The sequence below is a fragment of the Shewanella sp. MF05960 genome (assembly GCF_050849305.1).
In the GTDB taxonomy this organism is placed as follows: Bacteria; Pseudomonadota; Gammaproteobacteria; order Enterobacterales; family Shewanellaceae; genus Shewanella.
This window is the reverse complement of record NZ_JBOZPS010000015.1, coordinates 57,672-115,342: the sequence shown is the minus strand read 5'-3', so window position 1 is coordinate 115,342 and position 57,671 is coordinate 57,672. Positions and strand designations below refer to the sequence as shown.

Below are 57,671 nucleotides of genomic sequence, written 5' to 3'. Positions count from 1 at the left end.
GTTCGCGTCTTCTTCTTCCAAATAACCAGGAACAGGCGAGCCTTTTAAGAAGCCGGCACTGTATTGACCACGCACGGTATTCTCGTACACGTTGTCTTGGTTAATTGGGCGCAATGACTTAAGCACTTTTACTTTTTCATCACGAATGCTGTCAGCGTCTAAATTGACTGGTGGGTCCATTGCAACAAGGGTTAACACTTGCAGTAAATGGTTTTGGATCATGTCGCGCATCTGGCCAGCGCCATCAAAGTAACCCCAACGGCCTTCAATACCCACTTCTTCAGCAACCGTAATTTGGACATGATCGATTGTCCGGTTGTCCCACTTCGATGCAAACAACGAGTTAGCAAAACGCAGTGCAATCAAGTTTTGTACGGTTTCTTTACCTAAGTAATGGTCAATACGGTAAACCTGATTTTCGTTAAAAAATTCGGCAACTTGATCGTTGATCACATGCGATGATTCTAAATCGGTTCCGATGGGTTTTTCTAATACAACGCGGGTGTCTGACTTAATTAAATCTTGCTCATTTAAACAACGACAGATAGCACCAAAAATTGAAGGAGGCGTTGCGAAATAGTTCACCATGACACGCTTACTTGGCTCAAGTAAATCGTGGAAAGCTTTGTAACCTTCTGGCTCGGTAAAATTGGTACCGATGTAATGACAACGACTGAGAAAGCGTTCTAGCGTGGTTGGACAGATTTCATCTTTAACAAAAGTGTTTAGTGCTTTTGTTACAAGGGCGATGAATTCTTCGTGGGTGAATGCATCTTTTGCAACACCAATGACCTTGGTTTCTTTATCGAGTAACTCTGCTTTATCTAGCTGGTATAAAGAAGGTAATAATTTACGCCTAGCTAAATCGCCTTTTGTACCGAAAAGTACGAAGTCACAAGCCTTGGCTCCAATTGATTTGCCCATTGCTGAAAGCTCTCCTGATTATGTGTGTGCGCCATGTTCGAATTCGGTCGATGAATAAAAACACACTTTTGTTGTAATATAACAACAGAATTTGAATATTGCATCTTTAATTTACAAATATTGCATTGTGGTTAACCTAGTCATCTTTACCCATTATCTGGTATTATTTTCTACCTATAACAAGGCTTAGAAACCGTTTAACCGTGATCTGTGTCTTGAAAAATAACAACAGGATCGTGTAAAAGGTAAAAAAATAACTTAAATCACGAAATTCCTGTAAGTTATGGTATAAAACTACATAACCTACTACTTAGCTACTTTTTAGCGGATGCTTGCTTATGAATACCCTAGAAAAGGTTCAAAAAAGCCTTACCCAATTTAGTAAATCGGAACGTAAAGTTGCCGAAGTCATATTAGCCTCACCGCAAACAGCTATACATTCTAGTATCGCAACGTTAGCCAAGATGGCTGATGTGAGCGAGCCTACCGTTAACCGCTTTTGCCGTCGCCTAGATACTAAAGGCTTCCCTGATTTTAAGTTACATTTGGCACAAAGTCTTGCTAACGGCACACCTTATGTTAGTCGACATGTTGAAGAAGACGACTCTACAGACTCTTATACAACAAAAATCTTCGAATCTTCAATGGCATCGCTCGATACCGCACGTCAAAGTCTTGATACAGCGGCCATCAATAAAGCCGTTGATGTATTAACGCAAGCCAAGACTATTTCGTTTTTTGGCCTTGGAGCTTCCTCTTCTGTTGCCCACGATGCCCAAAACAAGTTCTTTCGTTTTAATGTACCAGTAATTTGTTTCGATGATGTGTTAATGCAACGCATGAGCTGCATTAACTGTAATGAAGGCGATGTAGTGGTGTTGATATCTCACACTGGTCGCACCAAATCATTAATCGAAATAGCGCGCATTGCTCGTGAAAATGGCGCCGCGGTGATTGGTATTACCGCCCGTAACTCGCCATTATCATTAGAGTGTACGTTGCCTGTCACCATGGAAGTACCAGAAGACACCGACATGTACTTGCCAATGGCGTCCCGTTTAGCACAGTTAGTGACAATCGATGTACTGGCTACTGGCTTTACGTTGCGCCGTGGACCAAGATTCCGTGAAAACCTAAAACGGGTTAAAGAAGTCTTAAAAGAGTCTCGCGTGAATAAAGAACTCACCATTTAACGGCGATTTGTTACCCGAACTGTTAAATAATTACACAATAAATTAAGTTTTGATCCCGGGTTTGTAATCTAACATCAGTACTTAAAAGACACTAAAGGCCAAACGGGTGATCCCGATTGGCCTTTTTTATTGTAAAAATCACTTATATGTCACATAAAGTACACCGTAAAAGTCGTTTTTTTGTTTGTAACTTTACTACATTAATTAAGAATGTCTGTTAATATAGTTACATCATTTAAGTACTAAGATAGCTTGTGTACTTTAAATAACCGAATTCTATTTAACTCAAAATCTTACTTATCATTAACGGAGTATCTCATGTTCCGCAGAACAAAAATCGTTACTACACTTGGACCCGCAACTGACCGCGATGACAATTTACGTAAAATTATCGCAGCCGGTGCTAACGTGGTTAGACTTAACTTTTCACACGGTTCACCAGAAGATCATTTAAAACGTGCTACAGATACACGTAGAATCGCTAAAGAATTAGGCAAACATGTTGCTATTCTTGGTGATCTACAGGGCCCAAAAATCCGCATATCTACGTTTAAAGACAACCAAAAAATTAAACTTAACTTGGGCGATAAATTTATCCTTGATGCTGATTTAGGCAAAGGTGAAGGCGACGATAAACAAGTGGGTATTGATTACAAGCAACTTCCAGATGATGTTGTGATTGGTGATATCTTGATGCTTGATGATGGCCGCGTGCAATTACGCGTTGACAGTGTAGAAGGCCGTAAAGTCTTTACCACTGTAACTGTTGCAGGCCCTTTGTCGAATAACAAAGGCATCAACAAAAAAGGCGGCGGCTTAACTGCTCCTGCGTTGACTGAAAAAGACATGGCAGACATTAAAACGGCTGCGATGATTGATGTTGACTACTTAGCTGTATCGTTCCCACGTACTGGTGCTGATTTAGACCTTGCACGTAAACTTGCTGTAGAAGCAGGCAGTTATGCATTAATCGTTGCTAAAGTTGAACGTGCTGAAGCCGTTGAAACTGATGAAGCGATGGATGATGTGATCAGAGCATCTGACGTAGTGATGGTTGCTCGTGGTGATTTGGGTGTTGAAATTGGCGATGCAGCGTTAGTTGCAGTGCAAAAGCGTTTAATTCAACGTTCGCGCCAGTTAAACAAAGCCGTTATTACTGCAACGCAGATGATGGAATCAATGATCACTAGCCCAATGCCAACCCGTGCAGAAGTGATGGACGTGGCTAACGCGGTATTAGATGGTACTGACGCTGTTATGCTATCAGCTGAAACTGCTGCTGGTGACTTCCCAGAAGAAACCGTAATGGCAATGGCTAACGTTTGTTTAGGTGCAGAATCACACCCAAGCGTGAAAGTGTCTAAGCACCGTATGGATCAAAGCTTCTCATCAGTTGAAGAAACAATCGCATTATCAACTATGTATGCCGCTAACCACCTAGCTGGCGTGAAAGCGATTATTTCGTTAACAGAATCTGGCGCAACGGCAAAATTAATGTCACGTATCAGTTCTGGCTTACCGATTTTTGCTTTATCACGTCATCAGAAAACATTAGCCAGCATGGCGATGTATCGTGGTGTTCAGCCAATTGAGTTTGACTCAACGGCTTTCCCTGCTGACGAATTAGCGAAAGAAGCATTGAACTGCATGGTTAAGGCTGGTTACTTATCAAGTGGTGACATGGTACTGATGACCAAAGGCGATGCGATGGAAACCATCGGTGGCACTAACACTTGTAAAGTGTTGATTGTTGCATAACTCGCTCAATATGACCCTCGCAGCCTGCTAAACCACCTGCTGCTGAGTCAATAATGTTAAAGCCAACCTCGCGGTTGGCTTTTTTATTGCCAGAATGAATACCCATCCGCATTAATAAGTGACTACTAAAGTAAGATATCGCACTCGACTCACCCGCCGTGATGAGATGCCGTGATTGGTATCCTCCCTAAACTCAAGGTATAAAAAAGCCCCGACTGAGTCAGGGCTTTAGTGTTAAATCATGTTATATCTCAAAGCAATTATAACTTGTCGAAATCATTAACATTGATTGCGGCTAAACGCAGTACATCGGCTTCTACAAGTTGTTTGTGTTCAGCTTCTGTAATGATGTCTTTATCAAGCGCCACATCAAACAGCTCAAGCATCGGTAACTTAGGCTTTAAGTGACCACTGCGTTGTGCTTTTTTAAGCTTCTTGTACAAATCTTTCGCTGCATATTTGGCTAGGAATGCATTTTCCACTTCAGCAATACCGCTGGTGTCACCGTCGAACTCACCACACAGGAAAGTAATACGGTCACGTGCAGGTCCTGGCTTAAGCATGCCTTTACACACCTCAACCGCAACTTTGTCGCTTGGTGCGTTAAAGTGATTACCCAGTGGGAAAATCAACACTCGTAATAGTACCGCAGCAATTTTACTTGGGAAATTACGTATCGCATCGTCAAGTGCTTTAGCCGCTAAGTGTAAACGCTCAGTCATCGCGTAATGCACAGCAGGCAAATCATCTTGTTGACGGCCATTGTCTTCAAATAACTTCAACGTGGCTGAGGCTAAATATAGTTGACTCAATACGTCGCCCATACGTGCAGAAATCATTTCTTTACGCTTAAGGTCGCCGCCCATAATCAACATTGATAGATCAGTCATAATCGCAAGTGATGACGAAATACGTGTCATGTCGCGGTAATATTGCTGAGTGGGTCCGCTTACTGGCGCACTGGCAAAACGACTGCCGGTTAACGCGCTACCCAAAGAGCGTAATGCGTTACCGATGGCATAACCCATGTGACCAAGTAGTAATGAATCGAAACGATCTAGTGCCGATGTTTCATCTTCCATGCCCGCGGCTTCCATTTCAGCCAACACATACGGATGACAACGGGTTGCACCTTGACCAAAAATCATCAGTGAACGCGTTAGAATGTTTGCACCTTCAACGGTAATTGAGATTGGATTAGCCATAAATGCATGGCCTAAATAGTTTTTAGGGCCTAATTGAATGCCTTTACCAGACTGGATGTCCATTGCATCTTCAAGCACGTCACGACCCAGTTCAGTCATGTGATACTTAGCAATAGCGGTGACGACTGACGGTTTTACTTTTAAATCGATACCTTGGGTCGTTAAACGACGTGCCGCTTCAAGTTGATAGGTATTGGCAATAATACGCGCCATCGCTTCTTGTACGCCTTCAAAGTTACCAATTGGCATACCAAACTGTTGACGAACATAACTGTAAGCTGTGGTCGTTTTAGTGGCCACGTGGCCAGATGCTGTTGCAAGTGCAGGTAATGAAATACCACGCCCAGCAGACAAACATTCAACCAGCATACGCCAGCCTTTACCGGCATATTGAGGGCCACCAATAATCCAATCTAACGGGATAAAGACATCTTCGCCGCTCGTGGTACCGTTCATAAATGCCATCATTAATGGATTATGACGACGGCCAATTTCTACGCCTTTATGATCGGTTGGGATCAAGGCACAGGTAATACCTAGGTTTTTAACATCGCCCAATAAACCATCAGGGTCACGCATTTGGAACGCTAAACCCAATACTGTTGCAACGGGTGCAAGGGTAATGTAACGCTTGTTCCACGTAAGGCTTAAACCTAACGTTTCTTCGCCTTCAAATTCACGACGACACACAATACCCACATCAGGGATTGCGCCAGCATCACTGCCCGCTTCTGGACCGGTTAACGCAAAACAAGGAATGTCTTTACCGACAGCAAGAGACGGTAACCAGTGATCTTTTTGCTCTTGAGTACCATAATGCGTCAATAACTCACCAGGGCCTAACGAGTTAGGTACCATTACCGTTACTGCGGCACTCACACTGCGTGTAGCAATTTTGGCCACAATCGTTGAGTTAGCATAAGCAGAAAACTCGCGCCCGCCGTATTTCTTCGGGATAATTAATGCAAAGAACCCTTCGTCTTTAAAGTATTGCCACAATTCTGGTGGCAAATCTTTACGATTATGAACGATATCGAAATCGTCAATCATGGTAAGGGCGGTTTGAACTTGATTATCGATAAAATCTTGTTCTTCTGCCGTTAATGTTGGCTTACCGTAACTGTGTAACATATTCCAGTTCGGCTTACCGCGGAATAATTCACCTTCCCACCACACGTCGCCCGCTTCCATTGCTTCTTTCTCGGTGCTCGACAAAGGTGGCAACACTTTTTTGAAGAACGAAAATACCGGACGCGTAATAAACTGCATGCGGATATTACGTACGCCAAAGAGGACAATGATCGCGATAAGTAGCAATATGACGATACTCATTTTATACCTTCTTAGTTTGTTAACACAGGGACAGCCACACCGGCTGCCATGTAGGGAATGACTTTACGAATAATTGCTTCAGTGTTGTTATGCTCACCATAATCGGCTGCGGCAATTTCATTTAATGCATCTGCTGATGCCATGGTGAACACAATGGTTCCCAAGGTAAAATGTAAACGCCAAAACATTTCTGCTGGCGGAATGTGCGGCGCACTTGCCGCAACAGCTTTAACAAATGTAGCTAAGTGCTCACCATAATGTGTGGTGATAAACCAGCGTAAATGACCTTGGCTTTCTATGTAGCCACGACCGAGCAACTGCAGAAAAATAATTGTTCCGCCGTTACGCACTTTATTTAATTCTAGTAACGGTTTAATTAAAGCAGAAAAAATCTCGTTTAGTGAAGCGTGTTCAGGCGCATGATGTAAACGATTTATCTCAATGGCTGCACTTGGCATAAACACGTCAAGGTAGCGTGCTAATACTGCACGGATTAATTCTTTTTTAGAACCAAAATGGTAATTGACCGACGCCAAATTGACTTCGGCTTTACTGGTGATCAGTCGTAACGAAGTTTCAGAAAAACCCCTCTCAGCAAACAACTTTTCAGCAGCATCAAGTATTCTTGTTTTTGTATCAGTACGGCTTGCCATTCCATGACCCAATTTAATTTAAACACCCGTTTAAATTAATCATTGAGCGCACAGATGTCAATTGAAATTATTTGCTTTATAGATAAAACCGGACAACAAAAACCTTAACAACTGCACCAGATTATTAACTTTCATGCAAAGTTTGCTGTTTTTCGGTACACTGGCGTCGATAAGAAAAACAAGGATGCCAATAAAATGAACTTCCCTTTAAAACAACCGTCTCAAATTGCACTTATTGTGTCACTCGCGTTAGGCCTTAGTGCCTGTAATGACACTCAAGCAACTGTTAGCGCACCGGCAGCTAAAGTAGAACAAATTGATAGCGCTGCTGCGATTGAATTTATCAATCAAGCCGAAGCCGATTTAGCTCAACTCAACATTGAAGCCAATCGTGCGGAATGGATTTACTCTAATTTTATTACTGATGACACCGCAGCATTATCTGCTGCCATGGGTGAAAAAGTCACTTCTACGTCGGTGCGTTATGCCACCGAAGCAGCCAAGTATGCGAATGTTGAACTCGATGCGGTTAATGCCAGAAAACTGAATAGCCTGCGCAGTAGCCTAGTGCTACCCGCGCCATTAGATCCGGCCAAAAACGCTGAGCTGGCCAGTATTGTGTCTGAACTTAATGGCATGTATGGCAAAGGTAAATATTGCTTTGCTGATGGTCGCTGCTTAACTCAGCCTGAGCTGTCTAATCTTATGGCTGAGTCAAAAGACCCTGCCGTGCTTCTTGAAGCGTGGCAAGGCTGGCGCGAGATCGCTAAGCCAATGCGCCCGTTATTTGAGCGTGAAGTCGAACTAGCCAATGAAGGCGCAAAAGATCTTGGCTATGCTGATTTATCCGAATTGTGGCGCAGCCAGTACGACATGGAGCCCGATGCTTTTTCAGCCGAGTTAGACCGCTTATGGACACAAATAAAACCATTATATGATTCGTTGCACTGTTATGTTCGTGGTGAGTTAAACGAACAATACGGTGATGAAGTTGCCCCTAAAACCGGCCCTATTCCAGCACATTTACTCGGTAATATGTGGGCACAACAATGGGGCACCATTTATAATAGTGTGGCACCAGAAGATGCTGACCCAGGTTATAACGTGACAGAACTATTGGCCAAGAATGGTTATGATGAAATCAAAATGGTTAAGCAAGCTGAAGGCTTCTTTACCTCTTTAGGGTTTGGTGCTTTGCCAGACAGCTTCTGGACACGTTCGATGTTTGTCCAACCACAAGACCGTGATGTGGTGTGTCATGCATCGGCCTGGGATTTGGACAATCTGGACGACATTCGCATCAAAATGTGCATTCAGAAAAATGCCGAAGACTTTACCGTAATCCACCATGAGTTAGGTCATAATTTTTATCAACGTGCTTATAAAAACCAGCCGTTTATCTTTAAAAACTCTGCTAACGATGGTTTTCACGAAGCCATTGGCGATACAATTGCGTTGTCGATTACCCCTAAATATTTGCAAAAAATTGGCTTATTAGACACAGTGCCAGATGCCTCAAAAGACATTGGCTTATTATTAAAACAAGCGTTAGATAAAATTGCATTTATGCCATTTGGCTTGATGATTGATCAATGGCGTTGGCAGGTATTTAACGGCACGATTAAGCCAGAGCAGTACAACCAGGCCTGGTGGGATTTACGTGAAAAATACCAGGGCGTTAAAGCCCCTATTGCACGCAGTGAAGCCGATTTTGACCCAGGCGCTAAATATCATGTACCGGGTAACGTTCCGTACACGCGTTACTTTTTAGCCCACGTATTGCAGTTCCAATTCCACAAAGCTTTGTGTGATATTGCTGGCGATACCGGACCGGTTCATCGTTGCAGTATTTATGGTAACGAAGCGGCCGGAGCTAAATTGAATGAGATGCTTGAAATGGGTGCAAGCCAACCCTGGCCTGAAGCCCTTAATGTTGTCACCGGCACGAAGCAAATGGACGCAAAAGCAGTATTAGATTACTTTGCGCCATTACAAGTGTGGCTTGATGAGAAAAACACTGAAGCTAACCGTCAATGTGGCTGGTAATACTCAGATAAACCTTGATTAATCACTCGGCCCAAACTTGAGTGTGGTGCTGAGATGAATAAACAAAGTGGCGCTGAAAAGCGCCACTTTGTTTATCTAAAGCCGCTACCTTTTCGGTTTAACTCGCTATTTTCAATCTTCTTTTGCTGTGATTTTTTTAGCATCACAAATACCGCACCTACCCCGCCTTGATTACGTGTCGCTGAATGATAAGCGGTAACGGGTTCTATTTGTTGTAACCAGTGACACACCGCTGATTTCATTAACGCCGGATAGGGTCTACTTTTATAACCCTTACCATGAATGATCAACACATTGCGCTCACCACGCTCATAGGCACTCAACAAACAATTAATCATACTGTCGCGCGCTTGGTTTAGCCGATATTCATGAAGATCTAACACTGTTTTAATCGGATATTTTCCCAACCTTAATTGTTTAAACACTTCGTCTTGAATGCCGTCAATTTTATAACTGACCATGTCATCTGGTTGCAGTGGCTGTATTAAATGTGGATCGGTCGGTAATAACTGTAACAATTCATGTTGTTGTGCAGCCGCTCGCTTTGCAAGTTGAGCATCTGTTACACTTAATGGATTAAGCCATGTTTGCGCCGCAATGCTTTGGCGCTCAGGTTTTAAGGGGGTAACGTCGGCCATTTCTTGTAAAAATAAATCATCATCATTAAAAGACATGGTTAACCTCCTACATACTTTGTAAAGATTATGCGCTTTAGCAAAATCATTGAATAATTTATAGTTGTGCTTACGGTATCGCGTGATGGGTTTCGTTTCCTCTTAAAAAAGAATATCAAAAAGAGAATATGCATTGAAAAAAATATTGTTACGTTTTAACACATCAGTCTTAGCTTATTTTATCCTTACGATGTGTTTGTGTATTTCTACGCTTAACGCGGCTGCAGCAGAGCCTATTCCTCACAAAGCACTCAATGCTAACTTTAGCCAATTAGTGCATGCATTTGAACATTTAGACCTCAACAGCATAGAGAAAATCTATACTGAAGATGCAGCCTACGTTTCTGAAACCCAAGACAAAGGGATTATTCTGGGTAAACAAAATATCCTCAATTTGTACACGCGATTTTTTGATAAAATAAAGCGCAAACAAGCTTCATTAGAAGTCGACTTCAGAGTACTTGTACGTCACAGTGACAAAAATAGCGCAACCGACATAGGTTATTATTTAGTGCGCTTTCATCCTGGTGCTGACTCGGGTGAACCGGTGAGTGAATTTGCGGGTAAATTTGTTACGGTTTCAGCGAAAGACAGTAGCGGGAAATGGTTGATCAGTGTTGACTCAAATACCCATGCTACTGCAAAACTTTATTATGATGCGAAGCCTGTGCCTAATTTGTATTATGGCCGTCAATTTATCACCTCTACTCCTACAGAGCCGAGTACCACACCATAATGGCAATCAATATCACGGCAACAGATTTATGCCCTTGCGGCAGCCAAACCTCGTATCAACAATGTTGTTTACCCTTTCATTCGGCTGAAAAAGTGGCCCAGTCACCACAACAACTTATGCGTTCACGTTATTGTGCTTTTGTTGTCGGTCAGTTTGATTATTTAATCTCGACACATCACCCAGATTATCGCCAAGGGTTAACGGTAGATCAGTTAGCCCAAAGCAATACTCACTGGTTAGGATTACAAGTACTGGCAACAAAACAGCTAGACCGTATTGGAGAAGTGACATTTAAAGCATGGTATATAGAAGATAAGCACATCGATGCCATTTACGAAAACTCATCGTTTGTGTTATGTGAGGGGCAATGGCTTTACACAGAAGGAAAACAAATGACTACGCGCGCCCCTGAAAGAAATGAGCCCTGTATTTGCCACAGTGGCCGTAAATTTAAACAGTGTTGCGCTAAGCTAACTCATTAATATTATACAGGCACCCAAGTGCTGTGTTTATCGATAAACTCCGCAAACTCGTTCACCCTTATCGCTGGGCTGTACAAGTATCCCTGGGCATGATGACAGGCACTTAGGGATAAAAACTCTTCTTGCTCTTTTGTTTCAACGCCTTCGGCAGTCAATGAGATATTCAATGCTTTCGCCATTGCAATAATCGCACTGACAATTTCACGGCTTTCTCGGCTCGATGAAATATCCATAATAAATGAGCGATCAATTTTAAGTTTCGATATAGGGAACTGTTTCAAATACTTCATGGAACTGTAACCCGTACCAAAATCATCAATCGCCAAGCCTACACCTAATTCCGCTAGTTCATGGCATAAGTTAATTGCATAACGAACATCACCCATTAACTCAGTTTCAGTGATTTCTAAAATTAATGTTTTTGGTTTGATGCGATAGCGCGTCACTAGTCGCCACACTTGCTCGTACAAATTACCGCTAAAAAATTGTCTTGCAGCTACGTTAACGTGCATCGCAATATCGACGTTTTTATGTTGCCATAAGTTAAGCTGTTTACAGGCCGTTTCTAATACCCACTCACCGATAGGATTTATCATTCCGCTTTGCTCGGCAATATCGATGAACGCGCCTGGGTACAGCACGCCTTTTTTAGGGTGATGCCAACGAATTAACGCTTCAGCACCAATATATTGATTGGTTTGTAAATCCATTAATGGTTGGTAATAGAGCTCAAACTCACGGCCTTTAATCGCGTGCTGTAAATCCCGCTCTATTTCAGCATTACTGGTAAATTCATCTAACAAATCAGCATTAAAAAACTGATAGTGCATTTCCAACTTACTCTTTGCATATTGCAAGGTAATATCGGCACAAGATAACGGTGAAAACAAGCCTGCCACAGACTTGATATCAACAACCGCAATAGCCGGTTTAGGGCTGACTTTCTCACGTGAAATCACTGCTGGAGCAACTAAACTTAAATACAGTCGTTTCACCATTTGCTCTTGCTCGGCAATCGAATCGCCTGCATTGCCAGAATGGGTAGGTAATAAAATAGCGTATTCATCGCTGCCGACTCGGGCAACATCAATGGCATTTGCTGATAATGAAAAATGCTTTAACCGACGGGCAACTTCAATCAATAATGCATCGCCTTGTTCATGGCCATGAGTATCATTAAAACGCTTAAAGCCCATTAAATCGATAAGAATAAGAGTGCCATCAATTGCGCGATCAAGTTGCTGTGTAAAATAGCTACGATTATGCAATCCGGTCAAACTGCAATGCCAGGCAAGGTGTTCTAATTCCGCTTTATGCAGGTATTCACTTGAATTGTCATAACTTGAAACCAGCGCATAATGTTTACCCAGTTCGGTCACAAAAGGCGTAATGTGATAATTGAGCCAATACTCGCTCCCATCAGTACGATTGAGCTTTATATTACCTTTAACAACCTCTTTATTATGAAGTTTTTTTATAATGACATCTAACAGTTCTGGAGTAGTGCGGAAAATATCAAGATGTAATGCACTTTGGTGTTCAATCGTCTCTCTGGCAAGGCCCGTCATTTTTTCATGCGCACCGTTAACGTATTCAACAATTTTACTGTCGGTATTAACCAGCATGACCACATGTTCTGACTGCTCTGTCGCATTTCGCAGTAAATAAATTTGTTCGTTACTGTCATAGGTGTAGCGCGTCGCTAACGTGAGCGCTAATTGATCTGCACATTGCACGGCAAATTGAATATCAGCTTTTAGCCATTTATGAGCCTGGCAGTGCTCAATGGATAATACACCTTCAATGTGGCCATTAATGCGAATGGCAATATCAATGCTAGTGCTAATGTTGTGGTGTTGATAATAGTTTGCAAACTGCTGAATGAGGTTTTTTTGATGAGAGTCACTCGATAATATATAGCGGTGTAAACGAAGCTCGGTAAAAAATTGCTGTTCAATTATCGAGGTTTGGCGCAGTGACGTATTATGATTTAAGGTATCAGCAATGTTGCTGGCCACTAAATTGTGCGAACAAATAAAACAACCATCCGAGTTTGTGGCGTCAATGGTATGAGAGTCATCAATGCTATTGGTTAGCAACCACACAGATACAAAGGATGCGTCAAACTCCTCTCTTAAGAGTTGGCAAACCATCTCAGAGGTTTCTGAAAAATTACCTTGTTGTTTAGCACTGGAATTTACAATTAACTCCAATAAGTGCTGTTGTTCTTTTCGATTCATTTACATCCCGAAACATGGCTACATTACTCAAATCTGCTGGTGTATATCATTTAAAAATGATTTTATTGTTACGCTATGAAGCGCCAGTCATTAATCAGAGTACAACTTGGGAGCGATATCCGCTTTATAAGGTACAAAATAGCAGTAAAAAAGCCTTTGCTACTATACCTTTTGTTAATGCCGCAAGATTACACTTTTAACCCGCTAACAGCAATCATTTCGTCGGCACTAACTACGATAAACGTGACGTATCATAAAGCAACTAAGCTATTGATTTAATAATAATCTAGAGTAAAGGCTAAACACGTCACGCATTATTTCACTATTTGTATTTTACTCATCTTCTACAATGAATTTTCAAGTTGAAAAATCATTTTTTCTACACTAAAAGCAAAGTTCAATGTCAATTGATACTGGTCGGCCAACGGCTTAATTTCAGCTTTGGTCTCAGGAAAACGTTGCAAAGCGATTTGTTCAAGAGCGTTTGCCTTTGTTAATGCATCTTCACCACTAAAACTTAACTGCAATAACGTGTCTTCTGCCTCGACCACTGCACCAATATCAACGAAACTGCCACAATCGGCACAACTGTCATTCACATTACTGGCTTGTTGCTGTTTAATTTGCTTAATCATGTCGTTACCTCTAAAACACCTTGTTAGTGTTTAATATCCTAACGCAAAGAACTGCTTAATTTATTTGCCAAGCTCACAAATAGCATATTAATCAATGATAGTGACGTGTTTGCCACGCACATTTTTAATGGCCACTTTATTAAGCGTACTGAAGTGCCATGGTTTGGCTTATTTTTCGCTGGGTGGCGAGCTGATCAATAAAATGCATGTCTTCAATAATATCTTGTTGCTGGTAAACATTGATTGCTTTGCGTTTTGTGAGTTCATCACAGTTGCTGAGCACTTCGACCATTGCGTCAGATTGCGCGCCACGAATAACCAGTGCTTCCGGCGTTAAGGCTTGTTGTAATTGAAATTGACGAGCGCCTTGCTTAAAAAATGGCGCATTATCGGTAACATGAACGTCACTTGACACATCATCAACAAATCGTTGTGCAGGTGGAAGCGAGAATTGTTTTCGTAATTTTTGCTCTACGTTGAGATCGATGTCTAACTGAAATTGCGCCATATCGCGAGCATCTGCCGATAACATAGCCAATAGTAAGCCAAACTCTCCGCGACGATTATGCTCAACCGCCACGTTTAATCTGCTGCCTATTTGTAACTCATTGACTAATGTTGACTCAATTTGCATATAAAAACATCACTACTTCTACTCGATGTAATTTTATCGACCAAATAAATCAAAACTTTAAGTTTTTTTTCATTTTTAGGCTTTACATACAATGGGTTTGTGAATACTATGGCGGCCGCAATTGAGGAGGGGTTCCCGAGTGGCCAAAGGGATCAGACTGTAAATCTGACGGCTCAGCCTTCGAAGGTTCGAATCCTTCTCCCTCCACCATTTGCGATGTTGTGTGATGTACCGTTTTAGTGGTTTCGATTGCTAAAGCAAAAAGTGTTAAAGTGTAAAAAGAAAGTAAGTTATAAAGAAATCGTGTGGAGGGGTTCCCGAGTGGCCAAAGGGATCAGACTGTAAATCTGACGGCTCAGCCTTCGAAGGTTCGAATCCTTCTCCCTCCACCATCTTTTCTTTATTATCTTCTTTCGCAGTGGAGGGGTTCCCGAGTGGCCAAAGGGATCAGACTGTAAATCTGACGGCTCAGCCTTCGAAGGTTCGAATCCTTCTCCCTCCACCATTTTACATCCTGCCTTTAGTTTGTTCTTATTCAGTTTCTGTTGTTCGATTTCTACTTAACACCTCTTTTCAATGTATTCCTTACTTAACTGCCATTACTTATCTTGAGCTATTACACGCCTCACCTTTTCGAATATATCCTATTTAGCAAAAAGCCTACTTTTCACTTTTTATTTTAGTTATTATCTATTCCCTTTTGGAATAAAGAGCTTGCCGTATGCCAACTACTTGGGTCAATCAGGCCATCGCTAAAATTGAAGCAGATTACCAACGTTCTGCTGATACGCATTTAATCAAATTAGATTTACCTCAATTAACTGGCATAGACATCTATTTAAAAGATGAGAGCACTCACCCAACCGGCAGTTTAAAGCATCGTTTAGCCCGTTCATTGTTTTTATATGCGCTGTGTAATGGCTGGATTAAACAAGGCACGCCGATTATTGAGTCATCATCAGGCAGCACTGCTGTATCAGAAGCCTATTTTGCCCGCTTATTAGGTCTGCCTTTTATTGCGGTGATGCCAAAAACGACTGCCAAAAAGAAAATACAACAAATTGAGTTTTATGGTGGTCAGTGCCACTTTGTTGATAATGGAAGCCAAATGTATGCCGAGTCAGAGCGGCTCGCCAGTGAACTGAGTGGCCATTATCTAGATCAATTTACTTATGCTGAACGGGCTACCGACTGGCGAGGTAATAACAATATTGCCGACTCTATTTTCAATCAAATGGAAAAAGAGCCACATCCAATCCCCAGTTGGATTGTGATGAGTCCCGGCACTGGCGGCACCAGTGCCACCATTGGCAGGTATATACGTTACCAACAACAAACTACACAATTGTGTGTTGTCGATCCTGAAAACTCGGTGTTTTTTGATTACTTTACCAGTGGCGATGCCAGTATTGTCAGCGATAAAAACAGTAAAATAGAAGGTATTGGCAGACCAAGAGTTGAACCTTCATTTATTGCAGGCGTTGTCGACAGTATGTTGCAAATACCTGACGCTGCATCTGTTGCCACTATTTTATGGCTAGAACAATTGATTGGCCGCAAAACCGGCGCGTCGACAGGGACCAACTTATATGGGGCATTATTATTAGCTACTCAAATGCGTCAGGCAGGGGAAACAGGCTCTATTGTGACCTTGATTTGTGATGCTGGAGAGCGTTATTTAGACACCTATTACAACCCACAATGGATTGACGCCAACATAGGCTGCTTTGAGCATTATCGACAAAAGCTGCAACATTTTGATGGCAGCGGGCTGTTACTTTAATAGCGTAAGTCACCTCAGCTCAGGTTAAATACAACAATGCCGCAGATTATCCGCGGCATTGATTTATCAATTTACAAGCAGTATCAATTGATGATACGAGCTTAATCAATATTTAGATATTTGTGGGTCTGAATAGATAAGCGCCAATTACGAGCAATACACACTTTCATGGCTAATGCCGTAGCGCGTTCTTTTTGGCTAATGGGCTGTAAGCAGATGGTTTTGTCGGTTAAATCAATGCCATTAAGCAGTGCATCTAATTCATCTACATGTTTTTCTGTGGCCACAGGGTGTTTAATTTCGTTGGCGCGAACTAATGCTTGCTCAAGCACTTTATAACCGCCTTTCATGTTGATTTTAGGAGACACGGTCACCCACACATCATCATGGCACTTAACCTCAAAGGTTCCACTGGTCTCTATTTGAACTTGAAAGCCTGCGGCAATAAAATCGTCAGTCATTTCAGTTAAATCGTATAAACAAGGTTCACCACCGGTTAGCACGATATGCTTTGCAGTAAAACCTTTGTCTTTAAAAGCTTGAATTAAGCTGGTACCGGTATGATCAGCCCAACGGCCAATAGTGCCATCCACTTGAATCACTTGGTCTGCACTGACTTTGTTTTCAGATAATACATCCCAAGTTTGCTTAGTATCACACCAAGCACACCCAACAGGACAACCCTGTAAGCGAACGAACAGTGCCGGGACGCCTGTAAAAGAGCCCTCACCTTGTATTGTTTCAAATACTTCGTTAACTGGATATTTCATGATTTACCTTACTTTTAACGCCCAGCAATACCACCAGACAGACAACAGGGCGGCATTTATAGAGGATTTTACTGCCTGCTGCAAGTATTTACGCCGCTTGCTTTGCACTTATGCCGACCTTAGGTAAAATATGATTTTGATTTTATCTGAATCGTTATGGCAAAAAAACCACTGCGATTGATCAGAGCGTTAAGAGTATATTCATGTCAAACACCACACCTAACACCACCAAAGCTTTAGTTGTTTTTAGCGGCGGCCAGGATTCGACTACATGCCTTATTCAAGCATTGTCACAGTATGATGAAGTACACGGCATTACATTTGATTATGGTCAACGTCATCGCCAGGAAATCGACGTGGCTAAGGCGTTAGCTGTTGAGCTGAAATTAGCCAGCCATAAAGTCATGGATACGACCTTGTTAAACGAGTTAGCCATATCGGCATTAACCCGTGATGCGATTCCTGTATCTCACGAGTTAATGAATAACGGCTTACCAAACACCTTTGTGCCAGGCCGTAATATTTTGTTTTTAACCTTAGCTGGAATTTATGCTTACCAGTTAGGCTGCAATGCCATTATTACCGGCGTGTGTGAAACCGACTTTTCCGGCTACCCAGATTGCCGCAATGAATTTATCCAATCGATGCAGCAGTCTCTGGCACTGGGAATGGATAAACCGCTTAAGATTATTACGCCGTTAATGTGGCTCAATAAAGCAGAAACCTGGGCATTGGCAGATAAATATCAACAATTAGCCTTAGTGCAACAACAAACCTTAACTTGTTATAACGGTATTGTTGGTACAGGATGTGGCGACTGCCCTGCTTGCTTATTACGCCAACGCGGACTCGATGATTACTTGCAAAACCAAGATTCTGTGATGGCTTCGCTAAATAGTAAGATGGCATAACACCTCTTATTGAAGGCATATTTATCGACGTGTTGTAAAACAATTGCTGCTTTAAAGGGATTATTTCCAATATCCCTTTAAAGCATTCTATGACTATAATTCATTATCGATGCTCCGATGCTTACACTCGTCCGTCAGATAATGTTTAGAGGTAATTTTGGCCAAACAATCACATTCAGTTGGACCCTATCATTTTTTAGTGGTGATCAGCGTCATCTGTATCATGCTGTTTGCGGCTGACGTCCCGACCCCAGCCTTTTTCCCTGTAGATAACTATTTCAGTTATCGTTATGACAATATCGCGCAAGGTGAAGTGTGGCGTTTGTTCAGCGGTAATTTGCTGCATACCAACCTGTGGCATTTATTAATGAATTTGGCAGGTTTTTGGGTGATTGTCTTCTTACATGAAGTGCACTACAAACGACACCCAGAAAAGCTAGTGCTGTTATTTGTGTGTTTATGTTTACTTGAAGGTATAGGGCTATATTTGTTTTACCCAAGCTTAAAAGCCTATGTGGGCCTAAGTGGCATGCTGCATGGCTTATTCGCCTTTGGTGCAATGATGGACATTCGCAAAGGCTACAACTCAGGTTATTTGTTGTTGGTTGGGGTCATTGCTAAAGTGGCATACGAGCAATACTTTGGCGCAACAGAAAGCGTGACAGAGTTAATCGGCGCCAGAGTGGCGACAGAGTCACACCTTATCGGGCTTATTTGTGGTTTATTGTGCGCGTTATGTTGGTCTTTTGTCGCAAACCGCTTCAAATATAATAAGTTGTCTTAAGGCTTATTGATGTTCAGCGTTATTTAATTGAGCGCATTTTTTAAAGTAATCTTTTTGAAACATTCTTTTAAAAGTAATGTTTTTAAAGTTATCTTTTTAAAACAATCATCCAAAGGCGATGATGCTAATCGATTAGCATCATCTCTATCGGTAACGATAATTGACATCATCGTTACTGAGCTTGCTTATCACTGACCTCACCCATGGTTGTCTCTTCTGTGGGTTCATCTCGTACACCAATATCTTGCTGCTCAGTGTTTAAGTGTTCAGCTTGCTGGGCACGCTCAACTAACTTGTTGTATTCTGTTTCAGTGATTAAATAGCTTTTTAGAGGTGGCAACGGTTTTTCGACCTTTTGCTCAAGTGGAATGTCGGCTAAACCACTAATGTCAGCCCTGCCGAAAATCAGTGCTAGCGCAATCACCAATCCATGAACCATTAATACAATAACCCAACTGTTGTTACCCGTTAATCGCGCGAATATTGTTTGCACACGATTACCGTGTTGCTCAATTTCATCATCAACTAATAATGGCTGATTATTGTTGGTATTACTTGCTATGGCCCCTGTTAACTGCAATTGGATACCATCTGCAACATGCTGTTGGTGCTGTTGCAGTTGTGTATCATCTTGAACGTCATTTTCAGGTGTAATAAAGGGCGTAACGTCGAGATTAAAATCAATGTGTTCATTTTCTGCATCTTGTTCAGGCTTTGCAGTATTCATAGTGTCACCTTTAGCGCATGGCATCTTTGGATGGTCAATATCGCGACTACCGGGCTCTGTATTTGGGCGCTGATGCGAGGAAAAGTATATGTCAGACATCGTGACTGATTGGCCAAGAAATATTGAATAAGTATAACGTGATTAACGGTTTTCAGTGCACTATATTTATCGTGTCAGTTGGCTTTTTTGATAAATAATATTTAACCTAACTATTTTAATTGTTTGAATAAAATCATAAAAAAATAAACCCAGAAATTTAAGCTTACACGTGTACTCTTAAATATAGCTATTTAAGATCCAGACTGCTAGACTAGCTTTGCTGAAAATCCATCCAGGTTTACAAACAGGATATTATGAATTCTTTAACTGATACATTAACAACAAATCAATCTGCAACACCCACTTCTATTTCTGATTATTGCCACAAAGAAGAACGGGCAAACGCTATATCGCATGCTTTAGGCGTAGTAGCCGGTATTATTGGTTTAGTGTTAATGCTATTAAAAGCATCGGCAGATCTCACGTTTGTTCAGATGAGCGGTGTGGTGGTGTACGGCATGAGCATCATCGTGCTGTTTTTAGCTTCAACCTTATATCACTCAAGCCAAAGTGTTGTCTGGCGGAAACGTTTTAAAATGGCAGATCATTGCGCCATTTATACGTTAATCGCAGGCACCTATACTCCTATGATGCTAATAAGTCTTCAAAGTGCGCAAGCAACTACTGTGCTCATTGCCATTTGGACACTTGCACTGGGTGGCATCATTTTTAAAACCTTATTTATTGGCCGCTTTAAAGTTTTTAGTGTGTTGTTATATTTAATCATGGGCTGGCTATGTGTGACTGTTATGGGCGATTTAAAAACTCAAATGAGTGATGTTGGCATCGGTTTATTACTTGCTGGCGGGCTATTTTACAGTCTTGGGGTCATCTTTTATGTTGGTAAACGTATTCCATTTAATCATGCCATCTGGCACATGTTTGTCTTGGGTGGCGCGTTTAGTCATTTCTTATGTATTTATCTCACCGTGCTTTAACTTAAGCCGCATTAACTAAGGTCCTTTAACTAAGGTGCTTTAACTAAAAGCGCCCTAACTTAAGGACATTACATCTCAGCGCTTTAATCGACAGCATTCACTCAGCAATCATTGCCCTGTAACCTGTTAACTTATTATAAATTGCGGTTGTACATTCAGCGCCGTTTTTCTATTATCTATCGCTAATACACATCGAATAACCACTCAATTGGAAGCGCATGACAAAACTGACGCCCATGGAGCGAATATGGTTTATTGTTAATCTTATCCCATCTGGCTCTGTGTTACCTTATGGGATAGTAGCAGATTTAGCGGGGCTTCCTGGCCGAGCACGATATGTATCAAGAGCATTAAAACTCGCACCAGAACACCTATTACTGCCCTGGCATCGTGTCATCAACAGCCAAGGTAAAATTTCATTTGCAAAAGACACTGAGCCTTTTCGTACACAACAAGAAATACTGAGATTAGAAGGCATCACAGTGAACGCGGGTAAGATTTCGTTGTCTCAATATCAATGGAAACCCGATCTTGCTACGCTAGTAATGACACTGCCTTTTTAATTTCACGCTATTAACTTTATTCACTGTTGAGGTATTGATACATTGATCAACCAATTAACTCGCTTATTCACTATGATGTTCTGTCTCAGTCCTGTGGCGTATACACAAGCGGCTGTCCAGTCAACACCAGCAGTCACTGATGCAGAGTCGACAACCCAACTTAATGCCTCAGAAACGTTAGCGATTGCCGAAAAAGTTGAACAACTCAATCCAGTCATCCCCTTGAGTGTGGATCAACAAGCGGCAATTATGTCGCCTTTAACCGCTCACACAGCTAAATATACTGTGTATTATGGCAGTATCGAATTAGGTGAAGCCAACTATCGACTCCCAGCCTCCGACAGCGGCTATTATGTTTACGAGTTTAACAGCGATGTTAGCTTATTAATGCTGTCTGATGAGCGTCACCTTAAAAGTGAATTTACCTTAGAAAATGGCAAACTTGTCCCCTTTCGATACATCCATGAACGCACCGGTACCGGCAGTGATTACACTGAGCAAACGGCATTTGCCAAAGCACAGGCGTTTATTCACACCATCTACAAGCAAGAAGCATTAAAGTTACCTTATCAAGAGAAAGTGTTCGACCCTCTTATGGTGCAACTGCAATTTAGAATGGACTTAGCCGCAAATACTAGACCGTTAGATTATAAAATGGTTAAAGAAAAAGAAGTGGATGATTACGAGTTTAGAGTGTTAGGCAAAGAAACCCTCACACTTAACAGCGGCACCTATGAAACGGTTAAAGTAGAAGTGGTTCGCGAGGCAAAGAAAGCGAAAAAGCGCCAAACCTATTTTTGGATGGCACCCGATTTAGCTTATTTGCCGGTAAGATTGAGTCATTTTTCAAAAGGCAGTAAGCAATTAGACATTCAATTAGCCAGCTACCATTTTGAAAAACCACTGCCACCTATGACCCCAATCGTTATCGATGGTCCTGCAACTGAGCACGCTCCAGCATTAGATGCTCTTGCAGCAGAAACTGAAAATGATGCTGAAATCAGTGAGTCTGAATTGGATGAGATTAAGCAACTAGCTGAAGACTAATTCGCCTTTGCGGAATAGCTTCCATTCACCAGGGGTTAACACTACCCAATTTTCATTGTTGGTTAGCGGCCGAGTCGCAATCACAGTCACCACGTCGTTTGGCGTGGTTTCTTGACTAAAATCTATCACCACATCGGTATCAATGAGCGTGGCTTGACCAAACGGAGCGCGTCGGGTGATATGGCATAAATTATTGGTACAATACGCCATTAAATCAATGCCGTTACTGAGTAACATATTAAACACACCAAGCACACGAATTTCGTCTGCTAGCTGAGCAATATAATCGAACACCAGTTGCATATTGTGCGGCTCATGCTCTCCAAACTGGTTTACAACCGATTCTAAAATCCAACAAAATGCCAATTCACTGTCGGTGTCACCCACGGGTTGAAACCGAGATACACCGGCAAATTTTTTCTCATAACCCGATAATTGACCATTATGGGCATAGGTCCAATAACGGCCCCATAACTCTCGGGTAAATGGGTGGGTATTGACCAAAGACACGCAACCTCGATTGGCTTGTCGAATGTGGCTCACCACAATTTCACTCTTAATCGGATAAGATTTAATTAAATCGGCAATATAAGATTTACTACTAGGGCAAGCATCCTTAAACGTACGATTACCCTTGCCTTCGTAAAACGTAATGCCCCAACCATCAACATGCGGACCCGTGACACCGCCACGCTCAGCTAAACCAGTAAAACTGAACACAATATCCGTTGGTACATTGGCACTCATCGCCAGTAATTCGCACATTAATCTTGCCTTTATGGTTGTAAAATTGAGCGGTTTTGACCCATTTTCATTAGTCGAACGTATTGTATCTACTATGCTTAATGAGTGGAATGTTTCAAACACACAAATTTTTAAACAATTGTTTGAAAAACACTTGTATTCGAGGCTACATAAGGTTAACTTTTATGTGACACAGGTCTGACCACAAGGTTTCCTGTGAATGAGATCAATAATAAATAAGCTATTTCTAGTCTACATAAATAGCTTTAAGGAGAAGTACAGTGACCACCCTACTTTGGATCATCGCGATGATCTTTGTGCTCGGCGCTATGGCATACCTTCGAGTATCGTTATTATCGACCACAATTGCTGCGGCAGTTATGTTAGTCGTTGGCAGCACAATGGACATTACTGGTGTTATTGCCTGGATAGTATTCCTGGTTATCGCACTACCATTAAATATCAAATCGTTTAGACAGAATTATATCAGTAGTCCACTGTTAAAAGTTTATCGCGGCATCATGCCTGAAATGTCTTCTACCGAAAAAGAAGCCATCGAAGCAGGTACAACGTGGTGGGAAGCAGATTTATTTGCCGGTAACCCTAACTGGAGCAAATTACATAACTATCCTAAAGCACGCTTAACGGCAGACGAACAAGCCTTCTTAGATGGCCCTGTTGAAGAAGTGTGTAAAATGCTCAATCAACACGAAGTTTCACATGTGTTGGGTGACTTGCCACAAGACGTATGGCAGTACCTTAAAGACAATGGCTTCTTCGCCATGATCATTAAGAAAAAATACGGCGGCTTAGAATACTCTGCTTATGCGCAATCTTGCGTATTACAGAAATTAGCTGGTGTGAGCAGTGAACTCGCTTCAACAGTAGGTGTACCTAACTCGTTAGGCCCTGGTGAGCTATTGCAGCACTATGGTACTAAAGAACAGCAAGATCATTATTTACCCCGTTTAGCTCAAGGCTTAGAAGTGCCATGTTTTGCACTGACCAGCCCAGAAGCAGGCAGTGACGCGGGTTCTATCCCAGATTTTGGTGTGGTATGTAAAGGTGAGTTCCAAGGCGAAGAAGTGCTTGGTATGAAGCTAACGTGGAACAAGCGTTACATTACCTTAGCGCCTGTCGCAACAGTATTAGGCCTTGCGTTTAAACTGCGCGATCCAGATCATCTACTCGGTGATAAAGAAGAATTAGGCATTACTTGTGCGCTTATTCCTACTGACATCCCAGGTGTTGAAACTGGCCGTCGTCACTTCCCGTTGAACTGTATGTTCCAAAATGGTCCAACACGCGGTAACGAAGTGTTTGTGCCATTAAGCTTCATTATTGGTGGACCAGAAATGGCCGGCCAAGGTTGGAGAATGTTGGTTGAATGTTTATCTGTTGGCCGTGGTATTACCCTGCCATCAAACTCTGCCGGTGGCGTTAAAACTGCTGCAGTTGCAACAGGTGCCTATGCCCGTATTCGTCGTCAATTTAAATTACCTATCGGTAAGTTAGAAGGCATCGAAGAGCCAATGGCGCGTATCGGCGGTAATGCTTATCTAATGGATGCAGTGGCAACATTAACCACTACCGCTATCGATTTAGGTGAAAAACCATCAGTTGTTTCAGCCATCGTTAAGTTCCACTTAACCGACAGAATGCAAAAGTGTGTCATTGATGCAATGGACATTCACGGCGGTAAAGGTGTGTGTCTAGGCCCAAATAACTATTTAGGCCGTGGCTATCAAGCTGCACCGATTGCCATTACAGTTGAAGGCGCAAACATTCTAACTCGTTCAATGATTATTTATGGACAAGGCGCCATCCGCTGTCATCCATATGTATTGGCCGAAATGGAATCAGCATTTGATACTGATGCTAGCCGTGGTTTAGATAACTTCGACTCAGCTATCTTTGGTCATATTGGTTTTGCAACGTCTAACTTTATTCGTAGTTTCTGGATGGGCTTAACCTCATCTTACTTCTCGAATAGCCCTTATTCAGATAAAACCAAGCGCTACTATCAGCAGATGAACCGTTTCAGTGCTAACTTAGCGTTACTGTCTGACTTAGCCATGGCAACGTTAGGTGGCAACCTTAAACGCAAAGAGCGTATTTCTGCACGTTTAGGTGACTTGTTAAGCCAGTTGTATCTGACTTCTGCGACGTTAAAACGTTATGAAGACGATGGTCGTTTAACTGAAGATTTACCTTTAGTGCAATGGGCTGTAGAAGATTCGTTATACAAGTTACAAGATTCATTAGACGACTTGCTTAACAACTTCCCAATGGGTCTTGGTATTGCACTGCGTGCAGTAATCTTCCCATTCGGTCGTCCTATTAAGCGTCCAAGTGATGTATTGGATCACAAAGTGGCTAAGATCATGCAAACGCCGTGTGCGAGCCGTGATCGTTTAGGTAAAGGCCAGTTCTGGACCCCATCTGAGTTCAACGCAGTGGGTATTCAAGAACAAACATTTAAAGATATTCTTGCTGCAGAACCACTGTATGACAAAGTCTGTAAGGCTGCGGGTAAACGTCTACCCTTTATGTGGTTAGATAAAGTTGCTGCAGAAGGTAAAGCGCTAGGTGTGTTAAGCGACAGCGAAATCGCTTTACTTGAACGTGCTGAAATTGGTCGTCTGAAATCAATTAACGTTGATGATTTTGATTCTGAAGAATTACGTGCTCAACTTGCCCCGAAAGCTAAGCAAGAAAAAGCAGCTTAATCAATAAGCTCTGTGTAAAAAGGTAAAGCGTATGCTTTACCTTTTTTTATGGTTAAAAATTGTGAATGACATAAATCGTAAAGGATAATGATGAAAAAACTCACTGGATTACAACAAATGCAAGCCATATTAAATGGCGACATTCCTGCCCCTTCAATTAGCGAAGTGATTCCGATGAAGCCCATCGAGGTCAATGAAGGCAACGTGACATTTGAAGCCTTTGCTAATGAACGCCATCTTAATCCCATGGGCGGGGTTCATGGTGGTTTTGCTGCAACAGTATTAGACACAGTCACCGCGTGCGCTGTGCATTCTGCATTGCCCGCTGGCGTGAGTTACTCAACCATTGATTTAAACATTAAAATGGTGCGCCCAGTACCGCAAAATACTCGCTTAGTGGCTAAAGGTAACTTAATGAACTTGTCTAAGTCGTTAGGGATTTCACAAGGCACGTTAACCACCGAAGACGGTAAGTTATTAGCAACCGCAACAGCCACCTGCCTTATTATTCGTCCGTAACACTTTTAGTCACGACAAAGCGAGTGGCTAAACAGCCGGCGCGACATTTAAAATACGTGAAAAGTTAAATACGTGATAAATAAAATACATAAAAAGTAAAAGACGTGCGTACTGGACATGAACACGATGAGATAAATGTAAAAATTAGCAACTAGAAACAAAAAAGCCAGTCATTGACATGACTGGCTTTTTTTAGCGTTTGCGAGCCGCTGTTAGTCTTCTTTTAATTCGATTTCTAACTGCTTAGCCACCGCTTCAGGCGAGCTGCTGTTACGCGCAAATAAGCTGTAAGCTACTGGTATGACGATTAAGGTAAAGAACGTCGCCAATAAAATACCTGACAACACCACGACCCCAATCACGAAGCGCGTTTCGGCGCCAGCACCAGAAGCTATCACCAATGGAATGGCGCCTGCTGCAGTCGTGATCCCGGTCATTAAAATCGGACGAAGTCGTTGCGTAGAAGCTTGCAAAATCGCTTGCTGAAATTCAACACCACGATCGCGCAGTTGGTTAGAAAACTCAACAATCAAAATACCATTTTTAGCCGCCAAACCAACCAACATGATGATCCCAATTTGGCTGTAAATATTGATACTTTGTCCAGTGACCCATAAACCAACCAATGCACCGAGTGTCGCTAATGGCACGGTAAGCATAATCACCATGGGGTGAATAAAGCTTTCAAATTGCGCCGCTAACACTAAAAATACGATGCCCAGGGCCAGTAAAAACACAAAGTTCATTGAGCTACCCGATTCTTGGTAATCCAACGAAGGGCCTTTATAGCTAATTACCGCTTCAGCAGGCAGATAAGTGGCCGCGAGAGTATTCATGTAATCTAATGCCTCGCCTAAACTGTAATCTGCGGCAAGGTTAGCTTCTAAGGTAATTGAGCGCATGCGATTGTAGCGGTTGAGCGAGCTGGCATCGGCAAACTCTTCAATCGACACCAAGTTAGATAACGGAATTAATTCTTGAGTACGATCAGAGCGCACATAAATGTTTTCCATGTCTGTCGCCGTGCTTTGGTTCTCGCGATTACCTTCCACAATCACATCGTACTCTTCACCATCGCGCATAAAAGTAGTGACTAAGCGCGAGCCCAGCATTGACTCTAATGTGCTACCAATATGCGACACAGAAACGCCTAGGTCTGCAGCACGTTCGCGGTCAATCACTACCCGCAATTGTGGCTTTGTTTCTTGATAATCATGATCTAAACCGACAATATTATGATTATCTTTGGCTTTTTCGAGCATGATGTCACGCCAATCAGCCAGCTCTTCATAACTGGGTCCGCCAATCACAAACTGCACGGGTTTCCCTACACCACGACCAAAAGCCTGGCGCATAATCGGGAAAGCTCTAATGCCGGCTAGATCAGCTAAACGCTCACGGATCTCGACAATGATTTCGTTAGCACTGCGACGTTCTGCCCAGTCTTCGAGTACTATAATTGCCATGCCATTTGAAAAGTCAGAGGCAGTACCAAAGCCGCGCGGAGCACGAATAAGCAAACGCTTAATTTCGCCGCTTTCCACCATAGGCATTAACCGACCTTCCACTTCATCCATATATTTTTCAATATATTCAAAGCTGGCGCCTTGTGGTCCGTTTACCATTAAGAACATCGAACCACGGTCTTCTTGCGGCGCAAACTCTTGTGGCACTTTATTGAGTAAGTAGCCGCTCAGTACAAAAGCAATTAACACCACAAGCGACACCGTCATAGGACGTTTCATGCCGGTATTAAGTGTGATTAAATACCAATCGGATAATTTGCTCATCATTTTGTCGACTTGCTTAACCAACCACGGATCTTGATCAGCAGGTTTAAGCAATTTAGAACACATCATTGGGGTCAGTGTTAACGCAACAATACTTGAAAATATCACTGCTGCACTCATGGTGACCGCAAACTCTTTAAATAGCTTACCTAAATCGCCCTCCAGGAAGGTAATAGGCATAAATACCGCTACCAGTACTAAGGTTGTGGCGACCACGGCAAATGCGACCTCACGAGCCCCTAAGAAAGCCGCTTTTAACGGCGAGTCACCTTCTTCGATGCGTCTGTGAATATTTTCTAACATCACAATCGCATCATCTACCACCATACCAATGGCGAGGATCATCGCGAGTAACGTTAATAAATTGATGGTGTAACCGAGCGCATAAAGCACAATAAAGGTTCCTAGCAACGATACCGGTACCGTCACAGCAGGAATTAACATCGCCCTTACTGAACCTAAAAACAGGTAAATCACCACAATCACTAATATCATCGCAATAAACAAGGTTTGATATACCTCGTCAATAGACGCTTCAATAAACACAGAGCTGTCGTATGAGCGCTTAATCTCCATGCCGGCTGGCAATGTCGGATTTAATTTTTCGACTAACGCATTGGCCGCTCGAGCAACTTCTAAGGTGTTGGCAGTTGACTGCTTACTGACCCCTAGACCAATCATGGCCTCTTTGTTGCCCCTAAAGATAATTCGTTCTTCTTCAGAGCCAATTTCAACCTTAGCGATATCACCCAGTTTGACTAAATAGCCATCATCACCCTGGGTAATCACCAAATTAGAAAAATCTTCAGCTGTTTTGAATACTCTATCCAAACGCACGGTAAAATGACGTTCTTTGGATTCAATAGAACCTGCAGGTAGCTCAACGTTTTCCGAGCGCAGTGCATCTTCCACATCTGACACGGTTAAGTTGCGAGACGCGAGTGCTTGGCGGTCTATCCAAATCCGTAATGCATAAACCTTGCCGCCACCAAGGCGCAATGTTGATACCCCGTCGATCACCGAGAAACGGTCAACCAAATAACGATTGGCATAATCAGTAAGCTGCAAAATGTCCATTTGATCAGACACTAGGTTAAGCCACATGATCACTTCATCGCTGCCATTGGCTTTAAAAATGGATGGCGAATCTGCTTCTTCAGGCAATTGCTCTAATAAGCCAGAAATCCGGTCGCGCACGTCGTTAGTGGCAGCTTCGATATCGCGGTTAATATCAAATTCAATCGTGACGCTTGAGCGCCCATCACTGCTAGATGAACTGATATGACGAATACCTTCAACACCACTAATTTGGTCTTCAACTAATTGGGTAATTCGACTTTCTACAACCGAGGCACTGGCACCACGGTAGCTTGTTTCTACCGAAACAATCGGTGGATCAATATTTGGGTATTCGCGTAACGGTAATTTACCAAACGACACTAAACCCAATACAATCAGCAAGATGCTGATAACCGATGCAAAAACCGGTCTTTTAACCGATAAGTCAGTTAATATCATGCCGACTTCTCCGTACCTTCGACTTGTGCAAACTTAAAGTTTTCCGCTTGTTGCACTTTCACTTCATCACCCGGACGTACTTTTAAAATACCGCGAATAATGACTTGCTTGCCCACTTCAAGACCGTCCGTAATTTCAACCCAACCACGGGTACGAATGCCCAGAGTCACTTTCACTTGCTCTACTTTATTGTCAGCATTCACAACATAGACAAAATGATTATTTTGAATAGGAACAATCGCTGCTTCAGGTAATAACAACGCTTCGCGGCTTTGTTTAATTAACTTCACTTTCATTAACATGCCAGGTAGCAAGCTTAAATCGCTGTTTGGCATTACGGCGCGCACGATCACGGCACGCGTACTTGGGTTAACTCGGCTATCAATAGAGGTCACGACGCCTTTAAATACACGATCGGGATAAGCAACAGCTCTGGCTTCGACTAACTTGCCAGGTTTCAACTCCTGAATAAAACGCTCCGGTACTGAGAAATCTAATTTAATTTTACTGATATCATCCAATGTGCTGATTTGCTCACCAGGGGTGACTAAGCTGCCCACACTCACTTGGCGCAGACCTAACCGACCAGAAAAAGGGGCTTTAATAATGCGATCATGTAAGGCGGCATTGGCCTGCTCAACTTCAGCACGGGTGGTGTCGATGAGGCTTTGTAGTCGGTCTCGTTCCAATTCAGCAATGGTCTTACTGGTCACAAGGGCTCTAATTCGCTCTAACTCACGTAAATTTTCTGCCAGTTTTACTTCCGCAACCGCTACTTTAGCTTTTTGCTCGTCGTTACGAAGCAACACCAACACTGAACCTTTCTCAACAAGCTCACCATCATCAAAGTTGATTTGATTAACAATTTCGGCCACTTTCGAGGTCACGATAATCGATTCATATGCTTTACCTGTTCCAAGAGCTTCCACTTCGTCACGAATCGGCATCACTTCCACTTTAGCGACGACCACATTGGGTATCGCTCGAGGACGTTGTATTTGTGCTTTTTCAGGCAGGAAAGAGAAGTAACCGAACAGCGCGATTGACACTATGGCGATCAGTAATAGTATTTTTTTCATTGTTTGTCCGTAACCATCGAGGAAAATGAATATTTATTATTAATAACAGAGATTGTACTCAGCAAACCGCTTGCTTCAAGGCGTTTTACTTACGCCAACATATTACGCACATACGTTAAAAGTGGTTCACCATGACAACTTATGCAACAAACATACACATTACGCAACATTAACGCATAAATGTTGCATAAAAATGCATAAAGCTTAATTTAACACCCATCATCACAAGTTAACTTGTTACAAATAGCTTACAATCGACACATATTGTGACAATTAGCTTAAAAAAAAAGACGCATAAATGCGTCTTTTTTAATCTACTGAGTAAATCACTTAGGGTCTTTGACCACGCTTCTTACCACCTTCACCACGTTCTTCACGTTGCACCGGTGCTTGTTGTTGTGAATTTTCAGAGATTTTACGATCTTCTTGCATAAGATCTGACAAGATTTGATACACTTCGGTGATCTCTTCATTGTCTAGCTCATTATCTTCTACATCGTGTAGTAAGATTTTAGTTTGATCTGGGTTGTCGGTTTCTTCAAGCAATAAACGATAATTACCCTTTTTCAATGTGAGCTTTTCATCGCCCCATAATGAACTCCAGAACCCACTGCTCTCTTCTAAATTAATGAAGAACAAGCCTTTGCTGGTATCCATATCGACAACATCAAAGCCCATTTCTGGCAGCACTAAACGTAAGCGATCCCACACAGATTGGTAATTTGCATCCGCTAACCAGTAAGCAGCATCTGAAGCAGCACCTGTCACTAAGTCAACTTTAATACCCAAACTTTGTTTAATACGTGCAGCGCGAATGGCTCGGTCACGTTCAACACCCATATAACCAATGGCATTATTAAGCATGTCGGTGGTATAACGACGTTTATCATCACCACTCAATAAGATTTTTTGATCTTCGCCGTTATAAAACTCTTCGTGTTCTAGCAAGCTAATCGCTACGCTACCAGAGCGACCGTGAGGCTTAACGTCGATGTTATAGCTATAACGCTGACGCAGCGTATACACTTTATCGCTACCCCACCAACTCGACTCAATCAGTTCTTCGTGTTCAATCCAATCGGTTTCGATAACACCGGCTGCGTAATCTTCAGCACGAATAACCATGTTGCTCTTGGTTAAGTAACCTTTAATGACATCAAAGATTTCTTGTTTAAGATCAGTGGTACTTTCAATTGAATCAATCACAACACGAATATTGTCACTGCTTTCTTCAATATGAGAGCCTTCTGCCATTGGCAGCACTTGAAGCGGCGCACGAATATCGAGTTTTTTACCGATTAACGCTTTGTCAGATTTGGTTCCAACAGCTGGGATTTCATACTCTTTGCTGTAAGTCGGGGTATTTAACCCTTCAGGAATAGTCAATAACGGTGAAGTTTCAGCATTAATGAAGTCGTCATTGCCATTGGCTTGACGACGATCTAATGGCGTACTGCAAGCTGAAACAGCTGCAACAAGAAGTAACGGAGTGACTTTCTTTAACATGAATTTATTATACCTTTATCTGGGCTTGTTTCATTGTTTCTATTAACAGACCATGAAACTGCTCAGAAAGTTCAGTTAAAGGCAAACGAATATGTCCATAAGAGATTAATCCCATCTTGTGAACGGCCCATTTCACTGGAATTGGGTTGGCTTCACAAAATAAAGAACTGTATAAGCCCTTTAATGGCTCATCAATCGTTTTCGCTAATTGTGCATCTTTAGCAAGAGCGGCATCACACATGGCTTTAAACGCACGTGGAACCACATTGTTTGCAACCGAGATGACACCATTACCGCCAAGCAATAAAAACTCGCGTGCGGTGGCATCATCGCCGCTGTAAAGCATAAAGTCTTCACCGCACAGCTCACGTAAGCGTGCAACACGGCTAACATCGCCAGTCGCTTCTTTAACACCAATAATGTTACTCACGCCGACTAATTCTGCAACGGTTTCTGGCTTCATATCAACTGAAGTTCGGCCAGGGACGTTATACAAAATTTGTGGAATGTCGGTGCTAGCAGCAACGGCCTTATAATGGGCAATTAATCCCTTTGGCGTTGGCTTATTATAATAAGGCGTCACACCAAGCATGGCGACTACACCAGTATTTTGCAGTGATTTAGTCAGCTCAACAGCTTCTGCCGTCGCGTTGGCGCCGTTGCCACCTATAACAGGAATACGACCTGAGGCAAACTTAACGGTTTGAGCCACAACAGCAGCATGCTCTTTCATTGGCAATGTCGCCGACTCACCGGTCGTACCGACTGCAACAATGGCATCTGTGCCCTGCTCTATATGAAACTCGACAAGTCTTTCAAGACTTGCATAATCTATTGTGCCATCACTATTCATTGGTGTGATTAAGGCTACTATGCTTCCGTTTATCATCTATCTTCCCCAAGGTTTCAGGATTCGCTATGTTACTGATGCCAACCACTAATGACAAGCTCTACGGCAAGCATTCTCTGAAATAAGTCATTTCAGTTCTCTATAACGGTATAATACCATTGCGCATTAATAAGTGACCACTCAGAATGCATCCAGCGGTTTTTGATTAAGGCGTCGCTATGTAGTAATGGTTGTTCCCTTTCAAATAGCGAGAACGCAAAGCAAAAGCCGCTGGGGCATTCCTTTCAGGCGAGTTTTAAAAGGGCTTACACTGCGTTGCATGACTTCGAAAGAGAATAACTATTCATTCAGTCATTCGCCTTGTTTAAGCCCTTTTACATTCTCGCTGAGAGATCACTTACTAACGCGCAATGGTATAAGCTAGCATTTTTCGACCTTAGCCACTAAAAAATAATCACATTAATGTGACCGATATGGGTTAGTATCTTGAGGTGTTTTGCAGATAAATGTTAGCATTAGCACCCGCACAAAAACGCACTGCATCGGCATGCGTTTTCGCTCAGAGATATCGACAGTGAGGAAAATCCATGACCAACTACCTGGTCGTTACGGCAATGGGTGCAGATCGCCCTGGTTTAGTCAGTCGTTTAGCGCGTTTAGCAAGTGAATGCGATTGCGATATTGTCGACAGTCGTATGGCATTATTCGGTAATGAATTTACCTTAATTATGATGATATCGGGCTCGTGGACCGCCATAACCAAAATTGAAAGCTTATTACCGAGTTTAAGTGTCGAACTTGAATTAATGACCGTAATGAAGCGCACCTCAAAACACACACCTAAAAACTTTATCTCGCGCATTGAAGTGTTGTTTAACGGTGAAGATCAGCGTGGCACCATGAAGAGTATCACCCAGTTTTTGGCCGAACGGGGCTTAGATTTAGCCGCGGTTCGCTCGCACGCTGACGATAATGACAATCTTAAAACGCAATCCATTTTATTGGCAATTAACATTCCCGATAAAGTCGACTTATTAAAGCTTGAACAAGGTATTCACGAATTGGCAGAATCAATGTCACTTGAATGCACCATCAAGCGTATGCAAGGCATTGCGGCGCCTTAACAATATTTCATTACTCAGAGTAATCACGTTGACAAGCTGAACCTTGTTCAGCAATGCTGCGTATTATCTGCATTTCATCTGATAAGGACAAATCATGAACACATTAACCGTAGGGGATACTGCACCTAGCTTTAGTTTACAAAACCAAGCGGGCGAAACCGTGTCTCTTAAGCAAGCTCTCACTCATGGCCCCGTGCTGGTATACTTTTACCCTAAAGCCTCTACCCCTGGCTGCACAGTGCAAGCTCAAGGATTGCGTGATGTCAAAGCCCAACTCGATGGTCTAAACGTCACCGTGTTCGGTATCAGTCCAGATCCAGTGGCAAAGCTAGCCAAATTTGCAGACAAACAAGCACTCAACTTCACCTTACTTAGCGATGAAGATCATGCTGTTGCTGATGGCTTTGGAGTGTGGGGCCCAAAACAATTTATGGGTAAACATTATGATGGCATACATCGCCTAAGCTTTATCGTGGGCACGGATGGCAAAGTTAGCCATGTACTCAATAAGTTTAAAACCAAAGACCATCACGAAGTGGTACTGGCAACATTAGCGGAATAGTTATCAAATTCGCAGTCAACATTGACAACTATCGATAACTCCCGGCAATAAAAAAGGCTTAGCAATTATGCTAAGCCTTTTTGTTACCCGCTAACGGTTAAACCGTTTTAGGGTCGTCCTGTTGTTCAGGCTTATCTTCTTCTGTTGGCGCATCCACTGTCGCTGACTCATCAGATAATTGACTCACCGCAACGGCCGCCGCTTTTTTCTCAGCGGCTACCAATTTGGCTTTTTCTGCCGATTCTTTTTTCGCGATAACAGCTTGTTCTTCAGCAAGTAAACGCGCCTTTTCTTGCTCTTCAAACTGTGCAAGCTCTTCTTCTTTACGACGCGCCTTATCGATTGCGCGTTGTTCAGCTTCTTCTGCTTCACGGATAGCTCGCGCTTCCGCTGCGGCTTTAGCTTCTGCTTCTGCCAATGCCTTAGCTTGGCGGTCAGCTTCATCATCTAATGCACGTTGAATAATCGCTTGGTCTTGTGCTTCTTGAGGTAACAAACTGATTAACTCAATTCCCACAGGGAACTCAAATGGACCTATACCTGAAAGTACTTTTACTTTACCTTCTTTGGTTAAATACACTAATGGTAATGCGGTTTCACCGTAGCGCTTTTTAAAGTGCTCATAAGTAAAGTTTTCAGTAATGTTGGTGACTTTTAACACTGCACCCTTGGCCATTAAACTGGCAATTTTGGCGTATGAGATATTTTCACCAAACAAACACAAACGTTTTAAGTAAGTCTCAGACAATTGATGACGGGCACTGCCAGTGTCAGCATTGTTCAAACCATACACTTTCTCAACACCCAGTAAGTCTTGGAAATGGAATGACACCAATGGGTTTAATTGACGATATGGCGACATTACAAGCACGCGACCTACACCACTTAAGTCCATGTAGGTTTCAGCGTGTTCTGACGCAGGGTTACCAAAGTACACCGGAATATTTTCCATTCGCGCCTGGCGAATACTGTCCCAGTTATTATCAGCTAACACCACTTTGATATTTTTCGATATTAAAACTTTCGCCAGTTCACGTGAAAAATTAGATGCACCAAAAATCAATAAACCTTGGTTCGAACCTTCTTTTACACCCAAAAACTTAGCCCATCGGCCAGCCGTTAAACTCTGAATAACAACGGTACCAATAATGATTAAAAACACTAACGGTACAATGGAGGTTGCCCCCTCTAAGCCAACCGCTTCAAGCTTAATCGCAAATAATGATGAAATTGCCGCGGCAACAATACCCCTTGGTGCAACCCAGCTTAAAAACCATTTATCTTTTGATGATAAATTAGTACCAAGCCCCGATATCCAAATGCTTAATGGCCTTGCCACAAACATCACCACTAATAAAACAGCAATACCGCCAAAGCCAAGGTCAAGCATCGCACCAGAATCTAATCGCGCCGCCAGTAAAATAAACAGTGCCGAGATCAGTAATACGGTAAGGGTTTCTTTAAATTCTAAAATGTCGGCAATGTCTACGCCGCGCATGTTAGCCAATAGGATCCCCATCACGGTTACGGTCAATAAACCTGACTCATGCTGTACTAAGTTAGAACCAACAAACACCCCGAGCATAATGGTTAATACTGCGGTATTGAGTAAGTAATGTGGAAATAAGTTTTTACGGATAGCCAAACCCGTTAAATACCCGGCAATAGCACCTAAACCAAAACCAATGACCAAGGTTAAGCCAAGAGCATGCAATACATGAGTCGTGGGATCGTTCGAAACCGCAATATACTCAAACACCAAAACCGCCATTAGGGCGCCAATGGGGTCAATCACAATACCTTCCCAGCGCAAAATACTGGCGAGGTTAGATTTAGGTTGAACTGTACGTAGCATTGGCACAATTACGGTCGGGCCAGTTACCACCACTAGGGCACCGAATAATGCGGCAATACTCCACTCAAAGCCCATTAAAAAGTGCGCGGCAGGGACAATCACGAGCCAGGTAACTAATGCACCAATACTCACCAGGTTGGTGACCATACGGCCATGATCTTTAATTTCTTTAAAGTTTAAAGTCAGTGCGCCTTCAAATAGGATGACCGCAACCCCTAACGAAATAATCGGGAAGAGCAAGTCGCCAAAAATCTCATCAGGATTTAAAATACCTAGGCCTGGACCTAACAATAAACCGCAAAGTAGTAGCGGTAAAATAGCAGGTAAACGTAACTTCCAACCCACCCATTGACACAAAAGCGACAACACACCGATTAATGCCAGCATGCCTGTGATGTGTTCAACCATATTTGATTCCTTCTTTTAATAACACTGCAATAAGTGGCAACACTTGCAATGTGCTTCACGATAATACGTGAACTGTTATGTGCTTCTGGTTTATTCGTTTTATAACCTAAACCGAAAAAGGTTAGTACGATGTTAATCAGTAATCGCGATCTCATTCCTTATGACTAACCGTAATGAAGCCCTAACTCAACTGAATAATATGTCGGTTATTTGGCGCAAATTCAGCATATAACATACTAATTTTACTACATGATCAAGCACTTTTGATCGCTATCACATTTTGTGTTAATCACAAAATAGCTTACTAAGCTTATAATTTAATTGTTAAAAACTCATGTCATTTTATCATATCACCTTTATCTTACCGGCGATTAAATCGGCAAAAAAAAACCTTGGTATTCCAAGGTTTTATTTTTTCATGCTAAATGATCAATTCAGGTTATTGCGGCACCCTCACTTTACCTTCCATCAATACCCTAGCACTGCGGCTCATAATGGCTTTTTTAACCTGCCATTGGCCATCAACCAATTGCGCTTCAGCGCCCACACGTAATGTGCCCGACGGATGGCCAAAGCGCACAGCACTGCGCTCACCACCGCCTGCGGCTAAATTCACTAAGGTGCCAGGAATAGCTGCTGCGGTGCCAATAGCGACAGCGGCTGTACCCATCATCGCATGATGCAGTTTACCCATAGATAATGCACGTACCACTAAGTCGATGTCGGCAGTGGTCACTGCTTTACCACTTGATGATACATACTCAGCGGCGGGTGCGACAAAGGCCACTTTTGGCGTGTGTTGACGCGCGGCAGCTTCATCAATGTGCTCAATTAATCCCATTTTAACCGCACCATAAGCACGAATAGTTTCAAACATAGCGAGGGCTTTGTCATCATTATTAATGTCATCTTGCAGCTCTGTGCCCAGATAATTAATATCGGCAGCATTAATAAAAATAGTCGGAATGCCTGCATTAATCATGGTGGCATTAAAGCTACCCACACCTGGCACCTCTAACACATCAACCACGTTACCCGTTGGGAACATCGCGCCCTCGCCGTCTGCAGGGTCTAAAAACTCCACTTGCACTTCAGCAGCCGGAAAAGTCACGCCATCCAGTTCAAAGTCGCCTGTTTCTTGTACTTCACAGTCTGTAATAGGGACATGGGCAATAATGGTTTTTTGGATATTGGCTTGCCAAATCCGTACCACTGCGGTGCCATTGTGCGGCACACGGCTTGAGTCAATTAAGCCATTGCTGATAGCGAACGATCCCACTGCTGCGGTTAAATTACCGCAGTTACCGCTCCAATCGACAAAGGGTTTATCAATTGAGACTTGACCAAATAAATAGTCGACATCGTGATTTGCTTGGGTACTTTTAGATAAAATAACCGTTTTACTGGTGCTTGACGTTGCCCCGCCCATGCCATCGGTCTGTTTACCATATGGGTCTGGACTGCCGATAACACGCAACAACAAGGCATCGCGCTCAGGGCCAGCAACCTGGGCGGCTTCGGGTAAATCCGTTAAGCTGAAAAACACCCCTTTGCTGGTGCCACCACGCATATAGGTGGCAGGGATTTTAATTTGTGGTAAATGAGCCATGACAACATCCTAAAATCAAATAAGAAAACGGCAGCTTGATAACAAACTGCCGATACATCAAAAAGCGACGTTAATTAGCTAGCGACTTCGTTGGCTAAAAAGTCTTGAGCAAAGCGTTGTAGTACGCCGCCCGCCTCATAAATTGAGCACTCTTCAGCGGTATCTAAACGGCATTTAACTGGAATGGTGACTTGCTCGCCATCAAGACGCGTCATGACAACAGACATCATGGCTCCCGGTTGACGGTTACCGACAACATCATAAGTTTCAGTGCCGTTAATCTCATAGGTATGACGGTTTTCACCTTTTATAAATTCAAGCGGTAACACGCCCATGCCTACTAAGTTGGTGCGGTGAATACGCTCAAAGCCTTCGGCAACAATCACTTCAACACCCGCAAGACGTACACCTTTTGCTGCCCAGTCACGAGATGAACCCTGGCCATAATCAGCTCCGGCAATAATAATCAGTGGCTGTTTACGCTCCATATAGGTTTCAATGGCTTCCCACATACGGGTTACCTGGCCTTCAGGCTCTATACGAGCTAACGAACCCTGGCGCACATTGCCATCTTCCTGCACCATTTCGTTATACAGTTTCGGGTTCGCGAATGTGGCACGTTGCGCCGTTAAGTGATCACCACGGTGAGTCGCATAAGAGTTAAAGTCTGCTTCTGGTAAACCCATTTTATCCAAATAAGCACCTGCGGCGCTGTCGAGCATAATCGCGTTCGATGGTGATAAATGGTCAGTGGTAATGTTGTCGCCTAATACCGCTAACGGACGCATGCCTTTCATGGTGCGCTCGCCTGCTAATGCGCCTTCCCAATAAGGTGGACGACGAATATAAGTGCTCTGTGGGCGCCAGTCGTATTGCGGATTAACATGGCTGCCATATTCAACTTTTATGTCGAACATAGGCTCATAGACTTTGCGGAACTGTTCTGGTTTAACACTGGCTTTAACCACTGCATCGATTTCTTCATCGGTTGGCCAAATGTCTTTTAACGTGACCGCATTGCCCTCTTTATCAATACCAAGCACATCTTTTTCGATATCAAAACGAATGGTACCGGCAATGGCATACGCTATGACCAATGGTGGTGAAGCCAAGAATGCTTGTTTTGCGTAAGGATGAATACGGCCATCAAAGTTACGATTACCCGACAATACTGCTGTGGCGTATAAATCACGGTCAATCACTTCTTGTTGAATCACAGGATCCAATGCGCCGCTCATGCCATTACACGTGGTACAGGCAAAACCAACAATGCCAAAACCTAAGTTTTCAAGTTCGGGTAATAAGCCTGCTTCTTCTAAATACAATTGCACCGCTTTTGAACCAGGAGCCAGTGATGATTTCACCCAAGGCTTACGCAATAAACCGCGGGCATTGGCATTACGCGCCAATAATCCTGCAGCAATCATATTGCGCGGATTACTGGTATTAGTACAACTGGTGATAGCGGCAATAATCACCGCACCGTCTGGCATTTTACCCGGCTCGTTTTCAACCACGCCACTGATACCACGAGCAGCAAGCTCAGATGTTGGTACGCGGTTGTGCGGATTTGACGGGCCAGCAATGTTACGTCCAACGGTTGATAAATCGAAATGTAACACACGTTCATAGTCAACTTCGGTTAAGGTGTCGGCCCATAAGCCGGCTTGCTTGGCATAAGTCTCAACCAGTTTTACTTGCTCGTCGTCACGACCGGTTAAGGTTAAATAATCGATAGTTTGTCTATCGATATAAAACATCGCGGCTGTGGCGCCGTATTCAGGCGTCATGTTGGTAATGGTTGCACGATCACCCAAGGTTAAATGGGTGGTGCCTTCGCCATAAAACTCTAAATATGACGACACGACTTTTTGGGCACGCAAGTATTCTGTTAGCGCTAATACGATGTCAGTCGCGGTAATGCCTGGTTGCGGTTTACCGGTAACTTCAACCCCAATAATGTCTGGCAAACGCATATACGATGCGCGGCCCAGCATCACGCTTTCGGCCTCTAATCCACCAACACCGATGGCGATTACGCCTAACGCATCGACATGCGGTGTGTGGCTGTCGGTGCCGACTAAGGTGTCTGGAAATGCCACGCCATCAAGGGCATGGACCACTGGAGACATTTTCTCTAGGTTGATTTGATGCATAATGCCGTTACCCGGTTGGATAACATCAACATTTTTAAACGCGGTTTTAGTCCAGTTAATAAAATGGAAACGGTCTTCATTGCGGCGATCTTCAATGGCGCGGTTTTTCTCAAACGCATCTTTTTCAAAACCGGCATGCTCAACAGCCAGTGAGTGATCGACAATTAATTGCGTTGGCACAACAGGATTAACTTTCGACGGGTCACCGCCTTTTTCAGCAATAGCATCACGAAGGCCGGCTAAGTCTACTAACGCGGTTTGACCTAAAATATCGTGACACACCACTCGCGCAGGAAACCACGGGAAATCTAAATCGCGTTTACGTTCAATTAACTGCTTTAACGAGTCCACCAACATATCAGGTGAACAACGACGCACTAAGTTCTCGGCAAACACACGTGAACAATAAGGCAGTTTGGCATAAGCGCCAGGCTCAATGGCGTTAACCGCTTCTTGAGTATCAAAATAATCGAGCTTGGTGCCAGGTAAAGATTTACGGTATTGAGTATTCATAACTATATCCACAGTTAATACAAATTGGATGATCGACTATCAAAATCGAAAAAGCCGAGCTTCGAGGCTCAGCCAGTGGATTAACGTTGGCTAATTGGCACAACTTTACGGGGCTCGCTACCGACATAATCAGCACTTGGGCGGATAATGCGGTTATTCGAGCGCTGTTCCATCACATGTGCAGCCCAACCGGTTAAGCGTGAACACACAAAGATTGGGGTGAACAGTTTTGTTGGAATGCCCATAAAGTGATAAGCCGATGCATGGAAAAAGTCAGCGTTACAAAATAGCTTTTTGGTGTCCCACATAAACTCTTCACACGCGACAGAGATGTCGTATAACGAGGTGTCGCCGTTTTCGTGAGCCAGCTTTTCAGACCATTTTTTAATAATCACATTACGTGGATCAGACACACTGTAAATAGCATGACCAAAGCCCATTATTTTTTCTTTGCGCTCAAGCATTAACGCCATCTGTACTTTTGCATCAGCAGGTGAGCTAAATTTTTGGATCATGTCCATAGCGGCTTCGTTAGCGCCGCCATGTAATGGGCCGCGTAATGAACCAATAGCGCCAGTCACACATGAATACATATCAGACAAGGTCGATGCACACACACGAGCGGTAAAGGTTGAGGCGTTAAATTCATGCTCTGCATAAAGAATTAACGACACATCCATCACTTTACGGTGTTGTGCTGAAGGCGTTTCGCCGCGAAGCAGTTTAAGAAAATGTCCACCCAGAGATTCTTCATCTGTAGTGCAATCAATTTCTACACCGTCATGGCTGTAGCGATACCAGTAACACATAATGGCAGGGAATGCGGCAAGCAAACGATTGGCAGCTTTGTGTTGCTGAGTAAAATCAACTTCTGGTTCAAGGTTACCTAAAAACGAGCAACCGGTACGCATCACATCCATTGGGTGAGCGTCAGCTGGAATAAGCTTTAGTACCGCTTTTAACGCATCGGGTAAGTCACGCTGCGCTGTTAACTCGGCTTTGTAAGCACTTAATTGCGCTTGAGTTGGCAATTCGCCATTAAATAATAAGTAGGCGACTTCTTCAAAGGTGGCGTTATCGGCTAAATCTGACACATCATAACCACAGTACGTCAGGCCAGAACCTGATTTACCTACGGTACATAATTTGGTTTCGCCAGCACTTTGACCACGTAATCCTGCACCTGATAATTTCTTGTCTACCATGATATATCTTCCTTCTTATGCTTGCTGTGTGCCCCCATCAAGGACACACATATGTAGGGTTTTGAATCTTGTTGTTTTTTATATTGATACGCTTATTTGTTTTTACCTTCGGCAAATAAGCTGTCTAATTTTTGTTCATAATCGTGGTAACCCAGGTAATCATAAAGTTCCATGCGCGTTTGCATGCTGTCAACCACCGCTTTTTGGTCACCATCGGTTAATATGGCGCTGTAGACCATTTCGGCCGCTTTGTTCATGGCTCTAAATGCGCTTAATGGGTATAACACCATTGCTGCGCCCCACTCGCCTAGCTGCTGTTTATTCCATAATTCGGTTTGGCCAAATTCAGTAATGTTAGCCAAAATAGGCACATCTAATGCCTCAGCAAAGGCGCGATAGTGCTCTTCTGTTTTAATGGCTTCAGCAAAAATGCCGTCTGCACCTGCTGCTACATAGGCTTTTGCACGTTCAATAGCCGCTTCTAACCCTTCTTGAGCAAATGAGTCGGTACGCGCCATAATGAAAAAGTCTGGATCGGTGCGCGCATCAACCGCCGCTTTAATACGGTCAACCATTTCTTCTACTGGCACTATTTCTTTATTAGGACGGTGACCACAACGCTTTTGCGCTACCTGATCTTCCATGTGCACTGCGGCTGCTCCGGCTTTTTCCATATCGCGAACCGTTTTAGCAATGTTAAACGCCCCGCCCCAACCGGTATCAATATCGACCAATAAAGGTAAATCACAGGCTGAGGTAATACGTTGCACATCCACCAGCACATCATTAAGCGATGTCATGCCTAAATCCGGTAAGCCGTATGATGCGTTTGCGACACCGCCACCCGACAAGTAAATCGCTTGATGACCAATTTGTTTCGCCATCATCGCTGAGTAAGCATTAATGGTGCCCACAATTTGCAATGGTTTGTTATTAGCTAATGCTTGACGAAATTTTTTACCTGCGCTCATGCTATTCCCCTTTATACAATGTCGTGAGTGACGTTAAACGCCACGTGTTGCGATTACGATAATTTACGTTCAATACTGTTTTTAGAATATAAAATGTGGCGACGCATCAGCATTTCGGCTAATTCTGCGTCACGATTTAAAATGGCCTGAACAATGTGTTTGTGTTCATCATAAGCGGTGGTCACTCGCGGCCCCGCCATGCCAAGTTGCACGCGATACATGCGCACTAAATGATAAATGCCATCAAACAGCATTGAAATTAGGTGTTTGTTTTTGCTACCTAAAATAATTCGATAATGAAAATCCACATCACCAGCCTCTTGATAATAAGACTCGCCACCTTTGACCTCGTCAAAATGAGATTGTAATAAGCGGCTTAAATCAGCGATTTCATCATCGGTCATGTTTTTTGCCGCTAACCGCGCGGCCATACCTTCAAGCGATTCACGCACTTGATACAGTTCAATCAACCCTTGCGGAGATAACGCCACGACACGGGCACCCACATTGGCTTTACGCTCAACAATATGGCACGCCTCTAAGCGATTAATGGCTTCACGGATCACCGCGCGACTGACCGCATACTTTGTCGACAATTCAGTTTCGCTCAATTTCGACCCGGCCTGAATACGACCTTCGACTATATCGTCTCTCAGGGCTACAAAGGTCTTATCTGCAGAAGTCACCGGCTGGATCATATTCATACCTTGGATAATAAAAACGGGCATTAAAAACAGTAACGAAAAACAAGTTGTCGACAATATAGCAAGTTTAGAACATAAAACAACCATAAATACCGAGTTATTGTCGACAAAGTGTAAAAAGAGTCCGTACTACGTAAATATCACTGCTATTGTGATACTGCCTGCGACACATTGTCGCAGATAGCGCTTTTGTGATTGCCACTTTGGCAAAGGTTATGCAAAATCAGTCTAAGGATAACGTCAGTGATATCCCCCTTTTTAAATAGTGTTCAGTAAATTATTTAACGCTGATGTTAGTCTTGTTTGGTACACGCTCAGTTATTGTTTGGTTATATTTGATGTGGAATTAAATGTCATCTTGATGAGATTGATTCAGTCAGATTTTGAATGGCTTGATTGAGAATGGCATGTAAACTTGATTGAATATGATCAACTGTCTACGCAATGCTTGGTGACTATACTCAGCGTCTATCTGCTATGGGAATGGGGATAAACGCTGATTATAGGTATCGCTTTTAATCTGTATAAGATTATGAGGCCTCTATTGATTTAGAGGCCTTTTTTTATGTGTTTTCTGCCATAGAAGCCACGCCAGATCAGCTGATTTATTTCAGTTTTACACCTAAGCCTAATGAAACTAATGCCCCGATAAGGGTGGTGATCACCACCGACAATAATGAGCCAATCAATACATATTCTGTCATGCTGCGGTTAGCTGATTGATTTAATTCACCAAACCTGAATATTGACTTAGCGGCTAATACAAAGCCTACCGCGGCATAACTGCCCACCAGCGTAAACGTCAGTATTAATAATCGTTCCAGGTAACCTATTAACTCACCACCGGCAACCAGGCCGCTAATACTGGTCGCTCTATCTTGATTAGCATCACCATCTTTAACAGGAACAACAGTTGTCACAGTGTCGGTATTTTCAGCTTTTTCTGCTGTGCCAGTACCTATCGCTGAGTTATCGATGGGATATTTGCTCAGCACAGCGCCTATCACAATTGAAGTTGGCTTAAGGATAAGCAAGTAAGCAAACACCACTAACACCCCATCTGAAAAGTGCTCATGCGTTAACACGGCCTCAATCGATGCGCCATTTGTCACATGAAACGCAATCGCAACCAGTACCAACATATGCAAAGCCTGATCAATCACAAAGTAGGCTAACTTACCGCCCTTGGGTGTGGTCACTTTCCATAAATCGATAACAAAATGCGTCACGGCAACAATCACAACTAAGCAAACCGTTGAACGCCAATCAATGCCTAGTACCATTGCAGGTAATATTAAGCCAATGCCATGTAACAGTGAGTGATAGTAAAGCTCAGGTGAACGGTAAGTGTGTGCTTTTTTAGCCTCAACCCAGCTATCGGGTTGAAGATAAAAATCACAAATGATGTGAATACACAAAAATGGAATAAGCACGCCGAAAAAATCAGTCATATTTGATCCCCGCGACTTTGTCGATAAACCGATTGTTCAACTCATTAATTAATGGCCAACCTGACGCTTTAAGTGATTTACTCGCAGTCGCTGTCGCCACATCAAGCTGTTCTGCTAATTCACTGATCGACAATTCTTGATTGGTGCGAAGCATGGGCAACATAACTTCGCATTGGCGCGAGGTTAACTCGCTCAGTTGTTTATCAAGGTATTTAAACAGCAAGTCAAAGTACTCTGTGAGCGTGATCCTATCGGAGCTAAACAATAACCGTTCATTTTTAAGGCCATTAAGCCCTCGGCCAGAAAGCACAAATGCAGGCCCCATCGACTCAGACACCGATTCACGTAAATCGGCATTCGCGGCAATGGCAAAACTAATGCGACTATCGAAGGCTTTACCCAGCGCTTTAATGCCAATGCGGTAGATAATGGTGTATCTCAAGGCATTTTCAATATCATGCACCACAGACTGAAACTCATCTCCGCGCTCAATACTGTGCGCATTGGCGCTATGCCCTTCGCTGATCCATGTCTGTATTATTTTAATCCGTTCAAGTAGTTGCTCAAATTGGGCTGATGTAAGCTTGGTTGAGTCAACAACATCGCCAACAATCACCGCTATCGGTTTATAAGTAGACTCCACACAAGGCTCCTTTGTTTGCAGACTGATACCAATTTAGCCACTTTAGGCTAATAATGCAAATTTAGCCACTTTTGGCTAATAGCGATTAATTGCACAAGCCTTACCGATGAATTTAGCCGTTAATGGCTAAATATTAACATTTAGCCATTAACGGCTAATAATTGTCAATTGTAGTTTTATTATGCTCAGAGCATTAGGTTTTAAGATTTGGGTCTTAGGTTATTTACATTGCCCACGAATCAATATAATACTGCTACATTCTTCGAAAGTGAGAAAAACTCGATGCTACGAATTGTAATGATTATCACGGTATTACTCACTGGTTGTAGTGCCCAGCAGTCAATAGAACACATACCGGCTGAACAGTTCGTTTCAGCGCAAGAGCGTATTCTTAAGCAACTTTATTTGGGTAAATCGAAGCAAGATGTACTGAAACTGATAACTTACCCACGCATTCATACATTCGATGTTATAGAAGGTGCGAGTATTTACTCTTATATTGAAGCAATAAATGTCGACACCAACGTCAACATCGGCCTTTACTTTAAAGACGACACATTACAATCAGTCATGTTAGATGACGATGTTAGTGACTTATTATCCTGCCGAACACTGTTTAAAACCAATGGAAAACACTGGCTAAGTACGGGGATAACGCCCTACCATGATTGGATAAAATCAAAAGACCAATTAAGTAAGGGGCTTAATTTTCGCATTAATCATCCAAAAACAACCACAGAAAAAACGCCTGCACATACAGTGATAGCCAATACCTTAACGCTCATTATCTATTCACCAGCACTGCTCGTCGCTGCACCTTTCATGATCCATGATGAAGTGACAGGAAAGACTGAAGATGAGCAGAAAACCATTACGACTCGCTACGAGCTAGCAAGCACCATTCAACTCGGCGAAACAGAAGAACATATACTCGCTCAGTTAGGTCAGCCAGAGCAAACTCATTCTGTAATAGATGCCAACGTATTAACCTACAACGGCCCGTCTTATTCTTATGGCATTAAAGACGGAGCCGTTGTTTGGATAGAACATTTTTCAATGTTTGAACTCTATAATAGGCAGTTTGGCTATGGTGATGCCCTTTATGGAAAAACAGATTGTGGCAGTTTAGATGAATTTTGGAAGGCAGCTCCTTAAACCTTCCAACGCTCATCTACCAATAAACCAATCAAGTGTGTTATCAATACGTAGTCGTTAGCTCAACCTTATGACGAGCAGCTCAGGTGCGACAAACCACCGATAGCAAAATATTCAGATGCCTTAAGGCGATAAAAGCTGTCCTCTACCTCTTGAGATTGCTCGGCGTAAGGATCGGTCATCACAGCCTGCAGTTCGCGCAGCAAGGTATAATCACCCTGGCTTGCTTGTTGGTAAGCTGGTACCAATAACCATTCACGCAAGCTGTACTTAGGGTTAACCTGTTTCATCTGCTTGGCGATATCGTCACGGCTGCGAGTCAATACGCTAATGTCATCACTAGTGTCATCGTTAGTGTCATCGCTATTGGCCTCAGTGCTTAGTAGCGAATGCCACTGTGCTAACCAGGCCACCCAGCGTTGCTCTAACCCTTGAGACTCTTGCGCCCCTTGCGATAACTCTCGGTAAAAGCTTTTTGTCAGTGGCTCAATATCATCAGGCAACGATGAGAGTTCACGGAAAAACATTGTGTAATCAACAGAGGTTTGCTGCATCAGGGTGCTAAGCTCAGTAAATAGCGCCGCGTTAAAGCGGTTAAGCCCCAATTTAGTCGCCCACATCTGCTCCATTTTTGTTTGCATCTCGGTAGAAAAATCATTAACTAATTGCTGAAGCTCATCTAAACCATCAGCTTCATTTGCCAGTAATGGGCTTAATGCGGTGCAAAACATCAAGTAGTTACGCTCAGCGGCTGCGTCTTGATTTAAAAAGGCAAAGTGCTGGCCGCCGCCTGTCCACGGTTGATATTGTGGGTTAAACACATCGCAAAAACCAAATGGGCCGTAATCCAGGGTAAAGCCACCGGCGGCACAGTTATCGCTGTTAAAGTTACCCTGGCAATAACCCACACGCACCCAGTTAGCCACCAATGACGTTAAACGGCTACGGAACTCACTTGCGAGCTTCAGCACTTTATCGAGCAAGGAGAGCTGCGGGTCGATAACATCGGCGTATTCACGATCAATTAAGTGCAACACCAACTGTTCAAGCTCTGCCATCGCTTGCGGGTGTTCATGTTTGCGGGCGCGGCGGCCAAAAAGCTCAAGCTGCCCTACCCGAATAAATGACGGTGCCACACGTGTGGAAATCGCCACGGCTTCGGTGATCATTCGATCGGGGTCTTGCTCACGCGAGCCTTCGGAGTACCACGGGCGCTGCACTGTTTCGGTTTTAGACACATATAAACTGAGCGAACGAGACGTGGGTACACCCAGCGCATGCATGTGCTCCTGGGCTAAAAACTCACGTACACTTGAGCGCAATACCGCGCGACCGTCTGCACCGCGGCAATATGGCGTACGTCCGCCCCCTTTAAGTTGCATCTCCCAACGCTTGCCATTGATAACCGCTTCAAGCACAGACACCGCCCGGCCGTCACCATAACCATTACCAGTTTTGAAAGGACATTGCTGAATGTACTCGGTGCCATATATCGATAATGCATAACCACATGCCCAACCAAGCTTGCTCATTGGCTCTGGAACATCTGAAAGGTCACCGGAGAACACGCGCATAAAATCAGCCGACTGCGCCATGCTGTCAGCAAAACCTAATTCTTTAAAAAAAGTACTGCTGTGGGCGACATATTCAGGGTTTTCAATCGGTGTGGGATTAACGGGAACATAGTGGCCCGAAAATACTTGCCTTGGCCTATGATCTGCACCATGAGATGTTGCATCAGGATCACGTTTAAGTGTGTTCATCAACGAGTAATTGGCCCATTTAGCAAGGTCTTTCACTGTCTCGACAGTGGCGTTTTTTTGCGGGGACAGTTGATTAGTCATAGGGATACCTGGTTAATTGAGTAGAAGGTTTGTTCACAACTTGATGGCTCATCGTATCGACGATGAGTCGATTTGTTCAAATTTTGCAATGGAACTTTTCAGCATATATCGAAGGCCTGCGCTGTGATATTTGAAATAGCCTGAGAGAAACCAAACCTATGGTAACGACAGCTTGTACTAATGAAAAGCAGACTTTGCTACATCTGCAAAATTGAAATCATGTCATATGATGATCCATCATATCTGCTATGGCCTGCGGCCACTAACGTCGTGGCGCTTCGCCCACACCAGATTAAGATCGCAAGGTTCCACCCTGCACGGGCCAAAAGGCCTGTTGCAACCCGCTCGTCGTCCCGGCAATGCTTTTGAGCCGGGATCCAGGTGTTTGTTGTTTTTGTTTTGTACATATGGCCTGCGGCCACTAACGTCGTGGCGCTTCGCCCACACCAGACCAAGAGGAAACCAACGGCTGTTCCCTCTTGGATCTCCCAGCCGCCACATCAAAATTATCTTAAAAACAATAATTTCGCGACGTGGTCTGATCCAGCTTTTAACTTTATTTTTAGTCCGCCTCGGCCTTATTCGAAAATGCTAACGCTTCAGATGGGGCGTCCCTTCCCCTCTAAAGCTAGCTCGCCATCCATGGCTAGCTCACGTCATTTTCTTCAACGGCCTCAATTTCGGAGTTGAACTTAGGCATTTTCAAAAAAAAACATAAAGTATTGTTTATTAGTTACTTATATCTTATTCGACTGAATTCTACTCGGGCCAAAAGGCCTGTTACAACCCGCTCGTCGTCCCGGCAATGCTTTTTAGCCGGGATCCAGGTGTTAGCTTTTGTTGTTTGGTCGCTTTGTGTTCATGGCCTGCGACCACTCAAGTCGTGGCGCTTCGCCCAGCGTCTAACTGTACATCTTAACTGACTTAAAAATATCGGATCAGTATCCTGTGTGAGCCATAATCCCAACCTTTATGTTGTGTGTAATGTAAATAAAAGCTGTTGTAATGGCGTTTAGTGTTTTTTTAAGTTAATTCGGCTAAAAAACAAACCAAAGCAGTACGATAAATAATTTGTTTATTTTGTAATGCATTGAAATAAATTAATTTTTATTTATTGTAGAATCTTGGGGCCACTTTTAACGCGCAACCTCGTTTTTATTTGCCAGATGAGTTAAATAAAACTGCTTTACAACAATAAGTTAGCAAATGTAGGATGTTATTAATCAATAACTTGAACGGCCGACTTTAAATTTACTTTGCCTTTCAATAAGCTGTTAGAATTTAGGATGAGTTTTGCAATATAAAATAATTACGGAATACCTTGAAGATGATATTGCCCTATGGAAATACATGGATGTGTCAAAATTCCTTTCACTTTTAAGTACAGGTGAGTTGTGGCTAGCGCGTTCAAATACCTTAAAAGATAAGCGGGAAGGTTCTTTTTCTAAAGAAATGAAAGACGAATTAAATGTAATATACGAACGATTGAAGTCTGAAGATAAAATAACTAGTGATAGCCAAATCAAGAATGCATTTGATTATGAAGAATATGTAAAAAACAATTCATACTTTACATGTTGGCATAAGAATGCAGATGAAAACATGATTATGTGGGAAATTTATGGTGAATCAGAAAACTCTGTCGCTGTAAAAACTGACAGTTCCAAATTGAAGAGTTGCTTTAACTTGGAGGATGTAATGAAGTTTTCACTCGAAGTAGCTTTGGATGATGTTCAGTACTTAGATTTTGATAGCCTTCCCTCTTTACAATGTTCTCGACAACCATTTTTTATTAAGAGACCGCATTTCTCTTTTGAAAAAGAAGTGCGTTTATATATAAAGTCTAGAGAGCACCATTACAGTAAAGACTGTCCTCCTGGTTATAAAATACCTGTAGACCTCAGTGCGTTAATAGAAGAGGTATATGTTCACCCTGATGCAGAACAGTGGTTTTTCGAAGCAATTATTGATGTGGTAAAAAAATATAAGCTACCTGTCCCTGTTACTAGAGGTGTGTGTGGTAATCAATTCTAATCGGGTAGCCGGAGGTATCTAGCCTCCAGCCCCCACACCACCCTGCATGCGGCTCCGCACAGGGCGGTTCATTTAGAACTCCTAACTGACTTTCTGGTTAGGATAATGAACTGCGATCCATCCATCTCTTAGTGAATATAATCCTGCTTTCTTCAGATATTCATTACTCAGCGCTTGCTGTATCCCAGGTGTTTTCGAACTTCGCCATGGACCTTTGCTTGTGATACCACAACCAACAGCCACTTGGATCCTGACGCCACGCTTAAGTAAGTTTTGTACCTTAGTCCGTGGTTTTCGCCACTGACGCCAGTAACACATACGAACACGACGTCGGATCCAATGGTCATTCTTTATAAACAATCAGCGACACATCCTTGATAAGCGTTAGCAATGCCAAAGTAATTGATCCAGCCTTGCATTCTTTATCATAAGAAGGCTAGCCGCTTCTTCCTACCAAACCTTGCGATTAAGCCCTTGCCATTCGCTAGTAGTTAACGTTTAATAACAGGATGTTATTCTCTTATAGTTAATAGTAACGGTGACCTTTCTACAGAGGACTTTCACCTCATTAGTTCATGCCCATCCAGGGCGTACACAAGTAAAGGCATTGGACGCAAAAAACCGCGCCCATGCTTTTGGCGTTATATTTTTCTGGAGTCTCTAATGTTGCATCAAATTGAAAAATGGATTGATCAGACGAACATTGAGTACCAAGAACAAAGGATTTCCTGCTCTAAATTCTTTGATGAATTCAAAGGCTTTTATCCTTTAGAGTTCCTTCAAAAATCATATTTTGTGATTGTCGATACAATCCCCAAGCCTGATTTTCCTGAATTACGCCAAATGGGGTTGGGTGACTTTATCGATATGGAAGTGCACGGAATTACGTACAAAAACACTTATTATGTTCTTCCTCAGCAAGCTCCGGATTTGCGCTTACATTTTCACGAACTTGTCCATATTGCACAATGGGGGCATTTAGGTGCAATACCATTTATGGAACGCTATATAACTGAAATTCAAACTTCGGGATATGACGAAGCACCTTTAGAGAAAATGGCATACGCTTTTGATTCTCATTTCACGAATGGTGGCGAGAAAATAGATGTTCCTAACTATGTAGCACAAAGAATACAAGGCATTTAAACGAGGTAAAAACAGTTTTTTAGGTTCAGTTTCGCTCCACATTATAACCAACTATTTTTGTCCGCTTAATGCGGCGTTAAAGGTCTTTCATGTTTCAGTGTCCACACTGCGAGAATAATGGAATAGGAATATGGGCCAAGTTCTGGTGCGGGTCTGACACGCCTGCAAAATGTAGTAGCTGCGGTAAGTTGAGTTATGTTCACTCAAAGTATCGGTTTGGTTTTCAATCAGCATGGCCATTTTTAGTTTCTTGGCTGGCAATAACACTGACAATTTATGTATTCTTTGTCAGCAATAACATTTATGTTTTAGTAGCCATACCTTTCATTTGGCTTGCTGGTCGTTTTGGCGAGTTGGCGTCACTCCCACTGAAACCAATTAGCGATCAAGAATCTACTGCTAGTAGTAAGTTCGGCAATTGGTTCATGTTAAGTATAGTAATATTAATAATAGCGGGCATCGCGGCAAGCAACCTTTAACAAGGCAAAATAGCCCTGCGGGGTGTACGCGCTAAAGTACGCCTTTGCTTGCGGCGTTAGGCATCAATTCGGAGTAAAACTTAGTGCAGAGTTCTAAAGAGGTTTTGGAGCTTCTTACAAAAGCAAAAGACATGCGGTTGAATATAGCCATATTCACTGTTTCGTTAGCGATTCTGGCTTGTGCCTCTAAAGACTTAGTCTCAATAGATTCAGTATCTGAAACGGTTCTAAGAGGATTAACATTTATTACCTCAGTTCGCTTGGTCTATGGAGTCATTGGGCTTATATATTCTTATTTCCAGAATCGGCAAGAAGAAAGAGAGAGACTGACAAAGGCCGCAGAGGATGCCAAGAATGCAGAGTCGAAGAGCTTAAAGAATCGAGAAGTTATAAGCCGCGCATTTGAAACATTAGATATATTTCAACTTTACATAATCCAAGAACTAAAAAGGCAGAATCATGTTCGAGTTAAAAAAGGGGCTCCTTTGTTCACCCTGAAGAACTTCAACATTATTTACACTCCAGCCGTTGGTGAACAGTATGAATCTGCGTCATTGACTGCTGTAGCAAAGGATATTTTGGAAAATGAGTTATGGCGTAGATTCGATGAGCTTAAATTTAATGCGCTAGTTAGATTCTTTGAAGGTATTCAGCCGGAAGATGCACGACATTTTCAGGAGTTCCTGTCCAAAGATTCTATAAATTCAAAGAGATTCAATCGTTCATCATCTGGTAGCCAATACTATGAAAATGAGCGGGTTTTCTCAAACTATTCAAACAGTATAATATTTGCGCAACCTCAACGAAGCAACACCTATATCATTGATCATACAGCTAAAGGCGCAATTGAAACGGTGTTTAAGGAAAAGACAGAAGAGGCAAATGGCTAATCTAGTAGCCGGAGGTATCTAGCCTCCAGCCCACACATCACTCTGCATGCGGCTCCGCGCACGAATGAATGGTCAATGACGCTCCAGGCATCAACATGGCATTCGCTCCGGGTAGAGCATCGCTGGTGATGTTGCCGAGGGCGGTTCATTTACTCTCTTTAAAGAAATGGCCTAACTCACTTTTTGGTTAGCTATTTATTACAATAATGAACTGCGACCCATCCATCTTTTAGTGAATATAATCCTATTTTCTTAACTATTTACTCGAGATTTATTCGAGCTTGGCATTACTCAATATTTTTCTGTGTCCCTGGACATCACTGAAAACAAGAGTCGAGCTACGCCAAGGGCCTTTACTTGTGATACCCAAAACACTTCGTGAGGTAGGCCTCCCACAAGCAACAGCTGCTTAAAAATGGGTGGCATGTTTTTTTGAAGTGATGATTACCTAAGAGTCGATCGATACGTTTAATGTTATGTTTAGCCGCCACAGAGCCTGTAATATTGCGACCAAGCTGAGTGAGTGACAATTGATTTCCATCGAGTAGTGATTCAGTGGCAACCATCAGAGAATTAAGACGTTTTTGATGAATTTTGGGGCATTGTTTTTTAAGCAAATCGTGTAGTATATGCTTAAGTTTAACAGGAGCACACATGGCGTTATATTTAGTAGCCTTCTTATAGGAATAAGTGGCGAAATTGATTAGATCAGATAGCACCATGCGTGTCTACTAAATTGAAAATAAAAGTAATTATCAGGGGATTCCCTAGAAAACGGCGTTAGCAGGCATGGAGACTTGCATTATTATGAAAATTTGGACGAGAACTATTATTACATTTGTAGTGTCATTGTTACTTATTGGATGTGATCAAACTACTAAAACATTTGCTACTGAATATTTACCAAAAGCAAAAATGGATAGCTATTACTTCGACCTGTTAAGGATTGGGTATACGGAAAATATTGGCGCCTTCCTTGGTTTAGGGAACAACTTACCTGAGCAAACTCGATTTTGGGTGTTCGTTGTTGTAGTTGGAATTTTTCTAGCTGGTTTGTTGTGGTATTTAATTACTAACTCTAAACAATCAATGCATTCGTTATTCGCTTTGTCTTTAGTCTTTTCTGGAGGCGTTAGTAATTTCTATGACCGTGTTGTTAATAATGGTGCTGTTATAGACTTCTTAAATGTTGGTGTAGGTACAATACGAACTGGGATTTTTAATGTAGCGGATATTGCAATAATGGTTGGTGTTTTCATTCTAATATTTTCTCAAATGAAACCCAAAACGCAGTAGCCTGCTATCAAGCGCTTCCACTGGGACAACTTTTCGCTTCGCATTTTTGTGTTGTCGCTACGCGCCAGTATCACACAAAAATGCTTCACTACAAGTTGCCCGTGAAGCGGGCGTTATGTTGCAATTAGAATTGAGAGTCATGCGTACATTTAAAGTAATGAACTTGAAAGAGTCTGAAAAACTACATAATCAATTTCCTCAATTAAAAAATAAAGATTGTGATCTTGAAGATTTTCCATTTAATGCAAGGGTTTGTATTTTTGACCATTTTCTTAATTATAATGAAGCAATTGAATTGATTGATAATGTCTCAAAAGTAGAACGGATCCAACGAGACCTTAGATGGTCAAAACTATATCAATTAATCATCCAAGAGTTCGATGTTTATATGGTTAAATATCGAGGTGGAAAAGTCATATTTAAAGCACCTAGATCGCCTGAACTGTTGCAACAACGATTAGATAATATGGACGATGCAGGCCATGTAGATTTTGTTATTCCTGCTTTAGGTATTTGGTATCAGCAATATTATGACGATACACATCTAGTTTGTTATTCAGATGAACAAAATTTAGTGCCATTTTTAAAAGTAGTTAATTTATCTGGCTTGTTTTGGTTAAAGTAGCAACATAACTAATTGCTCAAATTCGTTCGCACACTCACTGGGACAATTAACAGTTGGCTTGGCGCTTCGCTCAAGTATAGCCAATAGTCAATTGCCCCTTAGCAAAGCGTTATGAGCAAGGAAAGTATGAGTATATCGGGGGAACAATTAGCTAAAGTCAGAACTCCGTTCAGAGTGCTATCAGGCTTTATCTTTGTACTGTCACTTTTGTTAGTCCCAATGATAATCTTTATTGCTTTTACAGAGCCGTATGATCATTTTATTTGGGTTATTATTGTGGTTACTTTTTTAATGGGCTATATATCTGCTCATGTAACAATCACAGGGTATGCCCCAAAATTTTTACTTTTTACGCATGGTGCTAAAGATGGCTTATAATCGGGTAGCCGAAGGTATCTAGCCTCCAGCCCCCTCACCACCCTGCATGCGGCTCCGCACAGAGCGGTTCATTTACTCTCTTTAAAGAAATGACCTAACTCACTTTTTGGTTAGCTATTTAGTAGGGATAAAAACAGTTCAATACTTGTCCTACAAGCTAATTTATGTCCAAAAATGCATTCGATCGTTCAATTACAAACAAGGTTAAATCGAAGATAACTATACGGTGGATGTCATCGCAGCTATGACCTTCGAAAACAGGGATGTTTTCGCAGAGCGCCCAGGGATGGGTTTACCGCGTGTCATAGAAGTGATTACATTGAGTATCGTTACCTAGCACTATCATTTAGTCTGCGTTAAATTTTTTAACACTTTCCGTCCAAAAATGAGCTAGATAGCATCTAAATTAGTGACCAACTTTAGTTGGCCACTTTTGTTATGGTGTGGGCGAAGCGACGATAGTGGCCGCTGTCCATAAACGACAAAAGTACAACGTAAACACCTGGATCCCGGCTTAAAGCATTGCCGGGACGACGATTAATGAAACACCTGGATCCCGGCTTAAAAGCATTGCCGGGACGACGATTAATGAAACATCTGGATCCCGGCTCAAAAGCATTGCCGGGACGACGGTTAATGAAACATCTGGATCCTGGCTCAAACCATTGCCGGAAGAACGAAAAAAGTCGCTAACAACCAATGTTAACTTCAGGCGACTGCCTATGCTAATCACACTGTTTACTGATGATGAATTGCGCTCATGTTGCAGGTGAAATAAACCCGTTTTTGTTGATGTGCCAAACCACGTATAAATGACTCATCGCTTAGCAAGCTTATGTAGATTTGATATTAAGCTGTTACTTAAGCCGTCAGTTTGAAAAAGTGCTGAGCTCTACTGACTTAACAATCAGCGCGATGAGTAACGCATTAATTCGAGTTTGAGAGCAGAAAAATGGGAACCACAACATCATGAATAAACAATTTACCTTTACCGTTAATAGCATTTGTCTTGATGAAAACTATCATCCCACAGACACAACGCGGATCACCACCAACTTTGCCAATTTAGCCCGTGGAAGCTATCGTCAGGCCAACTTACGCAACGCGTTAAAAATGATAGACAATAGTTTTAATGCCTTAGCGCATTGGGATAACCCTAGAGGCGATCGCTATACTGTCGAACTTGAAATCATTTCGGTCAATATCGATATAGCAGGCAGTGGCCAAGCCTTCCCGTCGATTGAAATCTTGAAAACCACCATTGTGGATAGCAAAACCAACAAACGCATTGACGGTATTGTTGGCAATAATTTTTCATCTTATTTACGCGATTACGACTTCAGTGTCTTACTGCCAGAACATAACAAAGACCAAGCTCAATTTAGTATTCCAATGGACTTTGGCGAACTGCATGGCAAGCTGTTTAAGTCTTTTGTGAATTCAGATGTTTACAAACAGCACTTTACTAAGCCACCGGTTATCTGTCTCAGTGTTTCCGATAACAAAACCTATCAGCGTACAGAGAATCAACATCCGGTATTAGGGGTTGAATACCTGCCCAATGAGTCGTCGTTAACTGAGCAATATTTCCAGAAAATGGGCTTACAGGTACGTTACTTTATGCCGCCCAATACCGTGGCGCCGCTCGCGTTTTATTTTGTGGGTGATTTACTCAATGACTACAGCCACCTTGAACTGATAAGCACCATTAGCACCATGGGCACCTTTCAAAA

The 57,671-nt window shown here is 42.6% G+C and carries 45 protein-coding genes, 3 tRNA genes and 3 pseudogenes (2 of these 51 cut by a window edge); 26 read left to right on the top strand and 25 right to left on the bottom strand.

Features of this window, described 5'->3' with window-relative positions; all coding sequences use genetic code 11:
• Positions 1–924, bottom strand: the 5' portion of a protein-coding gene (gene zwf, locus ACROAE_RS15225) for a glucose-6-phosphate dehydrogenase (RefSeq protein WP_432403225.1). Its footprint begins 546 nt before the window's first position; 924 of the gene's 1,470 nt are visible here — the first part of the coding sequence; its start codon is at positions 922–924; its stop codon lies beyond the left edge, outside the window.
• A gap of 338 nt (positions 925–1,262) precedes the next feature.
• Between zwf and ACROAE_RS15220 the strand changes: the two genes are divergently transcribed.
• On the top strand, positions 1,263–2,117 hold the full coding sequence (locus tag ACROAE_RS15220; protein ID WP_432403223.1) for a MurR/RpiR family transcriptional regulator: 855 nt from the start codon (positions 1,263–1,265) through the stop codon (positions 2,115–2,117).
• A 318-nt stretch (positions 2,118–2,435) separates the two neighbouring features.
• Positions 2,436–3,875, top strand: a complete 1,440-nt coding sequence (gene pyk, locus ACROAE_RS15215) for a pyruvate kinase (RefSeq protein WP_432403221.1) — start codon at positions 2,436–2,438, stop codon at positions 3,873–3,875.
• A 260-nt stretch (positions 3,876–4,135) separates the two neighbouring features.
• Here the strand turns inward: pyk and ACROAE_RS15210 are convergent, their stop codons facing one another.
• Positions 4,136–6,412 carry an acyl-CoA dehydrogenase gene (locus ACROAE_RS15210; protein ID WP_432403219.1) on the bottom strand — a complete coding sequence of 759 codons (2,277 nt, stop codon included), beginning with the start codon at positions 6,410–6,412 and terminating at the stop codon, positions 4,136–4,138.
• Positions 6,413–6,423: 11 nt separating this feature from the next.
• Positions 6,424–7,065 carry a TetR/AcrR family transcriptional regulator gene (locus ACROAE_RS15205; RefSeq protein WP_160052423.1) on the bottom strand — a complete coding sequence of 214 codons (642 nt, stop codon included), beginning with the start codon at positions 7,063–7,065 and terminating at the stop codon, positions 6,424–6,426.
• Between the two features lie 195 nt (positions 7,066–7,260).
• Here ACROAE_RS15205 and ACROAE_RS15200 point away from each other — a divergent pair, with 195 nt between their 5' ends.
• Positions 7,261–9,111, top strand: a complete 1,851-nt coding sequence (locus ACROAE_RS15200) for a M2 family metallopeptidase (protein ID WP_432403216.1) — start codon at positions 7,261–7,263, stop codon at positions 9,109–9,111.
• A 92-nt stretch (positions 9,112–9,203) separates the two neighbouring features.
• Here the strand turns inward: ACROAE_RS15200 and smrA are convergent, their stop codons facing one another.
• The gene (smrA, locus tag ACROAE_RS15195; protein ID WP_432403214.1) at positions 9,204–9,806 is read right to left on the bottom strand and encodes a DNA endonuclease SmrA; all 603 of its coding nucleotides are present in this window, start codon (positions 9,804–9,806) and stop codon (positions 9,204–9,206) included.
• 133 nt (positions 9,807–9,939) lie between these two features.
• Between smrA and ACROAE_RS15190 the strand changes: the two genes are divergently transcribed.
• Both ACROAE_RS15190 and ACROAE_RS15185 read left to right on the top strand, forming a co-directional pair.
• A complete protein-coding gene (locus tag ACROAE_RS15190; RefSeq protein WP_432403212.1) occupies positions 9,940–10,542 on the top strand; it encodes a YybH family protein in 603 nt (200 codons plus the stop codon).
• Entirely contained in the window at positions 10,542–11,024 is a 483-nt protein-coding gene (locus ACROAE_RS15185; protein WP_432403210.1) for a YchJ family protein, read from the top strand. The genes ACROAE_RS15190 and ACROAE_RS15185 overlap by 1 nt, the downstream gene beginning before the upstream one ends.
• 2 nt (positions 11,025–11,026) lie before the next feature.
• Here the strand turns inward: ACROAE_RS15185 and ACROAE_RS15180 are convergent, their stop codons facing one another.
• From ACROAE_RS15180 to ACROAE_RS15170, 3 genes are all read right to left on the bottom strand, one after another.
• A complete protein-coding gene (locus ACROAE_RS15180) occupies positions 11,027–13,264 on the bottom strand; it encodes a sensor domain-containing phosphodiesterase (protein WP_432403207.1) in 2,238 nt (745 codons plus the stop codon).
• A 344-nt stretch (positions 13,265–13,608) separates the two neighbouring features.
• Entirely contained in the window at positions 13,609–13,899 is a 291-nt protein-coding gene (locus tag ACROAE_RS15175) for a DUF406 family protein (RefSeq protein WP_432403204.1), read from the bottom strand.
• Positions 13,900–14,038: 139 nt separating this feature from the next.
• A complete protein-coding gene (locus tag ACROAE_RS15170; protein ID WP_432403202.1) occupies positions 14,039–14,533 on the bottom strand; it encodes a VC2046/SO_2500 family protein in 495 nt (164 codons plus the stop codon).
• A 125-nt stretch (positions 14,534–14,658) separates the two neighbouring features.
• On the opposite strand from ACROAE_RS15170, the gene ACROAE_RS15165 reads away from it, so the two are divergent.
• From ACROAE_RS15165 to ACROAE_RS15150, 4 genes are all read left to right on the top strand, one after another.
• Positions 14,659–14,743: transfer RNA gene (locus ACROAE_RS15165), tRNA-Tyr, on the top strand.
• Positions 14,744–14,840: 97 nt separating this feature from the next.
• Positions 14,841–14,925, top strand: a tRNA-Tyr gene (locus tag ACROAE_RS15160).
• Between the two features lie 28 nt (positions 14,926–14,953).
• Positions 14,954–15,038, top strand: a tRNA-Tyr gene (locus tag ACROAE_RS15155).
• A gap of 216 nt (positions 15,039–15,254) precedes the next feature.
• Entirely contained in the window at positions 15,255–16,316 is a 1,062-nt protein-coding gene (locus ACROAE_RS15150) for a PLP-dependent cysteine synthase family protein (RefSeq protein WP_432403200.1), read from the top strand.
• A gap of 101 nt (positions 16,317–16,417) precedes the next feature.
• On the opposite strand, the gene queE is transcribed toward ACROAE_RS15150, so the two are convergent.
• Positions 16,418–17,086, bottom strand: coding sequence for a 7-carboxy-7-deazaguanine synthase QueE (queE, locus tag ACROAE_RS15145; RefSeq protein WP_432403198.1), 669 nt, complete (start codon positions 17,084–17,086; stop codon positions 16,418–16,420).
• Positions 17,087–17,289: 203 nt separating this feature from the next.
• Here queE and queC point away from each other — a divergent pair, with 203 nt between their 5' ends.
• Both queC and rrtA read left to right on the top strand, forming a co-directional pair.
• Complete coding sequence (gene queC, locus ACROAE_RS15140) at positions 17,290–17,997, top strand: 7-cyano-7-deazaguanine synthase QueC (protein WP_432403196.1); 708 nt, start codon at positions 17,290–17,292, stop codon at positions 17,995–17,997.
• Between the two features lie 223 nt (positions 17,998–18,220).
• Positions 18,221–18,781 carry a rhombosortase gene (gene rrtA / locus ACROAE_RS15135; RefSeq protein ID WP_432403240.1) on the top strand — a complete coding sequence of 187 codons (561 nt, stop codon included), beginning with the start codon at positions 18,221–18,223 and terminating at the stop codon, positions 18,779–18,781.
• Between the two features lie 172 nt (positions 18,782–18,953).
• On the opposite strand, the gene ACROAE_RS15130 is transcribed toward rrtA, so the two are convergent.
• A complete protein-coding gene (locus ACROAE_RS15130) occupies positions 18,954–19,508 on the bottom strand; it encodes a hypothetical protein (RefSeq protein ID WP_432403194.1) in 555 nt (184 codons plus the stop codon).
• A 353-nt stretch (positions 19,509–19,861) separates the two neighbouring features.
• Here ACROAE_RS15130 and trhA point away from each other — a divergent pair, with 353 nt between their 5' ends.
• The 3 genes from trhA to ACROAE_RS15115 all read left to right on the top strand — a co-directional run bounded on the left by trhA (position 19,862) and on the right by ACROAE_RS15115 (position 22,155).
• Positions 19,862–20,545, top strand: coding sequence for a PAQR family membrane homeostasis protein TrhA (trhA, locus tag ACROAE_RS15125; RefSeq protein ID WP_432403192.1), 684 nt, complete (start codon positions 19,862–19,864; stop codon positions 20,543–20,545).
• 218 nt (positions 20,546–20,763) lie between these two features.
• Positions 20,764–21,108 carry an MGMT family protein gene (locus tag ACROAE_RS15120; RefSeq protein WP_432403190.1) on the top strand — a complete coding sequence of 115 codons (345 nt, stop codon included), beginning with the start codon at positions 20,764–20,766 and terminating at the stop codon, positions 21,106–21,108.
• Between the two features lie 42 nt (positions 21,109–21,150).
• Complete coding sequence (locus ACROAE_RS15115; protein ID WP_432403188.1) at positions 21,151–22,155, top strand: DUF3108 domain-containing protein; 1,005 nt, start codon at positions 21,151–21,153, stop codon at positions 22,153–22,155.
• Here ACROAE_RS15115 and ACROAE_RS15110 read toward each other — a convergent pair.
• The gene (locus ACROAE_RS15110) at positions 22,141–22,920 is read right to left on the bottom strand and encodes a class II glutamine amidotransferase (protein WP_432403186.1); all 780 of its coding nucleotides are present in this window, start codon (positions 22,918–22,920) and stop codon (positions 22,141–22,143) included. The genes ACROAE_RS15115 and ACROAE_RS15110 overlap by 15 nt on opposite strands.
• 260 nt (positions 22,921–23,180) lie before the next feature.
• Here ACROAE_RS15110 and fadE point away from each other — a divergent pair, with 260 nt between their 5' ends.
• Entirely contained in the window at positions 23,181–25,628 is a 2,448-nt protein-coding gene (fadE, locus tag ACROAE_RS15105; RefSeq protein WP_432403184.1) for an acyl-CoA dehydrogenase FadE, read from the top strand.
• Positions 25,629–25,712: 84 nt separating this feature from the next.
• Positions 25,713–26,147 (top strand): PaaI family thioesterase, encoded by a 435-nt coding sequence (locus tag ACROAE_RS15100; protein WP_432403237.1) that lies wholly within the window; start codon positions 25,713–25,715, stop codon positions 26,145–26,147.
• Between the two features lie 212 nt (positions 26,148–26,359).
• Here the strand turns inward: ACROAE_RS15100 and ACROAE_RS15095 are convergent, their stop codons facing one another.
• The 4 genes and pseudogenes from ACROAE_RS15095 to dapA form a co-directional block, all read right to left on the bottom strand.
• Positions 26,360–29,455 (bottom strand): efflux RND transporter permease subunit, encoded by a 3,096-nt coding sequence (locus ACROAE_RS15095; RefSeq protein WP_432403182.1) that lies wholly within the window; start codon positions 29,453–29,455, stop codon positions 26,360–26,362.
• Entirely contained in the window at positions 29,452–30,534 is a 1,083-nt protein-coding gene (locus tag ACROAE_RS15090) for an efflux RND transporter periplasmic adaptor subunit (RefSeq protein ID WP_432403180.1), read from the bottom strand. Before ACROAE_RS15090 ends, ACROAE_RS15095 begins: the two co-directional genes overlap by 4 nt.
• Before the next feature lie 411 nt (positions 30,535–30,945).
• Positions 30,946–32,040, bottom strand: a pseudogene (gene bamC / locus ACROAE_RS15085) (outer membrane protein assembly factor BamC); the annotation flags it as partial.
• Between the two features lie 7 nt (positions 32,041–32,047).
• Complete coding sequence (gene dapA, locus ACROAE_RS15080) at positions 32,048–32,929, bottom strand: 4-hydroxy-tetrahydrodipicolinate synthase (protein WP_432403177.1); 882 nt, start codon at positions 32,927–32,929, stop codon at positions 32,048–32,050.
• Between the two features lie 548 nt (positions 32,930–33,477).
• Between dapA and ACROAE_RS15075 the strand changes: the two genes are divergently transcribed.
• Together ACROAE_RS15075 and bcp are read left to right on the top strand one after the other, a co-directional pair.
• A complete protein-coding gene (locus tag ACROAE_RS15075; protein WP_432403175.1) occupies positions 33,478–34,014 on the top strand; it encodes a glycine cleavage system protein R in 537 nt (178 codons plus the stop codon).
• 94 nt (positions 34,015–34,108) lie between these two features.
• Positions 34,109–34,576, top strand: coding sequence for a thioredoxin-dependent thiol peroxidase (bcp, locus tag ACROAE_RS15070; RefSeq protein WP_432403173.1), 468 nt, complete (start codon positions 34,109–34,111; stop codon positions 34,574–34,576).
• 97 nt (positions 34,577–34,673) lie between these two features.
• On the opposite strand, the gene ACROAE_RS15065 is transcribed toward bcp, so the two are convergent.
• The 8 genes from ACROAE_RS15065 to ACROAE_RS15030 form a co-directional block, all read right to left on the bottom strand.
• Positions 34,674–36,839: a cation:proton antiporter gene (locus tag ACROAE_RS15065; protein WP_432403171.1), complete on the bottom strand. Its 2,166-nt coding sequence runs from the start codon at positions 36,837–36,839 to the stop codon at positions 34,674–34,676.
• Between the two features lie 439 nt (positions 36,840–37,278).
• Positions 37,279–38,448, bottom strand: coding sequence for a 2-methylaconitate cis-trans isomerase PrpF (gene prpF, locus ACROAE_RS15060; protein ID WP_432403169.1), 1,170 nt, complete (start codon positions 38,446–38,448; stop codon positions 37,279–37,281).
• A gap of 74 nt (positions 38,449–38,522) precedes the next feature.
• Positions 38,523–41,117, bottom strand: a complete 2,595-nt coding sequence (acnD, locus tag ACROAE_RS15055; RefSeq protein ID WP_432403167.1) for a Fe/S-dependent 2-methylisocitrate dehydratase AcnD — start codon at positions 41,115–41,117, stop codon at positions 38,523–38,525.
• A gap of 80 nt (positions 41,118–41,197) precedes the next feature.
• Complete coding sequence (gene prpC, locus ACROAE_RS15050) at positions 41,198–42,322, bottom strand: bifunctional 2-methylcitrate synthase/citrate synthase (protein WP_432403165.1); 1,125 nt, start codon at positions 42,320–42,322, stop codon at positions 41,198–41,200.
• Between the two features lie 92 nt (positions 42,323–42,414).
• Positions 42,415–43,293, bottom strand: coding sequence for a methylisocitrate lyase (gene prpB / locus ACROAE_RS15045; RefSeq protein WP_432403163.1), 879 nt, complete (start codon positions 43,291–43,293; stop codon positions 42,415–42,417).
• 53 nt (positions 43,294–43,346) lie between these two features.
• The gene (locus ACROAE_RS15040) at positions 43,347–43,991 is read right to left on the bottom strand and encodes a GntR family transcriptional regulator (RefSeq protein ID WP_432403161.1); all 645 of its coding nucleotides are present in this window, start codon (positions 43,989–43,991) and stop codon (positions 43,347–43,349) included.
• Positions 43,992–44,602: 611 nt separating this feature from the next.
• Positions 44,603–45,448 (bottom strand): DUF3307 domain-containing protein, encoded by an 846-nt coding sequence (locus ACROAE_RS15035; RefSeq protein WP_432403159.1) that lies wholly within the window; start codon positions 45,446–45,448, stop codon positions 44,603–44,605.
• Positions 45,441–46,091 (bottom strand): hypothetical protein, encoded by a 651-nt coding sequence (locus ACROAE_RS15030; RefSeq protein WP_432403157.1) that lies wholly within the window; start codon positions 46,089–46,091, stop codon positions 45,441–45,443. The genes ACROAE_RS15035 and ACROAE_RS15030 overlap by 8 nt, the downstream gene beginning before the upstream one ends.
• A gap of 282 nt (positions 46,092–46,373) precedes the next feature.
• Here ACROAE_RS15030 and ACROAE_RS15025 point away from each other — a divergent pair, with 282 nt between their 5' ends.
• The gene (locus ACROAE_RS15025) at positions 46,374–47,246 is read left to right on the top strand and encodes a hypothetical protein (RefSeq protein ID WP_432403155.1); all 873 of its coding nucleotides are present in this window, start codon (positions 46,374–46,376) and stop codon (positions 47,244–47,246) included.
• A gap of 68 nt (positions 47,247–47,314) precedes the next feature.
• Here the strand turns inward: ACROAE_RS15025 and ACROAE_RS15020 are convergent, their stop codons facing one another.
• Entirely contained in the window at positions 47,315–49,090 is a 1,776-nt protein-coding gene (locus tag ACROAE_RS15020; RefSeq protein WP_432403153.1) for a protein adenylyltransferase SelO, read from the bottom strand.
• A gap of 1,293 nt (positions 49,091–50,383) precedes the next feature.
• Here ACROAE_RS15020 and ACROAE_RS15015 point away from each other — a divergent pair.
• Positions 50,384–51,124, top strand: a complete 741-nt coding sequence (locus ACROAE_RS15015; protein ID WP_432403151.1) for a hypothetical protein — start codon at positions 50,384–50,386, stop codon at positions 51,122–51,124.
• An 81-nt stretch (positions 51,125–51,205) separates the two neighbouring features.
• On the opposite strand, the pseudogene ACROAE_RS15010 reads toward ACROAE_RS15015, so the two are convergent.
• Positions 51,206–51,543, bottom strand: a pseudogene (locus ACROAE_RS15010) (group II intron maturase-specific domain-containing protein); the annotation flags it as partial.
• 244 nt (positions 51,544–51,787) lie between these two features.
• On the opposite strand from ACROAE_RS15010, the gene ACROAE_RS15005 reads away from it, so the two are divergent.
• Together ACROAE_RS15005 and ACROAE_RS15000 are read left to right on the top strand one after the other, a co-directional pair.
• Positions 51,788–52,270, top strand: a complete 483-nt coding sequence (locus ACROAE_RS15005; RefSeq protein ID WP_432403149.1) for a hypothetical protein — start codon at positions 51,788–51,790, stop codon at positions 52,268–52,270.
• Positions 52,271–52,832: 562 nt separating this feature from the next.
• Complete coding sequence (locus tag ACROAE_RS15000; RefSeq protein WP_432403147.1) at positions 52,833–53,639, top strand: hypothetical protein; 807 nt, start codon at positions 52,833–52,835, stop codon at positions 53,637–53,639.
• Between the two features lie 437 nt (positions 53,640–54,076).
• On the opposite strand, the pseudogene ACROAE_RS14995 reads toward ACROAE_RS15000, so the two are convergent.
• Positions 54,077–54,295, bottom strand: a pseudogene (locus ACROAE_RS14995) (hypothetical protein); the annotation flags it as partial.
• Positions 54,296–54,446: 151 nt separating this feature from the next.
• Here ACROAE_RS14995 and lspA point away from each other — a divergent pair.
• The 4 genes from lspA to ACROAE_RS14975 all read left to right on the top strand — a co-directional run.
• Positions 54,447–54,935, top strand: coding sequence for a signal peptidase II (gene lspA, locus ACROAE_RS14990; RefSeq protein ID WP_432403145.1), 489 nt, complete (start codon positions 54,447–54,449; stop codon positions 54,933–54,935).
• Between the two features lie 115 nt (positions 54,936–55,050).
• Positions 55,051–55,560, top strand: coding sequence for a hypothetical protein (locus ACROAE_RS14985; RefSeq protein WP_432403143.1), 510 nt, complete (start codon positions 55,051–55,053; stop codon positions 55,558–55,560).
• A gap of 111 nt (positions 55,561–55,671) precedes the next feature.
• Complete coding sequence (locus ACROAE_RS14980; RefSeq protein WP_432403140.1) at positions 55,672–55,938, top strand: hypothetical protein; 267 nt, start codon at positions 55,672–55,674, stop codon at positions 55,936–55,938.
• Between the two features lie 969 nt (positions 55,939–56,907).
• On the top strand, positions 56,908–57,671 hold the 5' portion of the coding sequence (locus ACROAE_RS14975) for a DUF1852 domain-containing protein (protein WP_432403138.1). 211 nt of this gene lie beyond the right edge of the window; 764 of the gene's 975 nt are visible here — the first part of the coding sequence; its start codon is at positions 56,908–56,910; its stop codon lies off the right edge, out of view.

Bases quoted from the DNA above. Each gene is read 5' to 3' on its own strand.
- prpF (WP_432403169.1), bottom strand. From the start codon at position 38,448: ATGGCTCATTTACCACAAATTAAAATCCCTGCCACCTATATGCGTGGT.
- ACROAE_RS15175 (WP_432403204.1), bottom strand. From the start codon at position 13,899: ATGATTAAGCAAATTAAACAGCAACAAGCCAGTAATGTGAATGACAGT.
- pyk (WP_432403221.1), top strand. From the start codon at position 2,436: ATGTTCCGCAGAACAAAAATCGTTACTACACTTGGACCCGCAACTGAC.
- ACROAE_RS15095 (WP_432403182.1), bottom strand. From the start codon at position 29,455: ATGATATTAACTGACTTATCGGTTAAAAGACCGGTTTTTGCATCGGTT.
- acnD (WP_432403167.1), bottom strand. From the start codon at position 41,117: ATGAATACTCAATACCGTAAATCTTTACCTGGCACCAAGCTCGATTAT.
- prpB (WP_432403163.1), bottom strand. From the start codon at position 43,293: ATGAGCGCAGGTAAAAAATTTCGTCAAGCATTAGCTAATAACAAACCA.
- dapA (WP_432403177.1), bottom strand. From the start codon at position 32,929: ATGATAAACGGAAGCATAGTAGCCTTAATCACACCAATGAATAGTGAT.
- ACROAE_RS14980 (WP_432403140.1), top strand. From the start codon at position 55,672: ATGAGCAAGGAAAGTATGAGTATATCGGGGGAACAATTAGCTAAAGTC.
- prpC (WP_432403165.1), bottom strand. From the start codon at position 42,322: ATGGTAGACAAGAAATTATCAGGTGCAGGATTACGTGGTCAAAGTGCT.
- ACROAE_RS15150 (WP_432403200.1), top strand. From the start codon at position 15,255: ATGCCAACTACTTGGGTCAATCAGGCCATCGCTAAAATTGAAGCAGAT.
- rrtA (WP_432403240.1), top strand. From the start codon at position 18,221: ATGCTGTTTGCGGCTGACGTCCCGACCCCAGCCTTTTTCCCTGTAGAT.
- ACROAE_RS15205 (WP_160052423.1), bottom strand. From the start codon at position 7,065: ATGGCAAGCCGTACTGATACAAAAACAAGAATACTTGATGCTGCTGAA.
- ACROAE_RS15075 (WP_432403175.1), top strand. From the start codon at position 33,478: ATGACCAACTACCTGGTCGTTACGGCAATGGGTGCAGATCGCCCTGGT.
- ACROAE_RS15110 (WP_432403186.1), bottom strand. From the start codon at position 22,920: ATGTGCGAATTACTGGCGATGAGTGCCAATGTACCAACGGATATTGTG.
- ACROAE_RS15170 (WP_432403202.1), bottom strand. From the start codon at position 14,533: ATGCAAATTGAGTCAACATTAGTCAATGAGTTACAAATAGGCAGCAGA.
- ACROAE_RS15200 (WP_432403216.1), top strand. From the start codon at position 7,261: ATGAACTTCCCTTTAAAACAACCGTCTCAAATTGCACTTATTGTGTCA.
- ACROAE_RS15035 (WP_432403159.1), bottom strand. From the start codon at position 45,448: ATGACTGATTTTTTCGGCGTGCTTATTCCATTTTTGTGTATTCACATC.
- ACROAE_RS15120 (WP_432403190.1), top strand. From the start codon at position 20,764: ATGACAAAACTGACGCCCATGGAGCGAATATGGTTTATTGTTAATCTT.
- queC (WP_432403196.1), top strand. From the start codon at position 17,290: ATGTCAAACACCACACCTAACACCACCAAAGCTTTAGTTGTTTTTAGC.
- trhA (WP_432403192.1), top strand. From the start codon at position 19,862: ATGAATTCTTTAACTGATACATTAACAACAAATCAATCTGCAACACCC.
- queE (WP_432403198.1), bottom strand. From the start codon at position 17,086: ATGAAATATCCAGTTAACGAAGTATTTGAAACAATACAAGGTGAGGGC.
- ACROAE_RS15040 (WP_432403161.1), bottom strand. From the start codon at position 43,991: ATGATCCAGCCGGTGACTTCTGCAGATAAGACCTTTGTAGCCCTGAGA.
- ACROAE_RS15130 (WP_432403194.1), bottom strand. From the start codon at position 19,508: ATGAATACTGCAAAGCCTGAACAAGATGCAGAAAATGAACACATTGAT.
- ACROAE_RS15090 (WP_432403180.1), bottom strand. From the start codon at position 30,534: ATGAAAAAAATACTATTACTGATCGCCATAGTGTCAATCGCGCTGTTC.
- bcp (WP_432403173.1), top strand. From the start codon at position 34,109: ATGAACACATTAACCGTAGGGGATACTGCACCTAGCTTTAGTTTACAA.
- ACROAE_RS15005 (WP_432403149.1), top strand. From the start codon at position 51,788: ATGTTGCATCAAATTGAAAAATGGATTGATCAGACGAACATTGAGTAC.
- smrA (WP_432403214.1), bottom strand. From the start codon at position 9,806: ATGTCTTTTAATGATGATGATTTATTTTTACAAGAAATGGCCGACGTT.
- ACROAE_RS15210 (WP_432403219.1), bottom strand. From the start codon at position 6,412: ATGAGTATCGTCATATTGCTACTTATCGCGATCATTGTCCTCTTTGGC.
- ACROAE_RS15020 (WP_432403153.1), bottom strand. From the start codon at position 49,090: ATGACTAATCAACTGTCCCCGCAAAAAAACGCCACTGTCGAGACAGTG.
- ACROAE_RS15185 (WP_432403210.1), top strand. From the start codon at position 10,542: ATGGCAATCAATATCACGGCAACAGATTTATGCCCTTGCGGCAGCCAA.
- lspA (WP_432403145.1), top strand. From the start codon at position 54,447: ATGAAAATTTGGACGAGAACTATTATTACATTTGTAGTGTCATTGTTA.
- ACROAE_RS15180 (WP_432403207.1), bottom strand. From the start codon at position 13,264: ATGAATCGAAAAGAACAACAGCACTTATTGGAGTTAATTGTAAATTCC.
- ACROAE_RS15220 (WP_432403223.1), top strand. From the start codon at position 1,263: ATGAATACCCTAGAAAAGGTTCAAAAAAGCCTTACCCAATTTAGTAAA.
- ACROAE_RS14985 (WP_432403143.1), top strand. From the start codon at position 55,051: ATGTTGCAATTAGAATTGAGAGTCATGCGTACATTTAAAGTAATGAAC.
- ACROAE_RS15025 (WP_432403155.1), top strand. From the start codon at position 46,374: ATGCTACGAATTGTAATGATTATCACGGTATTACTCACTGGTTGTAGT.
- ACROAE_RS15065 (WP_432403171.1), bottom strand. From the start codon at position 36,839: ATGGTTGAACACATCACAGGCATGCTGGCATTAATCGGTGTGTTGTCG.